Origin of the sequence: Mucilaginibacter sp. SG538B (genome assembly GCF_013376065.1) — a bacterium.
GTDB classification, from domain to species: domain Bacteria; phylum Bacteroidota; class Bacteroidia; order Sphingobacteriales; family Sphingobacteriaceae; genus Mucilaginibacter; species Mucilaginibacter rubeus.
Map to the genome: position 1 here is coordinate 288,358 of NZ_JABMJI010000002.1, position 57,671 is coordinate 346,028.

The window sequence follows — 57,671 nt, forward strand, 5'->3', positions numbered from 1 at the left end:
TCACTAAAGCAGCCCAGGCAGCCAGGGCCATTGTGTTTGGCAGTTTGGCTTGCCGTACCGCTACTACCCGCGAAACCTTATTAAACCTGCTTGATGAAACCCCGACGCTAAAAATATTTGATGTAAATCTTCGCCCGCCGCATTACACCCTGTCAACTATTGAAACATTGGTAGCCCGGGCCGACGTAGTAAAAATGAACGAGGAAGAAGCCAACCTGCTCATCGGTGGAAGTAGTGCTTCCCTGCGCGATCAAATTGGCGAGTTCCGTTCCAAATACCATAGCCAAACCATTTGCGTAACCCGCGGCGAGCATGGCGCACTGGTATGGCACGACCATGAATTTTATGACAGTCCCGGGTGTCCGGTAAAAGTTGCAGACACGGTAGGCGCCGGCGATGCCTTCCTGGCAACATTTGTATCCGGCCTCCTTTCGGGAAAACCCATGCAGCAGGTGGTAGATAAAGCGTGCTCCGTTGGCTCATACGTAGCCAGCCAGCGAGGCGCCAACCCGGTGTACCCGCCTGAGCTCCTGAATAGCTTGGCTTACATTTAGGAATTCGGATTTCGAATGTTCGATTTCGGATTTATTTTTGGAGATAGAAAATGACTTTTTAATCCGAAATCCCAATTCCGAAATCAAAAATCTAATTGTCATACTTAACTAACAATTTATTTTATCACTTCCGCAGCGAAACTTTTCCTAAAAATATTCCGTTCCTTTATGTACAGAAAGGACAAAATATGCGTGGTTTTGGATTTTCCAAATTTAAGCCCAACCAAATCCCTAAAGGCGGATTTGACGAATTGTTAAAATTATTCCTCGAGTTGCTCAACTATACATCGGGCGATGCAGGCGAAGCTTTAGCCTGGCTTAACGAACTCGATAAACAATATAACCTTACTAACGATGATTATGGCATGGGCGATTTCATCGATGAACTAAAGCAAAAGGGTTATCTCGACGAAAATAATGAGAATGGCGAGTTCCGGATTACGGCAAAAACTGAGCAAAGCATCAGGCAATCTGCTCTGGAGGAGATCTTCGGCAAGCTAAAAAAATCAGGCAAAGGCAACCACCGCTCGCCGCAATCAGGCCAGGGCGATGAAAAAAATGCCGAACGCCGCGAGTTTGAGTTTGGCGACAGCCTTGATCAGATAGACATGACCCAGTCTATCCACAACGCCCAGGTTAATCACGGTATAGGCGATTTCATGATGACCGAACGCGATCTTGAGGTAGAGGAAATGGACTACAAAACCCTTACTTCAACTGTGCTCATGATCGATATTTCGCACTCCATGATCCTTTATGGCGAAGACAGGATCACTCCGGCCAAAAAAGTAGCTATGGCCCTTGCCGAACTGATCCGCACCAAATATCCTAAGGACACGCTGGATATTGTTGTTTTTGGGAACGATGCATGGCCAATAACCTTGCAGGATTTACCTTACTTGCAGGTTGGCCCCTACCATACCAATACCTATGCAGGTTTGGAGCTGGCTACCGATCTGCTCCGACGCCGTAAAACGCACAATAAGCAGATTTTCATGATTACGGATGGTAAGCCAACCTGCTTAAAGGAAGGCACCAGGTATTATAAAAACAGCATTGGTTTGGACAGGAAAGTGGTTAACAAAACCCTTAACATGGCTGCCCAATGTAAGCGGTTAAAAATACCTATTACTACATTTATGATAGCTAAAGACCCTTATTTGCAGCAGTTTGTTCGTAAATTCACAGAAACAAACGGAGGCAAAGCCTTTTACAGTTCCCTGAACGGTCTTGGTGAGTACATTTTTGAGGATTATATCAGAAACAGAAGAAGGACTGTGAGGTAAGTCTTTAGTCGGAAGTCCGACGTCTGGAAGTCTGAAATACGAATAACAAATGTCCTTTAAATTAAAAATAAACATTCGGACTTGCGGACTTTCCGACTTCCGGACTACAAAAACAGAATGAGTAAATTATTAGATATAAAAACCCTCGGCCAGTTAAAGCAAACAGGCTATAAAAGCCGTTCGGTTAAAGACGAATTACGTGCTAACCTTATTGAACAGCTTAAAAAACGCGAAGGCGGCTTTGAGGGCATCATCGGATTTGAAGATACTGTGATCCCCGATCTGCAAACTGCTATCCTGTCACGTCACAATATTTTACTGTTAGGCTTACGCGGCCAGGCAAAAACCCGTATTGCCCGTTTGCTGGTTAACCTGCTTGATGAATATATCCCATATATTGAGGGATCAGAATTGTTTGATGACCCTTACAACCCCATATCGTGGTATGGTCATAGCATCATAACCGAAAAAGGCGATGACACCCCTATTGGCTGGATCCACCGCTCTGAGCGTTATACCGAAAAATTGGCCACCCCTGACGTTACCGTAGCCGATTTAATTGGTGACGTTGACCCAATCAAAGCCGCTACTTTAAAATTAACCTATTCGGATGAGCGTGTGATCCACTTCGGCTTGATCCCACGTGCGCACCGCGGCATTTTTGTGATCAATGAGCTGCCCGACTTGCAGGCCCGGATCCAGGTATCGCTGTTCAACATACTACAGGAAAAAGATATCCAGATCCGTGGTTTTAAATTACGCTTACCACTGGATATCCAGTTTGTGTTTACCGCCAACCCTGAAGATTATACCAACCGTGGTTCGATAGTAACACCGCTTAAAGACCGCATTGAGAGCCAGATTTTAACACATTACCCGCGTTCGGTTGAGATTTCACGCAAGATCACGCAACAGGAAGCGTCCCTTACCGATGATCAGCGTATCGCTATTGAGGCTGATGGTTTGGTTAAAAACCTGGTGGAACAGATTGCTTTTGAAGCCCGTAACTCTGAGTATATCGACAAAAAATCGGGTGTATCTGCGCGTTTAACCATTTCGGCCTATGAAAACCTGATCAGTAATGCCGAACGCAGGATGATCATCAACCACGAAAAAACTACCTTTGTACGTATTACCGACTTTTTAGGTGTGATCCCTGCCATCACCGGTAAAATTGAGCTGGTTTATGAGGGTGAACTGGAGGGACCAGGCAAAGTGGCCAATATCCTGATAGGTAAAGCCATCAAAAGCTTACTGCTATCGTTTTTCCCTGACCCGGAAAAGGCTAAGAAAGCCAAAGCCCCTAACCCATATGCAGCTATCATTAACTGGTTTGGCGATGGCAACAATGTAGCTTTGGTTGATGATATGCCCATGCAGGAATACAAAAAATCGCTGGAAGAAGTTGTGGGGTTGAAAGACCTTGTAAAAAAGATCCACCCGCGTTTGGGCGAAAGCCAGCAATTGCTGCTGATGGAATTTGTACTTCACGGCCTGTCGGAATTTTCACAATTGAACAAAGGTTTCCTGGATAATGGCTTCGCGTTTTCGGATATGTTTAACAGTTTATTTAACTTGCAGCCCGATGACGATGACCTTGATATTGACGACGACCGGTACTAAAATATATGGCGCTCTATGATTTTTAAGGCGCTAAGCATATTATTTTGGATCATAATTGAGCTGCTGGCCGACCGATATGTTTTATACGGTATCCGAGGCGCATTCAAAAAATGGCGATTGCTTCAATCAAAAGCATTCGCCATTTTTTATTGGGGCTTTTCGGCCTTGTGTGTGGCCGCGCTTTTAATTGCAGGTTATATTACCATAGCAGGTACGGGTGTACGCGCAGCCTGTTTGCTGGTAACATTTATACTGCTCATCTGTAAATTTACTTTTATGCCATTCATTTTTGCCGATGATATCAGGCGAAAAATTGCGCTGAAAAGGAAAAAAAATGATACCCCAATTCCTATCCCAACTACTCCTGCCGCTGCTACTAATATTGATGCCATTCCCCGTTCCGAGTTTCTTTTAAAAGCAGGCTTGCTCGCCGCAACCATTCCCCTGGCTGCTATTAAAAGGGCCATGCCCAAAGGTTCGTATGATTATCATGTACTGTATCAAACTATGTATCTGCCTAATCTGCCAAAGGCCTTTGATGGCTTAAGGATCGGACAGATCTCAGATATTCATTCAGGCAGCTTTTATAATAAAAAAGCGGTGCTCGGTGGTGTTGAAATGCTGTTGAAAGAAAAACCCGACCTGATATTTTTTACCGGCGATCTGGTTAACGATGAAGCATCGGAAATGACCAGCTACCAGGACATTTTCACTAAAGTAAAAGCCCCCCTTGGTGTTTTTTCAACACTGGGTAACCATGATTATGGCGACTATGGCGACTGGAACTCCCCGGCGGATAAAAAGAAAAATCATGATGACCTGATAACCACCCATAAAAACATGGGCTGGAACCTGCTCAGGAACGAAAATCGTCGTCTAAAAATCAACGGAGAAGAAATAGGGATCTTAGGTATTGAAAACTGGAGCGAATACAGCCGCTTCCCCAAATACGGGCGCATGGACCTTGCAGTAAAAAACACCGATGACCTGCCGGTAAAGCTCCTGCTCTCGCATGATCCATCGCATTGGCGGGCCGAGGTTTTACCTAAATACCCGCAAATTGATGCCATGTTTGCCGGGCATACCCATGGCATGCAATTTGGCGTACGTACCCCGCATTTTCAATATAGCCCTATAAAATATGTTTATAATGAATGGGCCGGTCATTACCAGGAAAACAAACAACAATTATATGTAAATGTAGGTTTTGGTTTTGTTGGTTTAACCGGCAGGGTTGGAATATTGCCGGAGATTACGATATTTACATTAAAAGCAGGCCGCGATCCCTCATTACCAATTTCCTAAAAGATCCAGGCAGAAGCTGCTATCCTTTTACCGATGAAGAAATTACTACAGTCTGTATTAGATTTTCTGCTCTTCAGTAATATTTTCATGTCGCTTTGTGCTGTAGCACAGGCCTTGTTAACCTTTCACTTAATAGGATCAAAACCAGTGTTCCCTGTTTTGGGCTTGTTATTTACTTCAACACTGGGTATCTATAATTTTTGTATCCTCATCACCCGTCCAACTAAACCACAACGGTCGCCTTACAAAAGGGTACGATGGTTTTTTGCACACTATAGGCTGATGGTGACCTTTACTATAGTTTCGCTGCTGTCTCTGATCCCGCTGTTCTTTATCATCACTACCGAATCAAAGATCCTGCTCATATTTCTGAGCGTTTTATCGTTTGGTTATGGTTTACCATTGTTCAGTGTAGGCGATCATAAATTTGGTTTAAGAAATATCCCCGGTTTAAAACCGTTTTTAATAACCCTGGTATGGACAATGAGCTGTGTACTGTTCCCGGTATTGGAATCAATGCATAATCATCTAACCGATATCAGCATGCGCGATACTACTATACTCATAGCCAAACGCTTTTTATTTATAGGAGCGCTGACAATACCTTTTGATATCCGGGACCTTTTCGACGACCGTAAAGTAGGCCTTAAGACCATCCCGGTAGTTTGGGGCGAAAAAAATGCTTATCTGTTTTGCCAGGTATTGCTCACCGGCTACATTGTACTCATGTTCCTGTTCAGGCAAAATGGCTTTAGCCTTGATTTCTTTGCACTCACATTTACTATGTTCCTTACCGGCTGGCTCATCTTCAGATCGGCCTGGGAAAAAAACGAGTATTATTACTTTTTTTATATGGATGGGGTACTGATCTTACAGTACGTAATTGTAGTAGTATTCAATGCTGTTAAATATTTTCTCCATTAAAACATGGCTGCCAATTATAACAACTCGGCATGGTTTTATGATCGGCTTTCAAGAATAGTTTACGGCAAAGCTTTGATAAACGCGCAGGTTTATTTATTAGGCTTTATTCCACCAAAAAGTAAAATACTGATAGCAGGCGGCGGCACCGGCTGGATCCTTGAAGAACTTGCCAAAATATACCCGGCAGGGTTAAACATCACTTACGTTGAAATTTCGGCCAATATGATTGCACTCTCGCAAAAAAGACAAACCGGGCAAAACGAGGTGATCTTTATTAATGATGCAGTTGAACATGTGAAACTCGCCGCCGACTTCGATATCGTAATCACCCCTTTTTTGTTCGATAATTTTGTGGAAGAAACGGTTGACAATGTTTTTAACCATTTGCACAACCTGCTCAAACCCGGTGGCCTCTGGCTCAATGCCGATTTTCAGCTTACCGGCCGCTGGTGGCAAAACGTGCTGCTCAAAAGCATGTTTGTTTTTTTCAGGTTGCTTTGCGGGATAGAAGCAAGCAAGCTGCCTGCTATCGAAAAACATTTTGATGCTGTGGGATACAATGTGATTGGGGATAAAACCTTTTTTGGGGATTTTATTGTAGGAAGGGTATATAGGAAACTATCATCTTAAGATTGTCGTTGCGAGGAGTAGCAAGGGGCAAAAGCGCCAGGGGCGACGCGCCAATCTCGTAGCTATACAGGTTTGGCATGCATTAGCTACGAAATTGCCGCGCTTCGCTGGCAATGACATATTTTCAAAAAAGCCTATTTACAAAACTGCAAACAGCTTACTTGAAACCGCAAACTGAAAACTACTGATTATAAACAAACTTATATCCTATCCCCCTTACAGTTTGCAGGTATTGCGGCGAATCGGCATTGGTTTCTATTTTTTTACGCAAGCGAACGATGTGCATATCAAGGGTACGGGTATTTACATCAGCGTTGTAGCCCCAAACTTCCATCATCAGCTCCTCGCGGTTGATAACCTTGTTTTTGTTTTTGAGAAAATAAAGCAGGATCCTGTTTTCGAGGATAGTTAGCTCTATCTTACGGCCATCCCGGATAAGCAGGTGCGTGTTAGGCAGGTGCTCCATGTTGGCAAAACGGTACGATTCGGGCTTTTCGCTGTTAAGAGAAAACTTGATTTTGTTTTCAATCAACGCCACCAATACATCCATATTATAGGGTTTGGTGATATAGTCAGATACCCCAAAGTTATAGGCTTCTATCTTGTCAACATCCTGCGCCTTAGCGGTCATCATGATGATGAGTTTATCGAATCCTTTTTCGCGGATATTGCCGCAAACTTCCGAGCCCGGTTTGCCGGGGAGCATCCAGTCTAACAATACAATATCAGGCTGCTCGGCCAATATCATGGTTTCAGCTTCATTGCCATTACCGGCTTCCAGTACCTTGTACCCCTCTGATTGCAAACGTTCTGAAACCAGGAAACGCAGGTTCTCGTCATCTTCAACCAGCGCAATTTTAATTTCTTTGTTCATATCTTAATTTTCGTATGGAAGCGTAACTATAAATTCCGAACCTTCGTTAACCTTACTGTAAACAGTTATATCACCGTTCATAAAATTAACCAGTTCTTTACAAAATGCCAAACCCAGGCCAACGCTCCCGTTTTGATTGTATTGGTTTTCTATTCTGTAAAACTTCTTAAAAACGTTATTCAGTTCATTTTTCGGTATCCCTATCCCCTTATCAGCAAACGAAAACACAATATTCCGTTTTTCCTGTGAAATATTGATGAACAACTCCTTTTGCTGAGGGTGCGAATACTTGTATGCATTTTCAATAAGGTTTTGAAAAACACTCCCTAATAATACAGGATCAGTATAAAAAGTTTCAACCCTGTTGATTTTAAATTTAATATTAAAATCAGCGTACTTTATTTTAAAGGTATCAATATACCGGCTAATAAAGTTCTCTATATCAATTTCTTCCTCTTTTAGCGTAATGGATTTATTTTCAATCTGCGTAAAGGAAAGCAGCTTGTTCATCAACTCATTCAGCTTATCGGCTTCCTCGTCCAGTATCTTACCGTAATGGCGGCGTTGCCTTTCGGTAAGTTCGCCATCGCCACGTAAATTTGACCCTGCTATTTTAATTACACTTACCGGTGTTTTAAACTCGTGGGTAAAGTTGTTGATAAAATCATACTGAAGTTTGAACAGTTTCATATTCACGTTCAGGTTACGGTATATAAGCCAGCCTATTAGCATTAAAAACAGGGTCATTAATAATACGATAGCTCCGATAGGCATAAAGCGGCGGTTAATTTCGGCTGTTAAATAACCCTGTGCCGAACTAAAGAACAGTTTATAATCAGAAAAAGCCACTGGTAATGACACCTCGGTTATCAATTTATCACCCTCACTGTCAATAGGGTCATATACTACGGGTTGAATGGACACATTTTCGTACAGCTCGGGATGCGTATTTTTCACCTTGATCAGGTACGGGTCGAGGTAAAAGGTCATCATGTTTTGCTTGTATGAAGCCCCTTTGCTGTTACCCAACATTTGCATGTCACGATAGATACGTACATCCTCGCGCCTGAGAACATTGGTATAACTGATCTTGTCGGGTTTCACATCCCAAAAAGCTTTAAAAAGTTCATCCTGACTTGATACGCGTGATGTATCTGAAAAGGCTATATAATTACTTAATTTAATAGCCATCTCTCTGAAATCATCTTCATTGACTGTTCTCCGCTGCTCGGCCCCGTACACCTTGTCATTAACGTGCCAATACTGATAAACCGCCTTAGCAGCTATGTTCAAATTATTTTTACGCACGGTCATCGTAGTTTTGCCGCCAATGAGGGCATCATAAAAGATAACGCGGCGCACAAAATTATAATCATGAAAAACAGAGGCCGCATATTTACCTGCCGATGCCGAATCAAGAAAACCCTGGTAGGAGGTTATTTCAGGGATCTTATTCTGAAAAAATTCATAATACGGCTTAATGGTTTGTTCCAGTACCTCAACCTTTTTTGAGGAAAACTCATTTTCAACATACTTGGCGGTGAGGTTATAAGATATAAACAGGGCTACCACAAAAGTTATGGAAATGAACACCAGGAAAATGGTGATCAGCGTAAAGTTTTGCCGGTAAGCGTTTTTCTGTAATGCCATGTCGGCTTATGGTTTAACCCGCATATTCTTATCCAAAAACTTCTCTATTTCGGCATACATTTCCATACGGTTATGTTCGCTCCTGAAATATGCACGTTCATTGGGTTTTAAAAAATATTTCACATCAACGTTACGTTTACGCAGCTCGCGTACAAACTGGTTAAGCTCGCTGATATTAGCCCGCTGATCTTTGGCACCCTGGAATATGATTAAAGGTACCTTAATTTTATCGGTATGAAAAACCGGCGATATGGCCCGCAACTGATCTGCGTCAGTTTCGGGGTTGCCAACCATTTCGTAAGTCATTTTTAAATAAGGCTTAACAAACGGCGGTGCATCCTTGATATAGGTAAAAAAGTTAATAAGGCCGTATTGTACCACCGCACAACTATATAACTCGGGATGAAAAGACACACCATAAAGCGCTGAAAAGCCGCCAAAACGCCCGCCAAAAATGGCAATCTTTTTAGGGTTTGCAACTTTAGTATCAATAAGCCAGTGTACCCCATCGGTAATATCATCCTGAATTTTGCCGCCTACCTGTTTATATCCCGCACTTCGGAAGGCCTTGCCATAGCCTGTTGATCCACGGTAATTAACCTGGAACACGGCATACCCACGATTGGCTAAAAACTGCACCTGGTCATCATATCCCCAGGTATCGCGTCCCCATGGGCCATCGTGCGGCATAACTACTACAGGGTAGTTTTCATTTTTATCGCCCCTTGGCAGGGTTAAATAACCATTAATCAGCAAGCCATCGCGCGCATGGTATGATATAGGTTTCATGGCGCATAATTCGGCAGGTACAAGGCTTGAGTTAATATCGCTTAGCTTGGTTAACCTGCCATTGTTTTTTTCAAAAAGATAGTATGAACCGGGATTACGGTCGGTGTAAGTGTTGAGGATAAATTTATTCTCAGAGCTGTCGCGGTCAACCACCCTGATCTCATTACCATTAAGCTGTTGCTGAATGGTTTGATACATCTGCTCAACATCAGGTGCCAGAAAATGCTTACGCGGCATTGATTCGTCCCAGCCGGTAAACTCTATCCGGTGTTTATTTTTTGAATATTCAAAACTGGTGATATCCGCTTTGCTGCAACTAAAAATTGTCCTTTCTTCCTTGCCATTCTCCGCATTGATCTCAACCAGGGCCGTCTTATCGCGGTTTACGTTTGATAGCGCATAGAAATAATTTTTTATACCTGTAAAAGCTATAGGCCTTACTGCATTCTTAAAATTATTTTCGATTATAGGCTTAAAGGGCTTATCCTCATCGGGGCGGAATAAGATGGTTTCGTTAACCCCGTCTGATGCCCTTTCAAGCCTGATCCTGCCGTCGGCATCTGCAAACCACTCAGTAATATTACCCGGGTTAAGCAGGTAAGTCTTCATTTCGCCGGTTTTCACGTTAAGGCGGTAAACATCAAAGTTACCCGGATCACGCTCATTAGTTTTAATAGTAATGATATCTGGCTGCTGCCGGTTACGGTTAACCAGGCCAATCCTCACATTACCGAACGATAATATAATCCGGCTTTTATTGGTAGCCACATCAAAAGCATACATTTTAACCGAATCGGTAGCGATAAGATCCTGCGAAAAAACAAGCTGGTTATTGTATGTCCAGAAATAATCACCTCTGATTGAATAGTCCTCAAATTGAGTAACCATTCGTTCCTTACCATCGGCTAATGACTGTATAAATATGTTCTGCTTATCTTTAAATGGCTTAAGGTATGATACATATTTACCATCGGGCGAAATTCGGTAAAAGCTCCTTTCGGGTGTTTTAAAAAAGTCAATAATGGGTATTTGCCTTACTTTACTCCTGTTACAGGAAAAGAAGACGATAATGCAACTCACAATAAGAAAAAATCTGACCCGGCTCAACATAGCTACAAATACCCCATTTTATTCACGTACTCAAATTAGATAAATAAGTTCGATGTTATCAAGATGTCACTACAATTTTACCCTTATATACCGTTATATAAATAATATGGCAAACCGGCTTAAGCAATCCTATTAATTGATTATTTTTGAACAGATGAGGGCTTTATATATTGTTATTATTCTTGCTTTTTGCTTTAGCGGCAGGCTGCTTGCACAGGACAATGAACTGCTGCTGGCCAGGCAATACAATGCTAACGGCGAACCGCAAAAAGCACTCGAAATTTATCAAAAGTTATACAAGCAAAACAACGAGAATTACTATAGCGTATACGTAAATACACTGCTCAACCTTAAAAAATTTGATGAAGCCGAAGGCATCACCAAAAAACTGATCCGCCGCCATCCTGATGACCACCAGTATGCTATAATGCTGGGTAACATTTACACGCAGGAGGGCAATATGGCCAAAGCTGACGCTATTTATGACGACTTGATCAAAAGCCTCCCTGCCGACCAGGGTGAAATAGCTGCCCTGGCATCCCAATTTTACCAAAGCGCTAACATTGATTATGCAATCAAAATTTTTCAGCAAGGACGGAAACTGCTTAAAAATGATAACATGTTTACTTATGAGCTTATTAACCTTTACCGTTTTAAGCGCGACAAAATATCCCTCACCGACGAATACCTGAACTTTTTACCTCAAAATCCCAATTTTATAAACCAGGCCGAAAATGCTTTTTCAAATGTATACGAGGGTAGCGCTGATTATGATATGCTTAAAACAGCTTTGCTGAGGCGCATCCAAAAAGATCCGCAGCAAACCATTTATGCCGATCTGCTTACCTGGCAATACCTGCAGCAAAAAGAATTTGATCTGGCCCTTAACCAGGCACTTGCCTTAAGTCGCCGGCAAAATGACGATGGTAACAGCATCTATGACCTCTGCCGTACCTTCATCGCCAATGAGGCTTATGACGAAGCCATCCGCGGATATGAATACATTATCAGCAAAGGGAAAACAACCTCCTTATACATCCCCTCAAAGATTGAGCTGATCAACACCAAAAACCTGAAAGTAACATCGGGCAAATACCTGCCCGAAGATTTGCTTGGACTTGAAAAGGATTATAACGACCTGCTCACCGAATTTGGCCGTAACAGCAGTACCGCATTTGCCATGCAAAAGCTGGCCAACCTGCAAGCCTTTAAGCTTCACAAACTTAAGGACGCCCAAAAACTGCTGGAAGAAGCTACCAGGCTAAATGATATCAGGCCAAACCTGTTAGCCGATTGCAAGCTTGATTTAGGCGATATTTACCTGCTTAACAACCAACCCTGGGAAGCAACGCTGCTTTACAGCCAGGTTGAGAAAGATTTCCCGGCTACTGCCATCGGGCAAGATGCCTTATTCAGAAACGCGAAAATGGCTTATTATACCGGAGATTTCACCTGGGCAAAGGGACAGTTGGATGTGCTGAAAGTTGCTACATCGCAATTAATAGCAAATGATGCACTTAACCTATTGCTGCTGATCCAGGATAATCTTGCTGCCGATAGCAGCGGGGCAGCGCTTAAAATGTACGCCCGGGCCGATTTGCAGATTTTTGCCCAAAATCCCGAAAAGGCAGTAATGATATTAGACAGTATTGGCAAAAAGTTCCCGAACAATGCTTTAGATGATGATATCATGATGTCAAAATCTCGCATCCTGATCCAGCAGAAGGATTATGCCGGAGCGGTACCTTTATTAAAGAAAATTGTTGAAGAGCACCCCGCCGATCTTTGGGCGGATGATGCTGTATTTATGTTGGGCGATATTTACGAAAACCGGTTGAACGATAAAGCCACCGCCAAAACCTATTACCAGAAAATTATAACCGATTATCCTGGCAGCCTCTGGATCAACGAAGCCCGCAAACGTTTCAGAGTATTAAGGGGCGATAAACCGGATGCGTCCTGATAGGTCATTGTTTCATTGCGTCATTAGGTTATTACTTAGCAAACGGACTTTACTTTTACGCCTGACCAATGACATAATGACCAAATGATTTAATGACCTAAATCGAAAATGATTATTTTTGAAGATGATTGTATACAACGATACCATAATAATTGACGAAACCATTCATGACGAATGGCTTAACTATATCAAAACCATCCATATCCCGGCTATCATGGCTACCGGACATTTCAGCTCGTACCGCATCCTGACTGTTATTGATTCGCCAAACGAAGGGGTTACCTACTGTATTCAATACAATGCTGATAGCATTGAGCATTTTCAGCAGTTTTACATGAACCACCTGCATAAATTCCAGGCTACCCACCAGGAAAAATTTAACGAAAAATTTGTGATGTTCAATACCCTGATGGAAGAGGTGGAATAAACTAATTGTGCCAGCGATGCGTGGCGTTGAGGTCGCGTATCTCTGGCACGCTGAAAATCTGTTCATTTCATTTTCTACAAACCCTTAGCACCTCTGGTGCTGGCTCGCTGTTCAGAGATTATATATATCCTATGATATAGTTTGATAGTTCAAGATCTATTAAGAAACTCTCATGCTCCTATTCGTCAAGAGCGCCGGGTATCATTAAAAGGATCAAAAATATTACTACCAGTGTAACAACTAAACAAATTAGCCCGGCAAGCAAAGCACGCCAAATAGTAAAGGTTTTACCTCCAGTGGCAAAATGTTCCTTCATTTGTTCGCCCTGAAACTTTTGTACAAGCAGGAAAGTCCCCCAGGCATAAGCCAATGGAAATATAAATCTTGGAAACCGCTCTGTATTTGAAGTAATAACAGCCAGGCCAATAATTGCGATCAATGCGACAACGGCAATTATCCAGGTTGTGGTTGATTTATCTTTCTGGTTAAACGCTTTGTAGTTCTGAGATACCAAATACCCCGCGGCTAATGGCCCGAATATAAATGTTGCTACCCTGATTGAGTTAAGGGTATATATTTTAGGTTTCTCTTCTTCGAGTTGCTCTACAGCCTGGCTATATGGAATCATGAAAGGTTTAAATTAATTAACGAACTAAGATAGCATTCAGCAGCAATTTATCTGTAACATTCCTGCATAATTATTATAGGCTATTTCAATACTTTCACCGTTAGCTATTGCAAGCTGTTTAGTTTTGCGATTGAATACAATTTGCGCCAATTCATTTTTGTTCACGATACTTGAACGCTGCCTATGTTCCATCTAAACAGAATGAATTAACAAAGCAAGATTTACTTCGCAAACATAACCTTCATCGCCGTTACCTGCTTTATGCAACGCGCAGGTTTCTTTTCATCCTGAACAATGATTCGGAATGGCCCATCGGCTGGGGCCAAGGGCTGTCCATCAACTTTATCAGCAAGAATGATCATGCGATCGGTAAAAGCTTTATCCAGCTCGGCAAGAGCAAAAAGTACCTGGTAACCGTCACTGGCTTCAACTAAAAGATATTTAGCCAGGTTTTTACCATGTAAGTCGGCGCCCAGGGTAACACCTGCTTTAGTCAGTATTTCGGATACAATTACGCCCGAATAGATGTGGACTTTTCCGTCCCTGTCCTTACGGGTAACTGTGGTTTGCTTGTATTGCTGCAACTCGGCAGGGCCAATGGTTAGTGGATTTGTTACTTCTCCGGTTACTTTTACTACTGACTCTTTAGTTTCGGTTTGGGCATGGGTTGCTAAACCGGCAATCAGTAAAAACAATACAAGGGTATATTTTTTCATGGCTGATGTTAGTTATTTGTTGATTGCTGTAGATCTGCAAAACGCTTATATCATATAGCGATTTCGTTATATTTTAAAAAACACAACGCAAAAATGCAGAATAGGATCGACAAATCAATCCACCACGAATACCGTTTTTTAATTTTCAATACTAAACCCAGAAAAAACTTTTACTTTTTGCCATTCCTTTCTAAAAATTGAGAGAATTTTTGCTGCAGATCTTTAAACTCCCCGATAATTTCCAACCCAAATGGTGTAAGCAAGGCTACTCCACCACCCTTTCCCCCTCTTTTTGAAATTACGAGGGGTTGTTTAAAACCATCATTCATGTGGTTCACCAAGTCCCAGGCCTGCTTGTATGACATTTTCATTTGCAGCGCGGCCTGCCTGATGGAGCCGGAGGCATGGATCCGCTCAAGTAACTCAACCCGGCCATGGCCAAGTACTTTTTCCTCGTCCATTTCTATCCAGATGCGACCGTTAAGTTTAAATGAAGGGATTTCCATTAATAATTATTAATCATCAAATTTATTACAACTGATACATTACACATGTTACTCCCTTGCTTTTTTTTGGGCCCGCAGCATTTGCCCGTAATCCATACGGCGCACCATGGCATTAACGGTTTGTGCTATACGGTTAGCGCGGGTAACTTCGGTTTTGGCACTCTCAATCCATTTTATAAAATATCCCCGGTGGCTTCCGGTCAGGCTATTGAAAAACTCGCCGCCTTCGGGTTCGTATTCCAAACACTCCATCAAATCATCAGGAACAATGTATTTGAAATCATTATCGGGTTCAAGACGCACCCGGAGCATGGCCCCGCGATGCTTGTGGATGGTTTTACAGATCTCGCGGCGTAAAGCCATAATAAAATTCCCTTCGCCCATAGGCATTAGGGCCATGCCGCGCACCTCAAACTCATCCAGTTTACCTTTTACACGAAATGACTTTTTATTGCCGGGTTTCATTTCCTGCGCTATATCGGCCGGAATCTCAATGTATGTCCACCCTGTTTTTTCACCCTGTTCGGCAAACTGTAATATAATAGTATTAAAATCAACCATAAGTATTATTCAACGGCATATTGTTACCATCATGCCTAAAAAATATGCGAAAATGTTAAATGTTTGTTAAATCGTCATATTTAGTTGTATCGGCTGTAACGTAATGCATGGTAGCGATGTCTTATGAGTATAAAAACAATTTAAAAGTTAAAAACCTAAAAAACAACAACAATATGAAAACTTTAAAATCAATCATGCTTGGCTTAGCCTTATTAGTAATAGGCACTGCTGCAAAAGCAACAGATAAAATAGAAGGCGACAATTTAACCAAAAACTACGCCATCAACACTTATATAGATGCCATGACCCGCGGCAAAATACAGGGCTTTAACGAAGTGGTAGATCAATCGGCAAAATTCAGCATGTTACGCGGTACTAAAGTATTAAGTTTTACCAAAAACGAAGTAGTTGACTTATTAAAAGCCAATAAAAATACTGAGCAGGACTGCGTTACCAGCACCTCAATTGTTGAAAGCAACAACGACCTGGCCGTAGTAAAAGTTGATATGAAATACAGCACTTTTACCCGTAGCAACTATGTAACCGTTACCAACACCGGCAGCGGCTGGAAAATCACAAACGTGTACAGCGTTTTTAAATAAGTAAGTTTTAGTTTAGTGTTTAATATGTAAGTAGGTAAAGGCCCCGTTGGTGCGGGGCTTTTTTTATTTTATTTCACCAGCGGATCAAGTACCTTTTGCCATTTATCATAACCTTTGCTATTAAGGTGCAGGTAATCGTTATTAAACAAACTTGAATCCGGGGCTGTAGTACCCGGTTTGTAAATAGCCGGAACCAGGTCGACATAATAACTTTTTGGTTTACCTTTCAGATAGCTTTTCACCAGCTCATTCGCGGCATAAACCACATCATAATATTTAGCGCGCACCGGGCTCGGTTTAATCGACATGAAATACACTTCGGCACCCGGCAATTTCTGATGAATTAGTTCCCACAGCTTTGCAAATGAAGCGACAACCGCCTGGGCCGATTTACCTGCCGCTATATCGTTTTCGCCGGCATAAACAAAAATTTTGCGTGGCTTGTATGGGAGCAGGATGTAAGGCGTGTAATAATCTGCTATCTGCCATAATTCGCAACCGCCTACTCCCCTCCTTATAATAGGCCTGCCGGCATACCGCTGCTCGAGATCTGTCCACTTACGGATAGATGAACTGCCGATAAATAAAATACCACCTGGTTTTGGAAAGCTCAGGCTATCCTGATGTTTAAATGCCCTGATCTCATTATCAAACGGGAAACCCTGTTGGGCCAATACATCAATACTAAATGCAAGACCTATGAAGAGAAAAAAAAACTTCAGTTTCATTATGGAGTAGCTATGCGTTCTTCAAAAAATAAAAACGGCAATTGGTTTTCAATGCCTTTGATGATCCAAACCGGTCCATCTTCGGCATGCAATATAATTTTTATTGATTGATTTTGCTGCTTTTCGCATTCGGCCAATACCTGTAAACATGATCCGCATGAGGTAATTGGTTTTACAATAGGAAAATCATCTGAGTGTGCAGTTACCGCCATAGCCTCGATAGGATCATCAGGGTGATTGGCTCCCCAGTTAAACAATGCCACCCGCTCGGCACATAAACCCGATGGATAGGCTACATTTTCCTGGTTACTGCCATAAATAATTTTACCGCTTTGCAAACGAAGTGCAGCCCCAACACGGAATTTGGAATATGGAGAATGTGAGTTTTTTAATGCTTTCTGTGCTTCAAGGCACAGCTGCCTGTCGGCTTTATCAAGATCGGCCAGCGACTCATATTCGTCAAAGGCTATTTTAATTTCGTGACTTATCATATATTATTAACCCTTGTTAAAAAATCGGGGGAAACAAGATAAGGAAATTTTAACAGGATTAAAATTTTGAAAAGATTTATTTACATTTATTCCATTATCTAAACTCACTCACGCTCATGCAATTTATTAAATCACTTAAATTTCGCTGCTTAATTTTATTTACAACTGTCATTACTTTAAATGGATGCAGCTTTAACAATACTTATATAAACAGGGAAGAGGATAAAAAGGACGGTGAAAAAGTAACGAATAAACTTTTTGAGCTTATAAAAGCTAAAAAGTACAACGACACCTTTAAGCTTTACAGTAATCAGTTTTGGGCGGTTACAACCAAGGATAAATTACTTGAGTTATACACCGCAACAGAAAACAAACTTGGCGACCTTGACTCAACAACGGTAAACAAATGGGAAACACGCAGGGTTGTGGGGACTAACCCATCTGCAGAATATGTTTTTGCATACAACACCAAACACAGCAAATATAAAGCGGTTGAATCGATCAGGCTTGTAAAAGAAAAAGATGGTTCGATTAAAATCCTCGCCTATAATATCAACTCCGACGGCTTCTTTAAATAAAAAGCACATAATCAAAACAAAAAATTAGGGCATTACAAAAATTGAGCTAGTGGTATATGTTATCACCGCACCACTTTTACGGCTATTTCAATTATTGCAATCGTATCCCACATCGTGCGGTATGGTGAAAACACTGACCACTGGCTTGAAACAAATTAGGGAATTTTCTTAAGTTACACAACTCAGGAAAATCCCCTAATCAGGCAAATCAAGGTTTATACAGCCACTGGCAACTCTTCCTCAGCTTCAGTTTCTTTAGCTATTGTTGGGTTGATGGTTTCATCATCCTTTTCAACCCGCAGGTTATTAACGATATGCATTTGGCGGGCTGGAGTATTTTTGCCCATAAAATATTCAAGAAGTGCCTTTACATTGGCATCTCTTAATATTACAGGGTCAAGCCGCATGTCTTTACCAATAAATAAACCAAATTCTTCGGGCGAAATTTCACCTAAACCTTTAAACCGGGTGATCTCGGGTTTATTACCCAATTTAGCTATGGCGTTGCGGCGTTCCTCATCGCTGTAACAATAAATGGTTTCCTTTTTATTTCGTACGCGGAATAACGGTGTTTGCAATATGGAAACGTGACCGGCCTTTACCAGATCAGGGAAAAACTGCAGGAAAAAGGTCATCAACAACAGGCGGATGTGCATACCGTCCACATCGGCATCGGTAGCTATCACAATGTTATTGTAACGCAAAGCATCAAGGCCGTCCTCAATATTCAGTGCATGCTGCAGCAGGTTAAATTCTTCGTTTTCGTACACCACTTTTTTGGTTAGGCCAAAGCAGTTAAGGGGTTTACCTTTTAAGCTGAACACAGCCTGGGTCATCACATCACGCGATTTAGTGATCGATCCACTGGCCGAGTCACCTTCGGTAATGAACAACGTGGTATCCTGTTTACGTTCGTGCGTATCGTCAAAATGCACTTTGCAATCGCGCAGTTTGCGGTTATGCAATGATGCTTTTTTTGCACGCTCGTTGGCCAGTTTTTTAATACCTGCAATATCTTTACGCTCCCGTTCTGATTGCAGGATCCTTTTTAGCAAGCCATCAGCAGCTTCTGTGTTTTTATGCAGATAATTATCAAGCTCCTTTTTAACAAAATCGTTAATAAAGCCACGTACAGACGGGCCATCCGGACCAACGTTTTGTGAGCCCAGCTTGGTTTTGGTTTGCGATTCAAAAACCGGCTCCTGAACTTTTATGGCAATAGCCGCAACAATTGAAGCCCTGATATCCGAAGCATCAAACTCTTTTTTATAAAACTCGCGTACGGTTCTTACTACCGCCTCGCGGAAGGCGGCCTGGTGCGTACCGCCCTGGGTAGTATTTTGACCGTTAACAAATGAGTAATATTCCTCGCCGTATTGCTGACCGTGGGTCATGGCTATCTCAATGTCTTCGCCCTTAAGGTGGATAATTGGGTACCGTAAAGTTTCAGCATCCGTATTACGGGTAAGCAGGTCATACAGGCCGCGCTCCGAAAAATACTTTTGATTGTTAAAATTGATAGTAAGGCCCGCGTTCAGGAACACGTAGTTCCAGATCATACTTTCTACAAACTCCGGGATAAACCGGTAATGCCTGAAAATGGTGTCGTCGGGTATAAAATTGATAGCGGTACCATTACGCTGGGTAGTATCTTTTTCGCTCTCATCACGAATCAATTCGCCTTTGGCAAACTCGGCCAGTTTAGTACGGCCATCGCGGTATGATTGCACTGTAAATGAGTTGGAAAGCGCGTTAACCGCTTTGGTACCCACCCCATTTAAACCTACCGATTTTTGAAAGGCCTTGCTATCGTATTTACCGCCTGTATTTATTTTGGATACACAGTCGATCACTTTACCCAAGGGGATACCGCGGCCATAATCGCGCACCGATACCTTATGATCGCTCATGTTCACCTCAATGGTACGGCCCGATCCCATTACAAACTCGTCTATCGAGTTATCAATGATCTCTTTAAGCAGTACGTATACACCATCGTCATAAGCAGAGCCATCGCCCAGCTTACCAATATACATACCGGGGCGTAAACGGATGTGCTCCTTCCAATCAAGGGAGCGGATACTATCTTCACTATAATTAACTGGTTCTGCCATGTATATAAAGTAGAAAATTAAACAGCGTAAAAATACGCCTAACTGCAAAAATAAAACTTCCCGCCTGAATTAACGGAGAGCAAATATCAACTTATTAACATTGGGGGATCGGGAACCCTTAGAAAAGGGAGGGCTGTGCGAATCCCCTCTTGAGAGGGGCGGAGGGGTGTGTTTCTATTTTGATAAACTAATCGAATACACACCCCTGCCATTACTCGTTTCCATCCCGCCCCCTCTCAAGAGAGGAACTTTGCTTAGTATGACACCGAGGACTACGGCTTAAACTTCAAGCAATTACTTGCCCTGTCTACATTTTTAAAAAACTCGGGGCCTTTATCATTAGTAAAACAAACAGCCATAATGGTGCCGGTATGGTTACGCTGTAATGCGATAAGCAGCGCGTATTTATAATGCTTGGTAGCAGGCAAATCGAGCAGGTTTAACAGGTATGACTTACCGGCATCAGCTTTATATCTGTTTAAAACGTTAACCGGTATGCTCCGCATAAAGTTATCCCTTTCGCCGGTAAAGGCTATGGCGTGCGCCCTGCTCATATTTATATATATCGAGTCGGGGTTTTCGGTTTCCCGGTCAATATCATATTGCCCCTGCTCATAACTGGTATAATTCTGTTTCTGGGATTTTACCTGGAACCATACTTCAAAATCCTGCCCCGGCAACTGCAACGCATAATCAAATGAAAAATCCTCATCATTGGGAGCGGGAATCTCTTTAAACCCCCTGGGTGGGGTATAAATTACATTGGCCTGGGCCAAAAGCTTGGTAAATTCTTTAAACTGATCTGTAACGGGCTTCGGTTTTGAATAACCTGGTTTACTATTAACCCCGGTATGCTTCTTGTTATTTTGAGCATATAAAGGCCGGACTTTTATCTGGGCCATGCTTTTTGTAAAGCACAGCAATGATAAAGCCATAAGCAATAAGGGCCGGTTTAACTTCAAAATAGTTTTCATTTAAGGGGCAGCCAGGAAAAAACCCGGGTAAAGCACCATAGGTAAATATATAAACAAATTAATTAATCAACACCCTCCCGCATCCAAATAACCGTTATGCTTTAACGACAATATCAATCAATTATTTGTTGCATTAATAATTTTTACGCTTGCGATTTGTAATTGTTGCAAGCCTACCCAAACGTAACAATTTTGTTATAAATAAATATTAACAAGACATTAAAATGTAGTTCACTTCATCTGCACATCGGTACATAATCCGTATCTTTACCAATCCAAAAGTTTTTATTGAATAATGAGTGAAGATCTGCATCAAAACGATACACCAAACCCTAATGAAGAAAAACTACACACCGTTACCTCACTCGATGGGTTATATGAAAATTGGTTTCTTGATTATGCATCTTATGTAATTCTCGACCGGGCTGTTCCGCATATTAACGATGGTTTGAAACCCGTACAACGCCGCATCCTGCATTCGTTGAAGGAAATGGACGACGGGCGCTTTAACAAAGCCGCCAATGTTATCGGTAACACCATGAAATATCACCCGCATGGTGATGCATCTATTGGCGATGCCATGGTACAGATAGGTCAAAAAAACCTGCTGATTGATTGCCAGGGTAACTGGGGCGATCCTGTAACCGGCGACTCGGCAGCAGCTCCCCGTTATATTGAAGCGCGCTTATCAAAATTTGCGCTCGATGTTGTTTTTAACCCGGATACCACCGTTTGGCAGGCCAGCTATGATGGTCGAAATAAAGAACCTATTACCCTACCGGTAAAGTTCCCCTTGCTGCTTGCACAGGGAGCCGAAGGTATTGCGGTAGGCTTGGCTACCAAAATATTGCCTCACAATTTTATTGAACTGATTGACGCGTCTATCGCTGTACTAAAAGGTGAACGCCCTAACTTAATGCCCGACTTCCCAACGGGGGGCATGGCCGATACTTCACTATACAACGAAGGCCAGCGCGGTGGTAAAGTACGGGTAAGGGCAAAAATTATCGAGCGCGATAAAAAAACACTCGCCATTACCGAAATACCTTTTACTACCACTACCGGCAGCCTGATAGATAGTGTGATCTCTGCCAATGACAAGGGTAAGATCAAGATCAAAAAGATTGAGGATAATACGGCTAAGGATGTAGAGATCATTATTCACTTAGCCCCCGGCATTTCGCCCGACGTAACCATCGACGCGCTTTACGCCTTTACTGATTGTGAGGTATCTATATCACCAAATACTTGCGTGATACAGGATGATAAACCGCGCTTCATGAGCGTGAACGACATGCTTACCGAAAGCACGTTCTTTACCAAAGACCTGCTCAAACAGGAACTGGAGATCAGGCTGAAAGATTTGATGGAGAAGATCTTCTTCAGTTCATTACTCAAGATCTTTATCCAGGAGGGGATGTATAAAAACCCCGACTACGAAAACTCAGGCAATTTTGAAGTGGTGTTGGAAGTGTTGAACCGCTTGTTTGAGCCTTTCTTCCCTCAGTTTTATCGTACCATTCAGCCCGAAGATTATAAAAAGCTGATAGATAAACCTATGAGCAGCATCACCCGCTTTGACGTTAAAAAAGCGGATGAGCAGATGAAGACACTGGAAAATGAGATCAAACAGGTTAAACATGATCTGAAACATCTCACTGAGTATACCATTGCCTGGTTCCAGAAACTGAAAGACAAATACGGCAAAGACCGGGAGCGTAAAACTGAATTGCGCACCTTTGATAAGGTCGAAGCCGCACAGGTAGCATTGGCCAATATCAAGCTATATGTTAACAGGGCCGATGGCTTTATTGGATCTGGCCTGAAGAAAGATGACTCGGTTGAATATGTCGGCGATTGCTCAGACATTGACGAGATCATTGTTTTCAGGGGGGACGGGCGTTGCATGATTACCAAGGTACAGGACAAGGTTTTTGTGGGTAAGGATATCATTCACGTTGCTGTATTTAAAAAGAACGACGAACGCACCGTTTATAATATGATATATAAAGATGGCGAAAGTGGCATCAGTTATATCAAACGATTCTCGGTAGTTGGCGTAACCCGTGATAAAGAATATGACCTCACCAAAGGCACCAAAGGTTCAAAAGTATTATATTTTACTGCTAACCCTAACGGTGAAGCCGAGGTAGTGAATGTTGCGCTTAAGCCCCATGCTAAACTTAAAAAACTACAGTTTGATGAAGACTTTGCATCGATAGCCATTAAAGGCCGCGGCTCGATGGGTAATATCATCACTAAATACCCGGTTAAAAAGATCATGCTGAAAAGCAAAGGTGTATCAACTTTGGCCGGTCGCAAAATATGGTATGATGATATTTTAAAACGCCTTAATGCCGATGGCCGCGGTAAATACCTGGGCGAATTTGACGGCGACGACCGCATTTTGAATGTACTGAGCAATGGCATTTATGAACTCACCAATTTTGATCTGAACAATCACTTTGATGATAAGATGATCCTGATTGAGAAGTACGATGCCCAAAAAGTTTATTCGGTGATCCATATTGATGGCAAGTCGAAAAACTATCTGGTTAAAAGGTTTACGTTCGAAAATATAGCACTTGGCAAACAGGTAAGCATCATCAGCGACGAACCGGGTTCAAAACTGGTACTGATAGCACAAACCGCTCCTGTAATTAGTGTAGTGCAGCTCAAAGGCAAAGACCAAACTCCCGAAACCATTGAACTTAACCTTTCTGAAGTAATTGATGTTAAAGGCATGAAGGCCATGGGTAACCGCCTGTCACAGCATCCTATAAAATCGGTTGAGTTAATTAGCGACGGTACCGGAGAACCAGAAACTACCGAAGAAGCGGAAAACGAAGTGACAGAGATTACCGCTGAGGCTTCTGGACCAACTGAACCAGCCGAATTAACCGAAGAAACAGAACAAGAAGAAAAACAAACAAAACCAACCGAACAAACAGGGGATACTCCTGCGAAGCCACCAAAAAAGATAGATTTTGAGATCACTAACCCCGATGATATCGACATAGACGATCAGGGACAATTAGGGCTATTTTAACGTGAAGCCACCGGCAACAATAACCGGTGGCTTTTTTATTTACCTGCAGATTAATCCGGTTTAATGAATACTCAAACAATAGCAAAAAATTATTTTACGGCTATAAACACCCTTGTTTACAGCTGCTTTTTCGTTATTTTTGAATATTACCAAATCCTATATCATAAACAGACATGTACTTCGGCGGCGGCAACTATTATTATCTTATATTGGCATTAGAGGCATTTTGCATCATTCATAGCCTGCGGCGCGGTACCCAGCAAAAATGGCTTTGGATCCTTATAGTAATACCCGTATTCGGATGTTTGTATTATATCTACAGTGAGATCCTGTCTAATCGCGGCATCCGTGCACCTAAAATAAATGTTGAGGCGGTAATCAACCCCGGGGCCAAAATTAAACGTCTTGAAGATGAAGTTAGGTTTAAAGATACATTTGCCAACCGTGTAAAATTGGCAGATGCCTACCTGGAAGCCGGTCTTATTGATAAAGCACTCGAAATATATAAAAACAGCCTTACCGGCGCCTTTGCCGAAAATGAGCATGTAATGGCACAGCTCATTGTAGCTTACTTTGAAAAGGGAATGTATAACGAGGTTATTCCAATTGCTAAAAAACTTTATAAGTTACCACAATTCGCCCGCTCAAAAGCGCATATCCTTTACGCCAAATCGCTTGAGCTTACTTACCAGGAAGAGCAGGCCGAAAATGAATTTAAATTAATGAAGGGACGTTATTCCTACTTTGAGCCCCGTTACGAATATGGCATGTTCCTTACCCGTGCAGGCCGCGATGATGATGCATGGCAAATTTTTACCGATATGCTCAATGAACAATCGCAGTTAAGCCCGGTTGAGCGTAAAAGCAATAAGGTATGGTTTGCCAAGGCCAAGGATGAATTGAAAAAGCTGTCGGCAGTTAGGAAGACGACGTAACAGACAGCATCACCCAAACGTCATTGCGAGGTACGAAGCAATCCCCGATTTACAGAGCCGCCATGCATAGTTCGCGATTGCTTCGTACCTCGCAATGACGCTTTAGGGCCATAGTTGGTTATACTATCTCTATTACTCACTTACTTCCCCTACCGTCATCCCTAAGTCATACTGACAACCTGACACCATCGGGTTAAAAAATTGTTAAGCTGCAAAACGCAAATAACCTTTTGCTGACATTAAAACAGTTTAGCCTGTCAATACTTGCCATAATACCCGCTTGGCATAATTGATGTTGCACATCGGGCTGAAAAACTTAAATAAAATAAACAGTTATAACTATGTCATTAAACATTAAACCGATCGGCGATAGGGTTGTAGTGGAAGCTGCAGCAGCCGAAGAGAAAACCGCTTCAGGTATCTTCATTCCTGATACTGCCAAAGAAAAACCTCAACGTGGAACCATCGTTGCAGTTGGACAGGGAAAAGTTGATGAGCCTTTAACCGTACAAGTTGGTGACCAGGTTTTATATGGTAAATATGCAGGTACTGAAATTACCTATGAAGGTAAAGAGTACTTAATTATGCGTGAATCAGACATATACGCGGTACTTTAACCAATTAGTGAATTAGTGAGTTATTGAATTAGTGAATTTATTCCTGTTCAAACCGCTGGTTTAAAATCAAAGAAATTAAAAAAATAGATTATTGAAAGCGAAATCAAATCACTCATTCGCTAATTCAATAATTAAATAATTAAAACATCATGGCAAAACAAGTTAAATACAATGTTGAAGCACGCGACGCCCTGAAACGCGGTGTTGATATCCTTGCTAACGCAGTAAAAGTAACCTTAGGCCCTAAAGGCCGTAACGTAATCATCGACAAAAAATTTGGCTCACCAGCCATCACTAAAGACGGTGTTACTGTTGCTAAAGAAATTGAATTAAAAGACGCCCTTGAAAACATGGGTGCTCAAATGGTTAAAGAAGTAGCTTCAAAAACTGCCGATATTGCAGGTGATGGTACTACTACTGCTACTGTTTTAGCTCAGGCTATTGTAACTGCAGGTATTAAAAACGTGGCTGCCGGTGCAAACCCAATGGATTTGAAACGCGGTATAGATAAAGCGGTTGCAGCAGTTGTTGAAAACCTGAAAACTCAGTCACAAACTGTTGGTGAAGACAATAACAAAATCAAACAAGTTGCTTCTATTTCTGCAAATAACGACGAGGTTATCGGTTCATTAATTGCTGAAGCAATGGAAAAAGTTGGTAAAGATGGTGTAATCACTGTTGAGGAAGCAAAAGGTACTGAAACTGAAGTTAAAACTGTAGAAGGTATGCAGTTTGACCGTGGTTACCTTTCTCCTTATTTCGTAACCAACGCTGACAAAATGGAAGCTGAATTAGAAAACCCTTTCATCCTGATCTACGACAAAAAGATCTCTTCAATGAAAGAATTGCTTCCTATCCTTGAAAAACAAGTACAAACTGGCAAACCATTACTGATCATTGCTGAAGATCTTGACGGCGAAGCTTTAGCTACTTTGGTAGTTAACAAGATCCGCGGTTCACTGAAAGTTGCCGCTGTTAAAGCTCCGGGCTTCGGCGACCGTCGTAAGGCTATGTTAGAGGATATCGCTATCCTTACCGGTGGTACTTTGATCTCTGAAGAAAGAGGTTACAAATTAGAAAACGCTGACCTTAGCTACTTAGGTACTGCTGAGAAAATCGTTATCGACAAAGATAATACTACTATCATCAATGGTTCAGGTTCTGCAGAAGAGATCAAAGGCCGCGTAAGCCAGATCAAATCTCAGATCGAATCAACAACTTCTGATTACGACCGTGAAAAATTACAAGAGCGCTTAGCTAAATTATCTGGCGGTGTTGCTGTACTTTACGTAGGTGCTGCTACCGAAGTTGAAATGAAAGAGAAAAAAGACCGTGTTGACGACGCTTTACACGCTACACGTGCCGCTGTTGAAGAAGGTATCGTAGCTGGTGGCGGTGTTGCTTTCATCCGTGCTGTTGCTGCTTTAGCCGATCTTAAAGGTGATAACGAAGATGAAAACACTGGTATCCAGATCATCCGTCGCGCTATCGAAGAGCCTTTACGTCAGATCTGCGAAAACGCTGGTATCGAAGGTTCAATCATTGTGCAAAAAGTTAAAGAAGGCACTGCCGACTTTGGTTACAACGCACGTACTGATAAATACGAAAACCTGATTGCTGCAGGCGTTATCGACCCAACTAAAGTAAGCCGCGTTGCTTTAGAAAATGCAGCTTCAATCGCTTCCATGTTATTAACTACCGAAGTTGTATTGGCTGATGATCCTGAAGATGAAAAAGCAGGCGCTCCACCAATGGGCGGCGGCATGGGCGGCATGATGTAAGAGTCGCCAAGCCCCTGAAGGGGTGTATAGAAACTTATATACTTTCAAAACCCTGTATGCAAAAGCATACAGGGTTTTGTGCTTTAAAAGAGGCTTTATAGTCATCCTAAGGTAATTCAATGGTCATTAATTAATCATTTGATTAATTTTCAACTTCGCGGGGCGTCGTAATACGTAGTTTTGCATAACAAATCTGATACAGCACTAATCAGGCACAGGATTTGAATAATGCAGGTCATGAAACGTCTATCTCAAAAAACAAAACAAATACAAAGCACACTGGTTGAGTGGGTGTTGTTTAAGGGCCCCGAGCTCTTCGTTTCCCTGTACAGTTAATAGATAATTATTAACTTTGCGCCCAGTTATGAAACTGGACGAATTTTACACTGAGTTCCACCATTGGCTTATTAACCGCGGCCCTAATTATGTAGGTGGACTAATCATATTTTTTATTGGTTTATGGTTTATTAAGTTTTTGCGTGCAAGGCTGCGCATGCGTATGATGAAGCGTGGCATCCATTCATCACTACAGCCATTTTTCTTAAGCCTAACCATTACAGCTTTATATGTTTTACTCATTATTTGGGTAATGAACATCATAGGGCTGGAGATGAGTATCTTCACTACCATCATCGGTGCATTTTCAGTAGCGGCCGGTTTGGCCCTATCGGGTACCTTTCAAAACTTTGCAGGTGGCGTACTGATACTATTGTTAAAACCTTTTGAAATAGACGACAGTATTCTTGCCCAGGGTCAGGATGGCAGGGTGGTATCTATACAGATGTTTTATACTGTACTTATTACTGCCGATAACAAAACCGTCATTATCCCTAACGGAAAGCTGTTTAATGAAGTTATTGTAAACATAACGCGCGAAGGCCGCCGCCGCCTTGACTTTGAAATGCGTGTAGGCTATAACAACGATATGGAAAAGGTCAAGACTATCATGACAGCTGTGGTAGACGCCAATAAGGATATCCTGCACGACCCGGCCGCGCGGGTGGGCGTTATCAGCCTGGATAACGATTGTGTAAGGTTTACCATTAATGTTTGGGTTGATCCTGCCGATTTCCTCAATGCTAAAATAAACCTTCAGGAACAAATGCTTAAAGAGCTTGCCGCGGGTGGCGTTAACTTCCCTAAACCAGGATTTTGATAAGAAGCAGGAAACCGGGAATCAAAGGCGTTTCAAAAGGGTAATTCTTCCACGAAGGCGGATCGGATCATCAATAATGCCTTCGGCTATTAAAAATCAGTAAACAATTTATAACACATAAAGCTTGCTTGTTAAAGCAGGCTTTTTTTATCTTAGGGAAATCAAACCCTTGAAAAAATATGAGTTTTAAAACCCAGCTCAGTTCAATTTTTATTGATGAAAATAATATCCCCCCCGAATTCCAGATTGAAGAAGTACACCAGCGCGAATATCTGAGCGGTGGCGAAATGAAACCATGGCACGGCGAAGTAAGTGAAGTTTACTCACCTGTTGGTTTTTGGGCAGAGGACGGTACTTTTACCCGGAAGCTGATAGGCACGTACCCGGTTTGCACCGAAAAAGAAGCTTTTGAGGCCCTGGATGCCGCCCTTGAAGCCTATGACAATGGCCGCGGCGAATGGCCCACTATGAGCATTGCCGACCGTATTAAATGTATGGAGCGCTTTATTTACAAAATGAGCGAACAACGTACGCTGGTGGTAAAACTGCTGATGTGGGAAATAGGCAAATCATACGCTGATTCGGCTAAAGAATTTGACCGTACTATTGAATACATCAATGCCACCATCGACGCGTTAAAAGATATCGACCGCCAGTCGTCACGTTTTGAAATGGCCGAGGGGCTGGTGGCCCAGATCCGTCGTTCGCCCTTGGGGGTAGTGCTTTGCATGGGTCCGTTTAATTACCCGTTAAACGAAACTTTCACTACGCTGATCCCCGCTCTGATCATGGGGAACACTATTTTATTTAAACCGCCTAAACACGGTACACTGCTGCATTATCCATTGCTGAAAGCCTTCCAGGAATCATTCCCTAAAGGAGTGGTGAACACCATTTATGGCAGGGGCGCAGTGGTAACACCCGGGCTGATGTCATCGGGCAAGGTGAATGTGCTGGCTTTCATTGGCTCAAGCAAAGTAGCAAATGATTTGAAAAAGCGTCACCCTAAAATTAATCGCTTAAGAGCTGTTTTAAGTCTGGACGCCAAGAACGCAGCCATAGTCACCAAACATGCCGACCTGCAGCAGGCTGTGAGCGAGTGTATTTTAGGCTCGCTGTCATTTAACGGCCAGCGTTGTACTGCTATTAAAGTGATATTTGTACATAAAGCCGTTGCTGATGAGTTTTTAAAACTATTAAGCGAGGCGGTTGCCAAACTTAAGTTCGGACTGCCCTGGGAAAAGGATGTAAAACTTACCCCGCTCCCCGAACCTCATAAACCGGCTTACCTTACCGATATTGTAAATGACGCCTTAGCTAACGGCGCAAAAGTGATTAACGAAAACGGAGGTGAAACATCGGCTTCGTTCTTTTTCCCGGCCATAGTTTACCCGGTTAATGAAAACATGAAACTGTACCGCGAAGAGCAATTTGGACCGGTGATCCCAGTAATTCCATTTGAAGATATTGAGGAGCCTATCGCTTACCAGATAGACTCGCCACATGGTATGCAGGTGAGTATTTTCAGTAATGATGCCAGGGAAATTTCGTCACTGATCGATCCCTTTGTGAATTTAGTAAGCCGCGTAAACATTAACAGTCAGTGTCAGCGCGGTCCGGATGTATTTCCGTTCACCGGGCGTAAGGACAGTGCCGAGGGTACACTTTCGGTACATGATGCCTTAAGGTCGTTCTCAATCCGCTCATTAGTTACCACTAAAATGACCGAAACCAACAAAAACATCATCAATGAAATTGTGAATGACAATGATTCCAATTTCCTAAGCACGAAGTTTATATTGTAGGGAACCGTTAGGACGTCATGAGAAGTAGCCCTGGACAATCCTGAAAAAGGGCTACAATACATATTACGAATGATAATTAACAACTTACAGTTATACAACTACAACTATAAGACACGAAGCAATCCCGATTTACAGTCGCCCTGTATGGTTTGGAGTTGCTTCGTGTCTGTTTTAAACGCAATCATTGTGATCATGTAACGGCCAGTTACATCATTACCGCTACCATATCTTCACTCGTTTATCCGGATCTATCCACATCTTATCACCTTTCTTAATATGAAAAGCTTCGTAAAATTCAGGCACATCGGTAAACGGCCCGTTAACGCGCATAAAACCGGGTGCATGTTCATTGGTTAGGATCTGGCTCGAAAGTGATTCTTTCCTGTCCTGCGTAAGCCAGCCTAATGAGTATCCTAAAAAATAGCGCTGTAAGGGTGTTAGCCCGTTAATGAGTTTACCCTCTTTATATTGCTGTGTTTTTTTGAACGCGTCAAGGCCTATTACAATGCCGCCGAGGTCAGCAATGTTCTCACCCTGAGTGGCTTTGCCATTTACATGCAAACCATAAATGCTGTAACCATTAAACTGGTCGATAAGCATTTTGGCACGTTGACTAAATTTTACCGAATCCTGCGGTTTCCACCAGGCTTTAAGGTTTCCGGCAGCATCAAACTGGCGGCCCTGGTCATCAAAACCGTGGGTCATTTCGTGGCCGATGGTTGAGGCGGCAGCATAGCCGTAAATGACGGCATCATCAATATTTTCATCCTTGTAACCGGGAATGGTAAAAATGCCGGCAGGCAATACAATCTCGTTGTTTGACGGGTTATAGTAAGCATTATAGGTTTGAGGCGTGATGTCCCATTCAGTACGGTCGACAGGTTTGCCTAATTTAGCTGCACTGAAATTATGCCACCATTCGTTTGCCCGTAATACGTTGAGGGCGTAAGGGCCCCGGTTAATTTCCAGAGTTGAAAAATCCTTCCATTTATCCGGGTAACCAACTTTAGGGACTATTTTTGATAATTTGTAGTAAGCTTTCTCCTTGGTTTCGGGGCTCATCCAATCCAGCTTTTCAATATGCTCTTTAAAGCTGGTGCGCATTTCTTCAACCAGTTTTACATAGCGTTCTTTTGTCTTTTCGGGGAAATATTCTTTTACGAAGATTTGCCCTAATACCTCGCCCATCAAACCGTTTTCAGTATCCAGCACCCTTTTCCAGCGTGGGAGTTGGGCCGTACTGCCATAAATCACCTTATCATAAAACCGAAATACCTCCTGATCAAACGGTTTGCTCAGGTATGGCCCAAAAGCAGTGACCAGGTTCTTGTGCAGGTAATTTTTCCAGTCATCTATAGTAAAAGTTTTTAGTGCTTTATTAAGCGCTCTGTAATACTCAGGCTGTCCTACAATTACGGTATCGGCATTTTTGTAGTCCATCTTTTCAAAAGTGGGTTTCCAGTCAATATCCGGGGCCAGCTTGCTCAGCGCGGCAAGTGGCATTTTGTTATAGTTATGATAAGGATCGCGCAGGTCTTCCAGTTTCCGGCTGCTATCAGCCAGGAAAGTTTCCAGCGAATAAGTTTTCTCAGCGGCCGCAGTTGCCTTATCAGCAGGCAGGCCTGCCAGTTTAAATATGGCGGGCAGGTAATTATTTTGATAGTCGGTACGGATGGCTACGCTATGCGCATCTTTATTAAAGTAGTAATCGCGGTTAGGCATACCAATGCCCGATTGGTATAAACCTAAAGCCATCTTTGCACTGTTCTTAGCATCCTGCCCAACATAAGCGCCGATAGGCTGGGTAACGCCAATCCTTTGTAAGTGTGCGAACTCCACAACCAGGCTTTTGATATCCGTTATCCGGTCAATTTTATCCAGTTCATCTTTCAGTGGTGCAAGCCCCTGTTTTTCGATGTTAACGGTGTCCATCCCGCTGAAATAAAAATCACCTATTTTTTGGGTGTTGCTGCCTTTAGGGGCATTAGCTTTAAGCGCATCCTCGTTGATCTTTTTCATCTTGTCGCGCAACTCTTCCTGCACAACATTGCCGATGCCCCAAGCAGCGTACGCCGCCGGAATGGGATTTTTGCGAAGCCAGGTTCCGTTGGCATATTTAAAGAAGTCATCGCCCGGTTTTACGGTGGTATCCATATTATGGATCACTGGGTCGCCGGCTTCGTAAGCTTTTGTTTTGTCGGTTTGGCTACAGGCACTAAGTAAGGTGCCAAGTGCGGCGGCAACTATGGATAAGGATTGGGTTTTTCTGTTCATTTTTTAGGCGTGTGTATGAATTAAAATACAACAACTGTATGGTAAAATAGAATTTAGGACAGCTTATTTTTTAAAATATGATAATTTATTATATCTCCTGGAAAAAACCTGCTAAGGAAACGTTAAAATAATAACAAATTTTACGAAGTGTTTCCAACCTGATATCAATAATACCTGATTCGAGCCGAGCAATATTTATGTGCGTTTCGTTAAAAAACTTCTCCTGCGTAACCTGATTTTGTTTGCGTAAGGTTTTTATCTGCAAGGCAACTTTGCGTTTAAATGCGTTATTAGTGTTGTTAAGGTATTCAAAATCAGTTAAAAGCATGACTGGATCGGCTAATATGATACTTTGTATCTTTTGTGCAAGCTAAATATAAAATAACACCATTACATTTTATATGCAGATATTATTCTTTTATAAAAATGGGCGACTAACGTTTAAACATGAAATATTAATGCCACAATTTTATAATTATGGCAAAGGATTTGTATATAGATATTCGCCCTGTATCATCTGTGAAAAAATAAAAGATTTAGTAACATCTACCTGTGAAAAATTAAATTGAATTCTCAGACGCCCAAGTTGAGATTTTTTGTTCTTTGTTTTGGGTTTAATCAATAGTTTAAATTAATTAGGGGAAAGGGAGCTTCAAAAAAAGCTCTCTTTTTTTGTTTATAAAAATTACTATGCATGCATAGTAATTTTTATATATTTATGCTTTTAATTATACCAATGTATTTTGAACTGACCGAAGAACAAAAAATGATTCGCCAGGCTGCGCGTGATTTTGCGCAAACAGAATTAAAGCCAGGTGTTATTGAACGCGATGAACAGCAAAAATTCCCTGCCGCACAGGTTAAGAAACTTGGTGAACTGGGTTTCCTGGGCATGATGGTATCTCCGCAATATGGCGGCGCTGGCATGGATGCCATATCATATGTGCTGGTGATGGAGGAACTTTCAAAGATTGACGCATCCACGTCAGTAGTTGTTTCTGTGAATAATTCGCTGGTATGCTATGGATTGGAGAAATATGGCAGCGAAGAACAAAAGCAAAAATATCTGGCACCGCTGGCCAAAGGTGAATGCATTGGCGCTTTCTGTCTTTCGGAGCCAGAGGCCGGCTCTGATGCTACGTCACAAAGCACTTCAGCCATTGATATGGGCGATCATTACCTGCTTAATGGTACTAAGAACTGGATCACCAGCGGGGGCAGCGCATCTACCTATATTGTAATAGCACAAACCAATGCCGAAAAAAAGCACCATGGTATTAACGCTTTTATTGTGGAAAAAGGAACGCCCGGCTTTACTGTCGGCCCTAAAGAGAACAAGATGGGCATCCGCGGCTCGGATACCCACTCGCTGATGTTTGCCGACGTTAAAGTGCCTAAAGAGAACCGCATTGGCGAAGACGGTTTTGGGTTTAAGTTTGCCATGAACGTACTGGATGGCGGTCGTATAGGTATTGCTTCGCAGGCTTTAGGTATTGCTTCAGGTGCTTACGAACTTGCAGTGCAATACGCTAAGGAGCGCAAAACTTTTGGTAAACCGCTGGCTGATCACCAGGCTATCCAATTTAAGCTGGCCGATATGGCTACTGAAATTGAGGCAGCACGTTTGATGTGCCTTAAAGCGGCATGGTTTAAAGATCATGGAAAACCCTATGCCCAGGCATCATCAATGGCAAAACTTTATGCATCTGAAGTAGCTATGCGCACCACCACAGAAGCGGTGCAAATTCATGGCGGGTACGGTTACGTGAAAGAGTATCACGTTGAACGCCTGATGCGGGATGCCAAAATAACCCAGATTTATGAAGGAACATCTGAAATTCAAAGAATTGTCATTTCGCGCGGATTGTTGAAATAACGGCGCTGTTTTTATACCTTTGAAAGTATATAGATTAAGTAGACTATATATTTAAGTATGACTTTCAAAAATATTATAGCCGGTATTTGCGGATTACTATTTCTGCAAACCGGCTTTGCTCAAACCAAACTAAAAACAGGTGTGTGGCGCGGTGCGCTTAAAACTAAATCAGGCACCGAAATCCCTTTTAATTTCGAGTTCAGCAATAGCGGGAGCAAACAACAATTAGCTATCATTAACGGTGCCGAGCATTTTAAAGTAACAGATGTTGCTACCAAAGGCGATTCTGTTTTTATCCATATGCCGCTGTTCAATTCAGAATTTAAGCTGAAACTTAACGGAGATAGCCTTAACGGCAACTGGGTAAGGCACCTGGCCGATAATGATCTTCTTGTTCCATTCAGCGCCCGACCTAACACTTCATGGCGCTTTTTTAAGAATACTGAAAACCCGGGATTTAATATCGGAGGCCGCTGGTCGGCGGTGTTTGGTGAGGGCGAGGACCGCGATACCACCGTTGGCGAGTTTAAGCAGGAGGGCAATAAACTTACAGGCACTTTCTTAACCACCACCGGTGATTACCGTTATTTAGAAGGCTCGGTAAGTGGTAATAAACTTTACCTCTCTACTTTCGACGGTGGTCATGCCTATACTTTTACTGCTACCATTAGCGATGATAAGACCTTAACCGACGGTAAATTTTTCGCCGGCTATTCATCTGTGCAGGCATGGACTGCTGTAAAGGATGAAAACGCCAAACTTCCCGATGCATATTCACTCACTTCATTAAAACCGGGGTATAAAAAAATAACTTTCAGCTTTAAGGACCTTGATGGCAAAACTATCTCGCTTGATGATGCCAGGTTCAGAAACAAAGTGGTAATTGTACAGATATTGGGCTCATGGTGCCCTAACTGTATGGACGAAACTGCTTATATGGTTAACTACTATAACAAATATCACAATAAAGGTGTTGAAGTAATTGGTCTGGCTTATGAACGCACCACCGATTTTGAAAAATCAAAGAAAGCGCTGCAGCAGGTAAAAGACAGGTTTAAAGTACCTTATCCATTGTTGGTGACCGGCTATACCAGCGATAAAAAACAAACTGCCCAAAGCCTGCCTATGTTATCAAAAGTGGTTGGCTTCCCTACCACCATCATTATTGATAAAAACGGCGACGTACAAAAGATCCATACAGGTTTTAGCGGCCCCGGTACGGGGGAGCATTATACCGAGTTTATCAACGAGTTTGAGAAATTGACGGATGAGCTAATCCAGGCCCCACCCGCCCCCTAAAGCGAGTGCTTGTATGCACACGCGCTTGTCAAAAGAAGATTTTAAACAAAAAACGCATTGCTGCCGGCAATGCGTTTTTTGTTTATGCTTAAAAAGGGAGCTTGAAGGTAGTCACCCTTTTAACGGGCGGAAGGGGCGACCTCAACGCCAAAATACGCTTCCAACTCATTTAACGTTGATGAGCTGGTTGCAATATCTTTAATGATCACACCTTTTTCCATCAGCAGGATGCGGTCGCACACATCAGTGATGTGGTTAAGATCATGGCTGGATACTATGGTAGTTACACCCTTATTCCTGTTCAGATCTTTCAGCAGGTTTTTAAGCCTGAACTGGGTACTTGGGTCAATATTGGCAAAGGGCTCGTCCAGCATGAGCAATTGAGGTTCCTGCAACAGGCAGGCCGCTACACCAACTTTGCATTGGTTACCTTTTGACAGGTCGCGGATGTACTTCCCTTTCTTCAGTATCTCGCCATTAAAAAAATCGGTCAGGCTAACTAACACCTCATCAACATATGTGCGGTTATGACCATGCAGCCCTCCTATAAAATAAAAATATTCTTCGGGTGTAAGGTAGTCTATCAGGAAACCTTCATCAAGATAAGCAGCGGTGTAATCTTTCCACTTCTCATGACCGGCTACAATTTCTCCGTTTGAAAGGATTTCGCCACTTTCGGCGCGAATGAGGTCGAGCACCATCCGGAACAACGTAGTTTTGCCTGCGCCGTTATTACCTACAAGGCCTACGCTTTCGCCTTTGTTAATTTGCAGGGCAGGTACATCCACAACGGTAATCCCGTTATAAACTTTTTTCAAATTTCTTACTTCAATCATGGTTATTTGTTTCTGAAGCCTTCGGCAACGGTATAACGTTTTTGTATAAAATCCTCCTCCAGTTTTTTAACCCAAAAATCGCGGGTTAAAATAAATATGATCCCGGTACCGGCCAGCATGGCCAGGCCGATGTCCGCGTGTTTGAACAGTGAGAACGGAAGATAAATAATATACGGCGTGATCATCAAGGGAAACGAAATAAGCATTTGCGTTGCCCCCACCCCTTCCCAATTAAACGACGCGCCTTTTGACAGATCTATCCGTTTGGCATTGCGGTTAGCAAAAAACAGCACAATGGTTGTGTTGATACCGATATTCCACAGGTACATTACAAAATGTACCAAAACAATGCGCCAGCCAAAATAAGCATAAGGCGTAGTCAATATAAAAGCCACGGTTGATACCATGGTAAACAGCAGGTATTTTGCCTTTAAAAAATCGCGGAAATTAATTTTGCTCACTAACAGGCCATCAAAATGAGCGCCCTGCCAGCTATACATGAACTGCCCATAACTGATAATAAAAATACCAGTCATGAACATGCCCACAAAAATGTACCAGGTTTGTCCGTAATGGCTGTTGGTATAAAATATGAGCCCATAAAACATAAAGAACAACCCCATAACCAATGCCGATCGTGGCCGCTTATTACGGAATATCAGTTTCAGCTCGTTTGCAACAAGGTCGCCAACTTTACCAAACCTGTTTAACAGCGGAAACTCCGTACTGCTTTTATAGGCCGATGCCTTGCGCGAACTCAGCTCTTCGAGGTAAAGGTTTTGCTTTAAGTAGGCAAAATTGATGTAATACATGGCTGCTGCAAGCACAACAGGCAGCAATACCAACACCGGTTTATTGAGCAAATGGCCAAAATACTGATAGGAAATATTGCGTACCGAATAGAGGTGAAATCTGAAATCGCCGGTAATAATAAGGATGAGAGCCGTTGCGAAAACCAGGAAAACCCAACCGTTAAGATTGGCTTTGCGTTTAATAAACAAGGCCATGTAGTTATTGAAAAGCATGAAACCGATAATAGCCAATATAAAAGCCAGCGCAGGCCAAACACCCGAATCGGTAAGGATCACTTTTAAAATAAAAGGTACAAAAAGTATAATGGGCCACAGGTTAAAAACCGAAAGCATGGCCGTAAAGGCCAGATAGCCGACCACCGTATTCTTTTTTATAGGTAAATGAAGATATGGTTGCACCCGTAACGTTGGCAGCTCCTGCAATTGCATGCGCATCATCAGGTCAAACAAAAAATAAAGCAGGATGATACCGCAAAAAGAAACCACTATGTCATCATGCGGAAAAACCTGCCCCAAAATTTCATTCAAAAACAAACCGGCAAGCAAAATACATCCAAAAAGATAAAGGATAAGTAACCCCATCACCACACGGATAGCAATACTTTTACCTGTGTTTTTTGACCGCCAGAAAGCTTTAAGTTCGTGCCCGAGAAAGGTAGTGATCATAAGTATAGACAGTTAAGGGTTAAGGTATAGGTTTTATATAAAAGCTATAAGCAAAATGCATAAAGCCCAAAGCTATAATTTGTTTTATATAAAAGCCACAGGTACGGTACGCAAAGCCTAAAGCTATAAATTAATTAATATTGGTCAAACCCTTATATGATATTAATTAACAGGCTCTATTAAGCGAAACTTAAGTTAGTATTTATACCTGTTGCCCCAAAGTTTTCTCAACTTTTCTTTTGATTCGTTTTCACGCGCATTGTTACCGGGGTCGTAAATTTTTGTTCCGCGGATAGCATCCGGCAGAAAATCAAGGTCGGTAAAATTACCTTCGTAGCTATGGGCGTATTTGTAATCCTTGCCGTAGCCAATGTTTTTCATGAATTTGGTTGGGGCGTTACGTAAGTGCAGTGGCACAGGCAAATCGCCGGTTTGGCGCACCAATGCTATGGCCGCACCAATAGCTGTTGTAGCCGAATTACTTTTAGCCGATGTTGCCAGGTAAATAGCCGTCTGCGATAATATCAGTTGCGATTCGGGCATACCAATCTTATTAACCGCCTCAAAACAACTTTGTGCAAGCAGCAAGGCATTGGGGTTAGCGTTGCCAATATCTTCGGATGCAAGGATCAGCATACGGCGGGCAATAAACAAAGGGTCTTCACCGCCTACGATCATCCTCGCCAGCCAGTAAACTGCACCGTTGGGGTCAGAGCCCCGCATGGATTTGATAAAAGCCGAAATGATATCGTAATGCTGCTCACCGGTTTTATCGTACAACGCCATGTTTTGCTGTACATGTTCCAATACAACCTCATCGGTTAATATTATCTCCGGCGTGTCAAAAGCATTTATCAATAGCTCAAAAATATTGAGCAGCTTGCGGGCATCGCCTCCCGAAAGGCGCAGCAAAGCTTCGTAATCTTTTATGGTGATGCTTTTATCTTTTAAGATTACGTCTTCCTTCATTGCCTTGTTCAGCAGGTCGATCAGATCGGTTTCGGATAGCGGCTGTAAAATATACACCTGGCAACGCGACAGCAAAGCTGAGATCACTTCGAAAGATGGGTTTTCAGTCGTTGCGCCTATTAACGTAACAATGCCCCGCTCTACAGCGCCTAACAATGAATCTTGCTGCGATTTGGAAAAGCGGTGGATCTCATCGATAAATAATATCGGCAGCACCTCGCCTTGTTTCTTTAACAACGACGCTTTTTCTATCACCTCCCTTACGTCTTTTACGCCCGAGTTAATAGCACTCAAAGCAAAAAACGGACGAAACAATGACTGCGAAATAATATAAGCCAAAGTGGTTTTACCCACTCCCGGCGGTCCCCAAAATATCATCGACGGCAATGAACCCGACTCGATAGCTTTACGCAGCACTGCTCCCGGCCCAACAAGGTGTTTTTGCCCAACATAATCATCAAGCGATTTGGGGCGCATACGTTCGGCTAATGGCGGGAGGTTATTCATAAAAGTAAAATTCAGAAAAGAAAACGCTAAATCCTAAAAAAATTAGTAAAATAGTGAGCGTTGCGGATAATAAAGAGATTTTTAAATCCCCTCTTGAGAGGGGGCGTGAAGGACAGAGCGATGGCAGGGGTGTGTTTCTTCGACTAACTCTAACGCAGAGACACACCCCTCCCCCCTCTCGAGGGGGAATCGCACGACCCTCCCGCTTTTTGACGACTATTCTCAAACGGGAACTAAATGTAATTACCTCAATCCTGTGTAATTGGCTCGTGATGTGCGTGGCAGGCTTCTGCGCAATCAATACAGGCCTTGGCACATTCCTGGCAATGATCGTGCTGATGTTTACCGCACTCCGCAGCGCAAAGACGGCAGATCTCCTCGCATAAAACCAGGTATTGGTGGGCAATAACTGAATCTCTTTGCAATAAGCGGGCCCCTTGGGCACATATGTCAGCGCAGTCTCGGTCAAGACTAATGCAGCCGGCCATCATTTTAACATCCTCTTCGTGCAGGCATGCAGTAGCACAATGTTCGCAAGCTAAAGCGCAATCCAATAATTTTTGAATTATAGCGCGGTGATCATGATTTTGCATAATGGTAAATTTTAAGTTTTACTTAATATACTACCCGCTGCAGTTAAAAAAGGTTTGCATTAATTTGAAATGCTATATTATACAAACAAAAAGGCTGTCTCCAATTACGGAAACAGCCTTTATAATATATATTGAATTTTTATTAATTACTGTTGGTTCGGGTTTTGATCGCTGTCGTTATTTTCAGGATCATCAGATGGGGTGCCTACAATTTCGTAAGCTTTATTGCCGTCATCCTGAGTTTCCTGGTAGTAATAACCATCAGGAGATACAAACAGCTTTTCACCATTGATCTTGATCTTGCGGCAATCCGGTGGTAATTGAGTTACAATGTCACCAATTTGCGGGCCCTGATCAACACTGCTGCCATCGCCGTTGCCCTGATCGGTAGTTAATTGGCCATCTTTACCTGCAATAACGTAAACAGTTGAGCCGTCATCTTTGGTGTATGGCTGGTAGTAAACACCATTTAACTCATAGTACTGTTCGCCATTGATCATGATAGATTCAGCACCTGAAGGCAGGGTTTTAATCTCGGCCCCTATTGGCGGTTCAACAACGGTATACTGGTCATTGTATTGACGATAGTACAAACCATCGCTGTAAAAATATTGGTAATCGCCCCACCAGAAAGGATAGTAACCATATGGTAAGAAACCTATGCTAAAACCTAACCGCGGATAATAGAATGAATTATAGTAGTTACGGTATGGATAATAGTAGTGGTTGCCAAAATACCCCCCGCGGCCACCGTAATGGTAAGTACCAGGATAAACCCTGCGACCACCGTATGCGTATGAACCGCCTCTGTAATAAGTACCGCGACCGCCGTTATAAACGCGCCTGTCTACAGTAGTATAGCTGCGGTTACCATTGTATACGGTACGACCGGCGCTACCATAGCTACGCTGGGGTGCTACAGATGTGCCATTTGGCCTTACTGCGTAATCACGACCACCATAACTGCGTTGTTGAGGAGTGCCATAGCTGCTGCGCGAATCGGTGCCGTAGCTACGCTGCGGCGCTGCTATTGAGGTACGTGTGCTACCATTAAATGAAGTTGAGGGGCGGGAAAAACTACCACCAGAAGGACGGGAAAAACTACCGCCTCCGCCACCACCGCCTGACGGTCTTGAACCACCGCCTCCTCCGCCACCGCCGCCACGAGAACCGCCGCCACGTTGTGCATCAGCATTGAATGCCAGGGATAAGCTCAATAAGCCCCCCAATGCAATTGTTAATAGATTTTTATATGTCCTTTTCATGATGAAAGATTTTTTAACAGATCAGCATGGTATTTTTTGCTGATATAAATATATAGACTATTAAATGTTTAAACGGTTTAACGCGTTTTTAATTATTTTTCACTCAAAAAGCGAACCAATACCAGCTATACGTACCGGTTATTGTTTTCGCTACGCTATATCCTCGGCAATAAACAAAAAAGGTTGCTCAAACTGCAGGGTAAAAAAACCATCGTGGGTGGTTTTATACCTATTAGTGCTTGTGGCTTCAAGCCCGCTTATTTGTAAGCCCGACGGATGCGAAAGTACTTCAATGAACTCACCTGCGGGTTTCCACTTACTGAAGCCCGAATTAACCGGGTAGATCTTTTGCCGTTCCCTAAAAATCACCAGGTTTATTTTATCAGCATAAAACAAAAAATCTTTCAGGTCCAACACATCGGTAATTACATTGACCGCCGGGTAATTATGCGTTACCAGGTATTTTAAAGCTGCGCCTGCCGCATTGTCGCCTCCCGAAGGCATCACCTTCACGTCCGACTGTAAATCACCCGAATCACCATCACTTATTATCCAGTCGATTTTAATCCCTGATGCATCCAGCTTTTCGGCGGTACCGGTAGAGCAGATCACGGTCGGGCTCCACTCCAGCAACTGCCCCAGCATTTCCTCATCAAAAGTATCCATGCTTAAAACTAATAAAGCTGGCTCCTGTTTTTCGCGAACTATATGATGTGATGACATTGCTAATGTAGATGGAACAGATGAATATTAAATGAAAATATAAAGATGGGGTTTTTATTGATTGCTGAAACCAAATCAAAGTTTTATGACGGTAGAATAATATTTTCAGAACTGATGCCATCCCGATAAAGCAGGGAGAACAGATAGCGAGCCGGGGCGAAAGAAATCTTCTGCGCCATGCACAACTGCACACCAAGTCGCATAAGATTTCTCACTCGTTCCTCGTTTCGTTTTCGACAAGGTTTATTTAGAACGAATGATCATCAATACACCCTTTTATAAAACTCCTTAACCCTTTCAACAGGATCAGCAATAAGGTCCATGGCTGATGATATCGCAATACCATTGATGCCCGTTTGAAGCAAGGCCTCTACATCATCCGGCTGGATGCCACCTGCTGCTATCACCGGGACATTGATGCCCAGTTTTTCCAGTTGACGATATCCGTTAAAACCAAGCGGGTGATGCCCAACAGGCTCCCCTGTATTAGTGGATGCAAATGGCCCGTAAACATAATAATCAACCACTCCGGTACTTTGTAATTTCAATAATTCATCAGCACCTGCTGCTGATACGCCAAGAGTTTTATCCGGGCCGATAATCTTGCGGATACTGGCCAAATCGGCATCACTATCATCTATATGCACACCCTGCGCATCAACCCGGTCAAGCAAGTCGTAATGATTAGCGATGATGAGGGTCGCACCCCAGTCGTCGCAAATTTCGGCTATTTCGTTTATCTCATCAATCAGTTCATCTTCGGGTTTGGTAAGGCAACGGTATTGTACCCAGTTTGCACCCGCGCCGCAAGCCATCTGCACTTGTTGTACGTGGCTAAAACCAGGCAGGTCATGCGTAAGATAATGAAATTTAGAAATGTATTTTTTCATTTTATTAAGTCCGAATTCGGTCAAGCCCTAAAGTCGGAAAGTTTTTAATTATTAACCGAAAAGTCCGAAAGTTTTGTGTTGTAAACTTTCGGACTTACCTGACTTCAGACTTAGTTTTTCAGTGCTTCGCTGATAGTTTTACCTACACAGCCATCAGGGGCCTGGATATGCAGTAGCGATGCTACAGTAGCCGAAATATCTGTCATATGTGTTTGGCGGGTCAAACTACCATGCTTAATGCCCCAGCCCATAAATACCAATGGGATATGCGAATCATAAGGGTTCCATGTACCGTGGGTGGTACCGGTTGGGCCGCGATCATTAGTGCCATGACCGGTATACCATGCCGGTTTCAGTATGATCTGGATAACACCGCTATGCTCGGCATTATAACCGTTAATGATCATACTGCGCAGGTCATCAGGAATATTAGCTTCCTGTATTTTTTGCAGGTCAATTGCATAGGCAATGCCAGGCTGTTTTTTCAGGTATTCGATGCAATCTAACTTTATAGCCTCTTCGCTGACACCAGCTTTTACGAGGGCTGCATTGTTGAAATTAACCTGGTAATTGTCCATACTGATGATCAGGTTGTTTACTTTGTATTTATCATTGATCATCATGTTCATTTCTTTTGCTGCATTGCCATCATCCCAAACACCGGCAGGGATGTTATGATCTTTCAAGAAGTTAGGATTGTGGGCAGCGCCATGGTCAGCACTCAGGAAAACCGAATAATTGCCTTTACCTACAGTTGCATCTAAATAATTAAAAAACGCGGCCAGGTCCTGGTCAAGCCTTAAATAAGTGTCTTCAACCTCAACGGAGTTAGGGCCAAACTGATGACCAACATAATCTGTTGATGAAAGGCTCACGGCTAAAAAGTCGGTTACGGTATTTTTACCCAGTTTTTCGCCCTCAATAGCAGCTTTAGCCAGGTCGAGCGTCATGGTGTTGCCGAACGGAGTAGAACGGATCATACCAATACGGCCTTTATAAAGTTCGGATGTTTTAACCGGTAAGGTTGGTGTAGCGGCACCGGCAAATTTACCTTCATAACGATCACTGTTATCGGGTGCACTTTGTACATACGTGTTAATAGGATATAACGGGTTCCAGTCCTGCTTCAGGTATTTTTCAGCAATTTTTTGATTGTTGAAGGTTTTAACCCAGGCGGGCAGGTCATTCATGTAATAAGTACTGGTGATCCAGTTACCGCTGACATCATCAAACCAGTAAGCAGCATTGGCCGAGTGACCGGCAGGCAGGATGCCGCCGCGGTCTTTTAATGCTATGCCGATAACCTTTGAGCGAAAGTTGGTAGCCAGCCTCAATTCATCAGTAACTGTGCTAACCAGCAAGTTGCGGGGCGACATTTGCCCTGCTTTTGAAGTGCTGCCAACGGCTACCACCGTGCTGTCGTCGGTGCAATACATGGATTTACCCGTAGCCTGGATAATGAAATCGTTACCCACTATGCCATGTATGGCGGGGATGGATCCGGTATAGATACAGGTATGGCCGGCAGCTGTTACCGTTGGGATATAGTCAATATTGGTATTTTCGCAGGTGAAGCCTTCATTAAGCATGCGCTTAAAACCACCGGTTTGGTAACGGTCATAATAGCGGTACAGGTAATCCCAGCGCATTTGGTCAACCACCAAACCCACAACCAGTTTTGGGCGTGGAATTGATGCAGATGCCGGGGCAGCCGTTGTAGTTTTCTTTTTTTGGGCCGATACCGAAACGGTAGCGAAGGAAAGGGAAATAAGCAGCAGATGTTTAAACTTCATCGCGAAAAAAGATTTTTGATTTCGCCAAATATCAGCAAAGCATTTAAAATGCAATGTGATGCTTTTGTTAATTATAGGGGATTGTTACAGAAGCCCCCTCTAAATCTCCCCGGAAGGGGAGACTTTAAAGCCCTCCCTTCCGGGGGAGGGTTTGGGTGGGGCTGTGTTTACAAAATGCCCAAAACTTTGTAAGTTTAGCAAACCAATCATTAAACCTATAATCAATGAAACGCATCCTTTTATTGCCGCTTTTGCTGCTGTGCTGTTCTGTCATCGCTCAAAATAAAAATCTTGATGTTGTTGCTACTGATGCAGGTAAAGTATCAGGCTTAACCAACCAGGCGGGCGATGTGCGTATTTATAAAGGTATTCCCTTTGCAGCGCCACCGGTTGGTGATTTACGCTGGAAGGAACCGCAACCGGTAAAGCCCTGGGAGGATGTTAAAAAATGCACCGATTTTGCGGCCAGCCCAATGCAGAGTAAACCAGACCCCTTTGGTGTTTACACGCGCGAGTTCCTCATCCCCTATGAGCCCATCAGCGAAGATTGCCTGTACCTTAATGTATGGACTGCCGCAAAAACACCGGCAGAAAAACGCCCTGTGCTGGTTTACATTTATGGCGGTGGATTTGTAAGTGGCGGAGCAGGCGTACCAATTTATGATGGCGAGGCGATGGCTAAAAAGGGGATCATATTTGTGGTTATTAATTACCGCGTCGGGATTTTTGGTTTCTTCGCCCATCCCGAATTAACCAGGGAGTCGCCGCATAATGCATCAGGAAATTATGGTTTGATGGATCAGCTGGCTGCATTAACATGGGTGAAAAAGAATATCGCGGCTTTTGGTGGAGACCCGGATAAGGTTACCATAGCGGGGCAATCGGCAGGTTCCATGAGTGTAAATTGTTTGGTGGCATCTCCATTAGGTAAAGGGCTGTTCAGCGGAGCAATTGCCGAAAGCGGGGCCAGTTTTATTAGTAAGCAAGGATCAGGCGGGTTGCGGGAAGCAGAGGCAGCCGGTGTAAAAACAGCGACTGCCTTGGGTGCAAGCACCATTGCCGAACTAAGGAGCAAACCCGCTGCCCAACTGCTTGGCAAAGGCGAAAGCCGCCCGGTTATTGATGGCTATATTTTACCCGCAACCATCGCTGATATTTTTAATGAGCACAAACAAAACGATGTGCCTGTACTTACCGGTTGGAACGAAGACGACGCTTTTGTAGGTCCGCCAAAAACTGCTGAAGAGTATAAAAAGATGATAAAAAGCCAATATGGTACCGATGCTGATGCATTTTTAAAACTATATCCAGCGGGTTCAGACCAGGAAGCCGCGACCTCCCAAACCCGGATAAACCGCGATCAGATCTTCGGGATGCAGAATTATACCTGGGCCAATGTGCAAAGTAAAAAAGGAAAATCTAAAATTTATGTTTACCGTTTTACCCGCCGCCTGCCAGCCGCTGCCAATTTTGTTAAATACGGCGCTTTCCATACCGGCGAGGTTGCTTATGCCTATGATAACCTCAAATTCCTGAACCGGCCATGGGAACCTGTCGATCAGCAACTGGCCAATACAATGAGCACTTACTGGGCTAATTTTGTTAAAACCGGTAACCCGAACGGGAAAGGCGTACCTGCATGGCCGGCTTATACAACAAGTGATCATAAAATAATGATACTGGGTGAGAAGGCGGGCACAAAACCTTTGCCGGATAAAGCAGCTTTGGATTTTATGGTGAAGAAGGCCAACGGAAAGTAATATATAGTTAAAGCCCCGGGATAATAAACACTGCCAGATACATTTAGGTATGGAAATCTAAACACCACCGACAACCCACTTAAGAAACTGATGAGACAGCCCGGTTTGAAACATTAGTGGATACCATAAAAACAAAAGGATATGAAACCCGTAATAATGTAACAAAAAATTCCCCTCTTAAAAATTTGGATAATAAAACTTAAATCACTTATCTTCGTTAATTACCAAAACGCAAGACTATGTAAGCAGAGGGCTTACATAGTCTTGTTTGCTTTTATAAGCATTGCGTCCTTTCTTAAAACAGGGAAGGGCGGTTTTTTTTGGTTGATTAACAGTAATAATATTAATTAATTTTTGCGTTATGGCAGAGGTATCATACTATACCAAAGATGGTTTAGAGAAATTAAAAGAAGAACTACAGAGATTAAAAACAACCGGCCGTGCCGATATATCAAAAGCTATTGCTGAGGCACGTGACAAAGGCGATCTGTCTGAAAATGCCGAATACGATGCGGCTAAAGAAGCGCAGGGCTTACATGAGGCCAAAATAGCCCAGATGCAGGAAACACTGGCCAATGCACGCCTGCTTGATGAATCAAAACTTGACGTTTCGAAGGTACTTGCATTGTCGATAGTAAAGATCAAGAACCTAAAAAACGGAGCTACCATGAGCTATCAGCTGGTATCAGAGAGTGAAGCCGATCTTAAAACCGGTAAAATCTCGGTAGCGTCGCCGATAGCAAAAGGCCTGCTTGGCAAAAAGGTTGGTGAAAAAACCGAGATCACCGTCCCTGCAGGTAAAATTGAATTCGAGATCCTGGAAATAAGCAGGTAATTAATTGGGTGAGTAGTGAATAGTTGATTAAGAGAATGGTTTTTCCGGATCGTAATCAATTATTAACTACTCACCCTTTTAATTAATACCATAACAAACTACTCACCCAATCAACATAATCAACCACTCACCAATAATGACCATCTTTTCAAAAATAGTTGCAGGCGAGATCCCCGCTTATAAAGTGGCCGAGAACGATGAATTTCTGGCTTTTTTGGATATTTTTCCGCTTACGGAAGGTCACCTGCTCGTGATCCCAAAGAAGGAGGTTGATTATCTTTTTGATTTGGACGATAATACCTATACGGGCTTACAGCTATTTGCCAAAAAGGTGGCTCTCGGTTTAAAAAAGGCCATTCCCTGCCCCCGGGTTGGTGTAGCTGTTATGGGCCTTGATGTGCCCCATGCGCATATCCATCTTATACCCATGAATGATATGAGCAGCATCAACTTTTCACTCCCCAAACAAAAATTCACTCCCGAACAATTTAACACTACCGCCGAGAAGATCAGGCAGGCAATCAGTTAACAATTGGGATAACATTAATCAAGCTATTAGCTATAAGTTTTGCTCATGCTGCTTTTAGCTTATATTATATATAGACAAAAGGCCTCATCATAATATAAATGACGAGGCCTTTTTATGTTTTAAAACTCCACATGTGCCCTTAGCGAAAGGACATTTACCGGTCCCCTGTCCTTATTATAGGCAGGGTTGAGCAAAAACTGGTAGCCGGGTGTAAGCCAGAACTTTTTTTGATATGCGTTTATTTTATAATCAAGTTCGGCAATAAATTCGGTGCCATAATTAAGCTTGCCATCACCTATGATAAAGCCGTAGCCGCCGGCTGCGAGGTAATCACGATGGGCGTTTGAGATGCCGTTGGCTACAAAAGCCAGGCCCAGTTCGTCATCGCCGCGGTTCCATGAACTTCCTTTAAGTACGCCGCCAAAACTCAATGACCGGTCAATCTCGGTAAAATACCATGTTTGGGTTTTACCATCATTATAACTCACTTTGGCAAATACCCCAAAATCTTTGGTCAGATATTGGTCGGCGCTGATGCCGAAACCATATTTGTGCCTGCCATAAGCTTGTGTGGTATCAACATTGGGGGCAACAGGGCTTTGCGCAATCGCCAGGCGATAATCTCCCATTTTGCCATTGTTACGGAAACCCAAGATCCTGAAAGTACCTTTTTGACCGTTAAGTGTATAACGTTTTTCATATTCTAAGGTCTGGGTGTTTGCTCTACCAATTTTTTGATCCCAGATAGCGCCATTGGCGGTAGTGGTTGACATGGTAAAAGCAAAGCGCAATGTCCAGTTTGGTTGCCCTAATTCGGTATGTATCCCCATAACATACCCGCGGGTATTGGCGGGATAATCCCATGCGCCGTTATCCATTAAGCTCCAGTTCATGAACTGCGTACGCGGATCATGGCTAAATTCATTGCCGTCATAAAAATCGGCCATGCCAAATTTACCTACGGTAACCGAAAAGTAACGCTTGCTTTTTAAACCGGCTAACTGGTTGGCATCATCGCTGATAGTGTCTTTATCTTTGCCCCATTCAAAGTTTTGGGTAAAATATAAACGGGCGATGTAGATCTTCGGCTCTGCGCCGCCTACACGAAAAGTTTCGCCATTAGGGAAACCTGCCGCACCCAGCGTTTTGCTCAGGCCCGATCCACCCGAAAGCTCGGGGTTAAAATAGGCTTCGGCGCCTTTCCAGAGCCTTGCACCGCCAAAAAGCGTAGTGGTAATTGAGCTTTGTGTTTCTTCTTTGGTAAGTAAACTGTTATCGCCATTATAATCGGCATGAAACGATGGTTTGTATTGAGTAATTACCGTTTGCTGGAAATGGAAGTTGAACCGCTGACGTTTAACTGTATCCTGCGCCAAAGCGGCGGCGGTAATTAATACGGGTATTATAGTAAGTATAAGTTTTTTCATGGGCTGTCAATTTTGGCGCAAAAGTAAGCTTTCGCGTTAACTTGAACCACATTCGTCAAAAAACTGTTTTAAATAATGCTCCATAAATGTGTGCCTTTGTTCGGCAAGTGCCTTACCGGCAGGCGTATTCATTTTATTTTTAAGTAGTAATAGCTTTTCATAAAAGTGATTAATAGTTGGTGCGGTAGTGTTTTTATATTCTTCCCTGGTCATGTTAAGGTTTGGCGGGATCTCGGGATTGTACAATTCGCGGCCTTTAAAGCCTCCATAGGTAAAGGCGCGCGCAATGCCGATTGCTCCAATAGCATCCAGCCTGTCGGCATCCTGTACTACAGCCAGTTCGGGCGAATGAAAGGAGGGTTTATCAAAGCTGGCCTTGAACGACATATGCCTGATGATCTGTTGCACATGTTCGGTAACACCAATATCAACATTCATGCTTTGCAGGTAATTGCCGGCAGTACGCGGGCCAATCTCTTCATCGCCGTTATGAAATTTACTATCGGCAATATCATGCAGCAGGGCAGCAAGTTCAACTACCAGCTGATCGGTTTTTTCTGTTTGGTTGATGAGTTTCGCGTTTGTCCAAACGCGGTGAATATGCCACCAGTCGTGACCACCTTCGGCGTCCCTGAGCGTATTGCGCACAAAATTTGCAGTGGCTTCAATGAGTTTATTATGTTCCATCTTTTGCAAAGATACTAAGCAAAAGACAGAACAATGGGGTTGTGTATAAAACGTTAAGCAGCGGCTATTTTTTCTGTATCGATGAGTTCGGCAACTTCAATCTCCAAAATAGCGGCGATCTGAAAAAGCCTTTCCACTGTTATTTTTGTATAACCTAACTCAATTTTGCTATACGCGTTTTGTGATATACCCAGCTTGGCTGCAAGGTATTCCTGGGTGTAATTTAATCCCTCCCTGGTATGCCTTATGTTAGCAGCTATGGCCTTGATCTTTAAATTTAGCATATCTTTCATCCATTTACATATTAATTCGTTTATAAATAACGAAAATATAGGGGTTATGGATTTCAAAATTTTAATTTTTTTTAATAGCTAACCAATTGAAAAGCTGATATTTTATACTTTTTTAATTAAAAATTAACAACCCTTTATAAAAGCCGGTATAAATACATAGGTTTTAACAACCATATTAATTAATAATAAAGACAAAAAAAGCGACAGGCCGCAAAGTCTGTCGCTTTCAAATTACTTTTATTTAAAAAAACTACTCGCCTAAATTGTAACTAACAATTACTGTGGGCAATAAAGTAGCCGTTTCAAGCGGTACCTGGTTATAAGATATGATTGGCTTGCGTTTGCTGTAATAATCAAATGCCTCCTTTATAGTAGCATTACTTGTATTTGCCGGCGCATTAAAGTTAATGGAAAACGGCAAGATAAAATCATGCAGTTTTTCATGATCGGGGATAACCCATTTGTGGTTTGATTTTTTTAGCGCCTCAATGATGGGTACTACCAATATGGCATCATCCGCATAGTAAACAATTATTTTTTTGATCACACCTTTTTCATCAGCGGTGAACTTAAACACCGCTGTTCCGCTTGCTTTCTTTTTAATGATTTCGGGGGATACAACAAGGCTGTCTTTAAAAAAGCGGTTCATAATAGGACTGCCGCCCTGAAACGGAAATGCTAATTGCGCTTGTGCCTTAACCAGTACTGATGATAAAATAAGTGTTATAAATAACAGGATCTTTTTCATTTAATTTTCTTCTTTCGGTTCACGTTTGCTGCCCTGGTATAATTCATACTCAAACAGGCGGCAATCAAGCTTACCATTATAAAATTCAATTTTGCGGGCTGCCTTCAGGCCTATCTTTTTGGCCAGGTCGGGATTGCCCGTAAAAACATAACCGTTATACCCAAGGCATTTCTTTTTCATAAAATCGCCCATACGCTTATAGGTGATCTCGAGCTTAGTGTGTACGCCCAAACGCTCACCGTATTCGGGATTAAACATTACTACACCAGTTTCTGCCGGAACCTCGGTATCTTCAAAATCACAAACGGCAAAATCGATCAAATGTTCTACGCCGGCCGTTCTGGCATTTTTACGGGCGATGTCAACCGCGTCTTCAGAAATATCCGTAGCGATGATTTTAAAGCCGGTTTCTTTTTTGGATTTATCTTTCAATGCTCGCCGCTCTGCAAAAAATACCGTTTCGTCATATCCTAAAATATGCATAAAAGCATAATTCATCCTGAACAAACCCGGCGACTTATCTGTAGCCAACAATGCTGCTTCAATAGCCAGGGTACCCGAGCCGCACATAGGGTTAATGAATGTGCTTTTCATATCCCATTTGGTAGCCATAATGGTTGATGCTGCCAAAGCTTCGAGCATTGGCGCTTTACCAGGTATTTTACGGTAACTGTGCTTGGCCAGTGTTTCGCCCGATGTATCCAGGAAAATTTCGGCGCGGTCATCCTGCCAGTAAAGATGTACCAGGGTTTTATTAACCTCCGGGCCAGAGTCGGGCCTGATACCTTTAATGGATTTGATCCTGTCGGCAATAGCATCCTTTACCTTTACGTTGGCAAACAGCGGTGTAAGGATGTGTTCGTTATTTACGTTTGATGATACCGAAAAGTAACCGGTAAAATCAATCAGCTTTTCCCACTCAATGGTTACCAGCTCTTCGTAAAGTTCTTTCGGGTCGCGGGCGGTAAAAGTTTTTAACGAATACAGTACCTGGCTTGCGCAGCGCAGATTCAAATTAAGCGGAATGGTATCTGTAACGGTACCTTTTAGTTCAACCCCGGTAGGGAAAACGCGGACCGGCTCATAGCCTAAAGCTTCAACCTCCCTTTGCAGGTAAGGCGAAAGCCTTTTGTTACATGTAATTATGATTTTACTTTCGGTGTGGAAAACTTGCATATTAATTCGGCAAAATTAAGAATTAAAAAGCCCCTATTTTAATTTCTTACTATTAACTTTACATTTTAAATTATTTGAAGACTAATTATGGAAGTTAAAGGTAAGGTACATGAAGTGTCGGCCACTCAGCAAGTAACCGATTCACTAAAAAAACGCGAACTTATACTTGAATATATTGAGAACCCTCAATACCCTGAATATTTAAAGTTTGAAGCTATACAGGATCGTTGCAATTTACTGGATAACGTGAAGATTGGGGATGATGTAGAGGTTTCTTTTAATCTTAAAGGTCGCCCGTGGACAGATAAAATGGGCAAAAAAACCTATTTTAACTCATTGCAGTTATGGAGAATTACTCCGCTTGCTGCTGCTAACAATGCAACAGCTGCTCCGCAATACGCAGCACCGTCAGCTGATATCAGCTCATCGGCCGATGATGACGATCTGCCATTCTAATAAAATAGAGAAAAGCTTGAGTAAAATATTTCAAAAGGCCCTTTAACAGGGCCTTTTGTTGTTTATAGGCTTCCCGTTATAACCCGCAGCCTTAAACAGACATCTCACTAATTGATACAATAAAATATTAAGCAGCAGAGTTTTAAATTGAATGCACATTTGTTAAATTTTGTTAAATGCAATTTTTGTGTGCGGATTTAGGATAATTTTGTTTGTTAATAAATGAAGAAAAGGAGCATAGGTTTAATTATTGGCTTAATGAGCTTTGCGTTGCTGGGCGTAATGGCTATGCAATTTTATTTTCTGAGGCAATCTTACCAGATGCAATCCGATTCGTTCGACCGCCAGGTGAGAGAAGCTATGAACAATGTGGTAGATAAGGTTACCCGCCAGGATGCGAATAACTTTTTGAAAACCAAAACCCAGCAAGCTACCATTAGCACCGATAATGAAGAACAGGACATCAGCACAATAAAAGTAGCGGGAATACCAAAAACAAAAAAACATTCATCTGCCCGCGAAAAACGGATTGCTTTACTGCGCGATAGTTTGCAGCGCATGATCCAGCGTAAAAAAATGGATGATGAGCTTAACGGCTTACTACAAACAGAAGGTACGGTTGATTTTAAAGTACGTGTTGAAGAATATACAGATGAGTTTGGTGTAGTACATGAGCAACTGACGCCCGAGATAGTACATACCCGTATTACCCGCAGGGTAGGTCATCCTAAAAAACTTCATAAGTATGATACCCTGAGGTATGTCTACGTCGACCCCCAGTTTGGCAAACAAATGATCTCGGTACCACGCATCAATCCGTTGTGGGTACAGGAACAAACCCGTAAGCAAAAGGAACGGCAGGTTCAACAAATAAAAAAAATGCTGGAGACCGATTCGCTTGAAAAGGCTAACAGTTTGAGCAATAAGCCCACCGTTATTGAGAACCTGGCCGAAGAATACCGTAAATCGGGCGAACCGTTGAATAAACGGATCAACCCTTTCTGGATAGATTCGTTACTACGTTTTGAGCTTCATAATAAAGGCATTTTTCTGCCTTTCAGCTACGAAGTTACAACCGCCAACAGCGACTCGCTCATATTTTCAAATGCCAGCGACAGCCAGGGCGAAAAGCTGCCTGTGTTTGTGGCGGCAAATACTTATCAAACCCCTATTTTCACCAAAGAGGTGATCAACGACCCCGGAAAGATCAGGCTTTCGTTTCCGCAAAAAAACTCGCTGATCTTAAGCAATATGACTGCTACAATGGCTACAACCGGCGGCCTTACCATGGTGCTGATCCTTTGTTTCGGCTACACTATCTTTTCGATATTGAGGCAGAAAAAGATCTCGGAAATGAAGATCGATTTCATCAACAACATGACCCACGAGTTTAAAACCCCGGTGTCAACCATCATGATTGCCAGTGAAGCTTTACGGGATAATGAAATTGCCGAAGATAAAAGCCGGGTAGCCCGTTTAGCGAACATCATTTTTGAAGAGAATGCCCGTTTAGGCAGCCATATCGAGCGCGTATTAAACATTGCCCGTATTGAACGCAATGACTTTAAACTGGAGAAAAAACCGGTTGATGTAAATGAGATGGTGAGCATAGTGCTTGACAGTATGGCGCTCAAATTGCAAAAATGCAATGCTAAAACCACACTGCACCTTGATGCCGAAAAAGCCTATATCATTGCCGATGAGCTACATTTTTCGAACGTATTATACAACCTGGTTGATAACGCCATTAAATACAGCAACGAAGCGCCTGATATAACTATAAGTACTTTTGTTAAAAACGGACAGATTGTTATTAAAGTAGCTGATAAAGGCATAGGCATGAGCCGCGACCAGCAATCAAAAATATTTGAACAGTTTTATCGCATCCCTACCGGCAACGTGCACAACGTTAAAGGTTTTGGCCTGGGCTTAAGCTATGTTAATACCATAGTAAAACGCCTGAACGGCACCATAAGCGTGAAATCAGAAAAAGAGAAGGGCTCGGAGTTTGAGCTGAAGTTTGCGGTGGCGTAGATCTACGAGTCGGGATGTCCGAAAGTCCGTAAGATAAGCTCAGCCTATCTTCCGACGTGATTAAAGAACTTCCGGACTTTCCGACCTCGGACTTCCGGACTAAAAAACATATGAAGAAAATACTACTGGTTGAGGATGATGCCAATTTGGGCCTGTTACTGCAAGACTACCTGCAATTGAAAGGTAAGTTTGACGTGGTTTTATGTAAGGATGGCGAAGAAGGCCTACGCGCCTTTACCAAACAAACATATGACTTGCTGATACTGGATGTGATGATGCCTAAAAAGGACGGTTTTACACTTGGTAAGGATATCCGTAAGATCAATGCCCAGGTGCCTATTATTTTTGCGACGGCCAAAGGCATGATTGAAGATAAAACCCAGGCCTTCAATTTGGGGGGGGATGATTATATCACCAAGCCTTTCCGCATTGAGGAATTACTGCTTCGTATAAATGCGCTGTTAAAACGTACGGATAATATCGGCAAAAAGGAAGAGGAAAAACAAACCTCCTTTAAAATTGGGAAATATACGTTTGATTATACAACCCAGATGATCATGACAGCAGACAACCAGCAAAAGCTATCTACCAAGGAGGCTGAACTACTGCGCCTGTTGTGTGTGCATAAAAACGAAGTGCTTACCCGCGAAGAAGCCCTGCTGAACATCTGGCATGATGACAATTACTTTAACGGTCGGAGTATGGATGTATTTTTGAGCAAGATCCGTAAGTATCTGAAAGATGACCCTAATGTGGAGATCATCAACGTACACGGGCGGGGGTATAAGCTGCTGATTAACTGAACTCAGGGTTAATTTTTGTTTTGAAAAAATTATTTGTGTGATATAAGCCTCAAGAGGGCTTAACCAAGTTAGCTATGTAACCACATATTTGATTTTATAGGTTAGGAAGATGAAATCCCACAAATCCGCTCCTTTCACTAATGTGCTCCAAATTTCATCCACACAAAATATCCAATCCAAAGCAGGATATTGGAGTAAACGCCAGCCAGCACATCATCCATCATTACACCCAAACCGCCGCCAAGATCTTCCATTTTGCGTACGCCAAGCGGTTTCACAATATCAAAAAAGCGGAACAATACCAGTCCGGCTAAAAGGAAATATAAGTTAGCGGGGATAAAAAGCATAGCTATCAGCATTCCGGCAACCTCATCAATTACCACACGCGAGCTGTCTTCGCCCCAGTCGGGTTCAACCTTATTGCCTACAAATACGCCAAGTGCGGTAACAAATATGGTAATAGCCAACAGGTACCAGGGATTTTGCAAAGCCGGACTTTGCCATAGCAGCCAGATAAAGCCGCAGGTAACTATAGCGGCGTAAGTACCCCCGCCTTTCAAAAAGCCAATGCCGAAAATGGACGCTATTGTTTTATTTAGGAACATTTAATTTGTATCGTTATTTCAAGTAATGTTTTCATTCCCTCCCCAGGAAGGGGTGCGACTGGCGGTGTTGTGGCAGAGAGGGGTTTATCCGCTTTGCAAAATCATACAAAGTTCAGGAAACCCCTCCCTACACCCTCTCAAGGGAGGGAATCGCACGAGCTCTTCGCTTTTTACTGCTGCCTACTGCTAACTGCCACTGCCAACTGACCTACTGTTTATCCAGCACATCCTCTGCCGCTTCTGCAACTTCTGGTTCAATAGTATGTCTTTTTGGGAAGTTGAACAGCAATGACGTAAGTACAGGGATAATAAATAAGGCCACAGTAAACACCGAAGTGAAAATATCAGCGCTTTCGCCTTCCATCATTTTTGAAAATCCGGCTTCAGGGTAAAAGTGGACGTATAATGATGAGGCAAGTTTAATGCCCAGCACGCCAATCACTATAAATGCCACTGTTTCCAGGAAGGTAAATTTCTCCATCAGTTTCACGAAAGCCTGGGCAACAAAACGCATGGCCAGGATGCCGATAAACACGCCAATATAAATTAACATCTTATGGTCGGTAAATGCAACCGCCGCAAAAACGTTATCAATGGAGAAGGCAAGGTCCATCAGCTCCACTAAAGCTATGGTTGCCCACAAATTACCTATCAAACCAACGGTTGAGCGGTAAAGCCAGTTCTTGTTTTTATCAACCGTTTCTTCTTCAGCATCGCCGTCGGCCTTTTTCAGTTTGCCTTTAAAATAATTGAAGCTCAGGTATATCAGGTAAAGGCCTCCAAGTGGTTTCAGCCACCAAACAGATACCAGCCATGCCGCTAAAAACAAACAAACACCCCGTAAAACATATGCACCTATAATGCCATAACGTAATGCTTTTTTACGCTGATGCGGGGGCAGGTCAAGTACCATGGTAGCCAGTACGGCGGCATTATCAACGGAGAGGAGGCTCTCAATAACAATCAGGTTTAGGACAATCAATAGGCCGGCCTTAAGGTCGGGGCCAAGCAGGTAATGTAAAAACTCCATAAATTATATAATATCGGTATTAAGCATTGCTTTTAAAATATTGGCCTGCACATCCACGTCGCTCAGGCTTTGTAAAAAGTTGATGTCGGCTATTTTTTTGTAGTTTTCGGCTAATAGGCTTTTTATTTCGGGCGGCATGTAAGCTTTCATGGTAACTACATCGCTTTGCAGCTTATCAATTTTGTCCTGCAGCTCATGCATCAGTTTTTCCCTTTTTGACAGATTGTTATTATGCTCGATGCCCGAAAGCCTTGTAACATCGCAAAATAGGAATAAATTATTGGCAGGCGAAAATAAAAAGTGCCTGTCTTCATCCATAAATTTATACACTTCCAGTATCAGGTTACCGGCCTTTAACCCACAGTAAAACTCTGTACGGAACTCGCGTTTTAACAATACCCCCATCAGC

53 protein-coding genes (2 of these 53 only partly in view) are annotated in these 57,671 nt (G+C 42.7%); 24 read left to right on the plus strand and 29 right to left on the minus strand.

The window, feature by feature from the left end:
- The 6 genes from FHW88_RS10615 to FHW88_RS10640 form a co-directional block, all read left to right on the plus strand.
- Window positions 1-554 carry the 3' portion of a carbohydrate kinase family protein gene (locus tag FHW88_RS10615; protein WP_090530401.1) on the plus strand. The gene continues 325 nt to the left of window position 1, outside the view, so 554 of the gene's 879 nt are visible here — the last part of the coding sequence; its start codon lies beyond the left edge, outside the window; the stop codon is at window positions 552-554.
- Window positions 555-742: 188 nt separating this feature from the next.
- Window positions 743-1,840 carry a vWA domain-containing protein gene (locus FHW88_RS10620; RefSeq protein ID WP_090531322.1) on the plus strand — a complete coding sequence of 366 codons (1,098 nt, stop codon included), beginning with the start codon at window positions 743-745 and terminating at the stop codon, window positions 1,838-1,840.
- 117 nt (window positions 1,841-1,957) lie between these two features.
- The gene (locus tag FHW88_RS10625) at window positions 1,958-3,463 is read left to right on the plus strand and encodes a sigma 54-interacting transcriptional regulator (protein WP_129568110.1); all 1,506 of its coding nucleotides are present in this window, start codon (window positions 1,958-1,960) and stop codon (window positions 3,461-3,463) included.
- Between the two features lie 15 nt (window positions 3,464-3,478).
- A complete protein-coding gene (locus tag FHW88_RS10630) occupies window positions 3,479-4,768 on the plus strand; it encodes a metallophosphoesterase (protein ID WP_176625304.1) in 1,290 nt (429 codons plus the stop codon).
- A gap of 33 nt (window positions 4,769-4,801) precedes the next feature.
- Window positions 4,802-5,692 (plus strand): hypothetical protein, encoded by an 891-nt coding sequence (locus FHW88_RS10635; protein ID WP_229701758.1) that lies wholly within the window; start codon window positions 4,802-4,804, stop codon window positions 5,690-5,692.
- 3 nt (window positions 5,693-5,695) lie between these two features.
- Window positions 5,696-6,322 carry a class I SAM-dependent methyltransferase gene (locus tag FHW88_RS10640; protein WP_176625305.1) on the plus strand — a complete coding sequence of 209 codons (627 nt, stop codon included), beginning with the start codon at window positions 5,696-5,698 and terminating at the stop codon, window positions 6,320-6,322.
- Between the two features lie 181 nt (window positions 6,323-6,503).
- Here the strand turns inward: FHW88_RS10640 and FHW88_RS10645 are convergent, their stop codons facing one another.
- Genes FHW88_RS10645 through FHW88_RS30330 form a run of 3 tightly spaced genes read right to left on the minus strand, consistent with a single transcriptional unit; the run spans window position 6,504 to window position 10,715 of the window.
- Window positions 6,504-7,196, minus strand: coding sequence for a response regulator transcription factor (locus FHW88_RS10645; protein WP_090530416.1), 693 nt, complete (start codon window positions 7,194-7,196; stop codon window positions 6,504-6,506).
- A 3-nt stretch (window positions 7,197-7,199) separates the two neighbouring features.
- On the minus strand, window positions 7,200-8,846 hold the full coding sequence (locus FHW88_RS10650) for a sensor histidine kinase (RefSeq protein WP_090530419.1): 1,647 nt from the start codon (window positions 8,844-8,846) through the stop codon (window positions 7,200-7,202).
- 6 nt (window positions 8,847-8,852) lie between these two features.
- Window positions 8,853-10,715 carry a prolyl oligopeptidase family serine peptidase gene (locus tag FHW88_RS30330; protein WP_176625306.1) on the minus strand — a complete coding sequence of 621 codons (1,863 nt, stop codon included), beginning with the start codon at window positions 10,713-10,715 and terminating at the stop codon, window positions 8,853-8,855.
- A 184-nt stretch (window positions 10,716-10,899) separates the two neighbouring features.
- Here FHW88_RS30330 and FHW88_RS10660 point away from each other — a divergent pair, with 184 nt between their 5' ends.
- Both FHW88_RS10660 and FHW88_RS10665 read left to right on the plus strand, forming a co-directional pair.
- Window positions 10,900-12,708 carry a tetratricopeptide repeat protein gene (locus FHW88_RS10660; protein ID WP_176625307.1) on the plus strand — a complete coding sequence of 603 codons (1,809 nt, stop codon included), beginning with the start codon at window positions 10,900-10,902 and terminating at the stop codon, window positions 12,706-12,708.
- 124 nt (window positions 12,709-12,832) lie between these two features.
- Entirely contained in the window at window positions 12,833-13,135 is a 303-nt protein-coding gene (locus tag FHW88_RS10665) for a DUF4286 family protein (RefSeq protein ID WP_090530427.1), read from the plus strand.
- A 178-nt stretch (window positions 13,136-13,313) separates the two neighbouring features.
- Here the strand turns inward: FHW88_RS10665 and FHW88_RS10670 are convergent, their stop codons facing one another.
- From FHW88_RS10670 to FHW88_RS10685, 4 genes are all read right to left on the minus strand, one after another.
- Window positions 13,314-13,763: a hypothetical protein gene (locus tag FHW88_RS10670; RefSeq protein WP_090530430.1), complete on the minus strand. Its 450-nt coding sequence runs from the start codon at window positions 13,761-13,763 to the stop codon at window positions 13,314-13,316.
- 221 nt (window positions 13,764-13,984) lie between these two features.
- Window positions 13,985-14,479 carry a molybdopterin-dependent oxidoreductase gene (locus FHW88_RS10675; RefSeq protein ID WP_090530433.1) on the minus strand — a complete coding sequence of 165 codons (495 nt, stop codon included), beginning with the start codon at window positions 14,477-14,479 and terminating at the stop codon, window positions 13,985-13,987.
- Window positions 14,480-14,649: 170 nt separating this feature from the next.
- Entirely contained in the window at window positions 14,650-14,985 is a 336-nt protein-coding gene (locus tag FHW88_RS10680; RefSeq protein WP_176625308.1) for a winged helix-turn-helix domain-containing protein, read from the minus strand.
- Between the two features lie 48 nt (window positions 14,986-15,033).
- A complete protein-coding gene (locus FHW88_RS10685) occupies window positions 15,034-15,546 on the minus strand; it encodes a YdeI/OmpD-associated family protein (protein WP_176625310.1) in 513 nt (170 codons plus the stop codon).
- 173 nt (window positions 15,547-15,719) lie between these two features.
- On the opposite strand from FHW88_RS10685, the gene FHW88_RS10690 reads away from it, so the two are divergent.
- Window positions 15,720-16,148, plus strand: a complete 429-nt coding sequence (locus tag FHW88_RS10690; protein ID WP_176625312.1) for a nuclear transport factor 2 family protein — start codon at window positions 15,720-15,722, stop codon at window positions 16,146-16,148.
- Between the two features lie 68 nt (window positions 16,149-16,216).
- Here the strand turns inward: FHW88_RS10690 and FHW88_RS10695 are convergent, their stop codons facing one another.
- Together FHW88_RS10695 and FHW88_RS10700 are read right to left on the minus strand one after the other, a co-directional pair.
- On the minus strand, window positions 16,217-16,876 hold the full coding sequence (locus tag FHW88_RS10695; RefSeq protein ID WP_176625314.1) for a GDSL-type esterase/lipase family protein: 660 nt from the start codon (window positions 16,874-16,876) through the stop codon (window positions 16,217-16,219).
- A complete protein-coding gene (locus FHW88_RS10700) occupies window positions 16,876-17,367 on the minus strand; it encodes a cytidine deaminase (RefSeq protein ID WP_091171669.1) in 492 nt (163 codons plus the stop codon). Before FHW88_RS10700 ends, FHW88_RS10695 begins: the two co-directional genes overlap by 1 nt.
- 116 nt (window positions 17,368-17,483) lie before the next feature.
- Between FHW88_RS10700 and FHW88_RS10705 the strand changes: the two genes are divergently transcribed.
- Window positions 17,484-17,945: a DUF4019 domain-containing protein gene (locus tag FHW88_RS10705; protein WP_176625316.1), complete on the plus strand. Its 462-nt coding sequence runs from the start codon at window positions 17,484-17,486 to the stop codon at window positions 17,943-17,945.
- Between the two features lie 215 nt (window positions 17,946-18,160).
- Here FHW88_RS10705 and FHW88_RS10710 read toward each other — a convergent pair whose 3' ends face one another.
- Window positions 18,161-20,059 carry a DNA topoisomerase IV subunit B gene (locus tag FHW88_RS10710; protein WP_090530453.1) on the minus strand — a complete coding sequence of 633 codons (1,899 nt, stop codon included), beginning with the start codon at window positions 20,057-20,059 and terminating at the stop codon, window positions 18,161-18,163.
- 272 nt (window positions 20,060-20,331) lie between these two features.
- Complete coding sequence (locus FHW88_RS10715; RefSeq protein WP_176625318.1) at window positions 20,332-20,961, minus strand: hypothetical protein; 630 nt, start codon at window positions 20,959-20,961, stop codon at window positions 20,332-20,334.
- Between the two features lie 367 nt (window positions 20,962-21,328).
- On the opposite strand from FHW88_RS10715, the gene FHW88_RS10720 reads away from it, so the two are divergent.
- The 6 genes from FHW88_RS10720 to FHW88_RS10745 all read left to right on the plus strand — a co-directional run bounded on the left by FHW88_RS10720 (window position 21,329) and on the right by FHW88_RS10745 (window position 30,376).
- Window positions 21,329-24,082, plus strand: coding sequence for a DNA gyrase/topoisomerase IV subunit A (locus FHW88_RS10720; protein WP_176625320.1), 2,754 nt, complete (start codon window positions 21,329-21,331; stop codon window positions 24,080-24,082).
- Window positions 24,083-24,255: 173 nt separating this feature from the next.
- Window positions 24,256-25,017, plus strand: a complete 762-nt coding sequence (locus FHW88_RS10725) for a hypothetical protein (protein ID WP_176625322.1) — start codon at window positions 24,256-24,258, stop codon at window positions 25,015-25,017.
- A gap of 341 nt (window positions 25,018-25,358) precedes the next feature.
- Complete coding sequence (gene groES / locus FHW88_RS10730) at window positions 25,359-25,634, plus strand: co-chaperone GroES (RefSeq protein WP_090530466.1); 276 nt, start codon at window positions 25,359-25,361, stop codon at window positions 25,632-25,634.
- 146 nt (window positions 25,635-25,780) lie between these two features.
- Window positions 25,781-27,415: a chaperonin GroEL gene (gene groL / locus FHW88_RS10735; protein WP_410505662.1), complete on the plus strand. Its 1,635-nt coding sequence runs from the start codon at window positions 25,781-25,783 to the stop codon at window positions 27,413-27,415.
- Window positions 27,416-27,779: 364 nt separating this feature from the next.
- Window positions 27,780-28,571: a mechanosensitive ion channel family protein gene (locus FHW88_RS10740; RefSeq protein WP_176625326.1), complete on the plus strand. Its 792-nt coding sequence runs from the start codon at window positions 27,780-27,782 to the stop codon at window positions 28,569-28,571.
- Window positions 28,572-28,750: 179 nt separating this feature from the next.
- Window positions 28,751-30,376, plus strand: coding sequence for an NADP-dependent glyceraldehyde-3-phosphate dehydrogenase (locus tag FHW88_RS10745; RefSeq protein ID WP_176625328.1), 1,626 nt, complete (start codon window positions 28,751-28,753; stop codon window positions 30,374-30,376).
- A 219-nt stretch (window positions 30,377-30,595) separates the two neighbouring features.
- Here the strand turns inward: FHW88_RS10745 and FHW88_RS10750 are convergent, their stop codons facing one another.
- On the minus strand, window positions 30,596-32,650 hold the full coding sequence (locus FHW88_RS10750) for a M13 family metallopeptidase (protein WP_176625330.1): 2,055 nt from the start codon (window positions 32,648-32,650) through the stop codon (window positions 30,596-30,598).
- A gap of 88 nt (window positions 32,651-32,738) precedes the next feature.
- Window positions 32,739-32,978 carry a helix-turn-helix domain-containing protein gene (locus tag FHW88_RS10755; protein WP_091171651.1) on the minus strand — a complete coding sequence of 80 codons (240 nt, stop codon included), beginning with the start codon at window positions 32,976-32,978 and terminating at the stop codon, window positions 32,739-32,741.
- Between the two features lie 408 nt (window positions 32,979-33,386).
- Between FHW88_RS10755 and FHW88_RS10760 the strand changes: the two genes are divergently transcribed.
- Window positions 33,387-34,526: an acyl-CoA dehydrogenase gene (locus tag FHW88_RS10760; RefSeq protein ID WP_176625332.1), complete on the plus strand. Its 1,140-nt coding sequence runs from the start codon at window positions 33,387-33,389 to the stop codon at window positions 34,524-34,526.
- A 57-nt stretch (window positions 34,527-34,583) separates the two neighbouring features.
- Window positions 34,584-35,825 (plus strand): peroxiredoxin family protein, encoded by a 1,242-nt coding sequence (locus tag FHW88_RS10765; RefSeq protein WP_176625334.1) that lies wholly within the window; start codon window positions 34,584-34,586, stop codon window positions 35,823-35,825.
- A gap of 119 nt (window positions 35,826-35,944) precedes the next feature.
- Here FHW88_RS10765 and FHW88_RS10770 read toward each other — a convergent pair whose 3' ends face one another.
- From FHW88_RS10770 to pafA, 8 genes are all read right to left on the minus strand, one after another.
- Window positions 35,945-36,661: an ABC transporter ATP-binding protein gene (locus tag FHW88_RS10770; protein WP_090530489.1), complete on the minus strand. Its 717-nt coding sequence runs from the start codon at window positions 36,659-36,661 to the stop codon at window positions 35,945-35,947.
- 2 nt (window positions 36,662-36,663) lie between these two features.
- Window positions 36,664-38,139: a DUF5687 family protein gene (locus FHW88_RS10775; RefSeq protein ID WP_176625336.1), complete on the minus strand. Its 1,476-nt coding sequence runs from the start codon at window positions 38,137-38,139 to the stop codon at window positions 36,664-36,666.
- Window positions 38,140-38,334: 195 nt separating this feature from the next.
- Window positions 38,335-39,615 carry a replication-associated recombination protein A gene (locus FHW88_RS10780; protein WP_176625338.1) on the minus strand — a complete coding sequence of 427 codons (1,281 nt, stop codon included), beginning with the start codon at window positions 39,613-39,615 and terminating at the stop codon, window positions 38,335-38,337.
- 248 nt (window positions 39,616-39,863) lie between these two features.
- Window positions 39,864-40,208, minus strand: coding sequence for a four-helix bundle copper-binding protein (locus tag FHW88_RS10785; RefSeq protein WP_176625339.1), 345 nt, complete (start codon window positions 40,206-40,208; stop codon window positions 39,864-39,866).
- Between the two features lie 146 nt (window positions 40,209-40,354).
- Window positions 40,355-41,473, minus strand: coding sequence for a DUF6515 family protein (locus tag FHW88_RS10790; RefSeq protein WP_176625341.1), 1,119 nt, complete (start codon window positions 41,471-41,473; stop codon window positions 40,355-40,357).
- 150 nt (window positions 41,474-41,623) lie between these two features.
- Window positions 41,624-42,196, minus strand: a complete 573-nt coding sequence (locus FHW88_RS10795) for a thiamine diphosphokinase (protein WP_176625343.1) — start codon at window positions 42,194-42,196, stop codon at window positions 41,624-41,626.
- A 263-nt stretch (window positions 42,197-42,459) separates the two neighbouring features.
- Window positions 42,460-43,086 (minus strand): thiamine phosphate synthase, encoded by a 627-nt coding sequence (locus FHW88_RS10800; RefSeq protein ID WP_176625345.1) that lies wholly within the window; start codon window positions 43,084-43,086, stop codon window positions 42,460-42,462.
- 110 nt (window positions 43,087-43,196) lie between these two features.
- The gene (gene pafA / locus FHW88_RS10805) at window positions 43,197-44,879 is read right to left on the minus strand and encodes an alkaline phosphatase PafA (protein ID WP_176625346.1); all 1,683 of its coding nucleotides are present in this window, start codon (window positions 44,877-44,879) and stop codon (window positions 43,197-43,199) included.
- Window positions 44,880-45,103: 224 nt separating this feature from the next.
- Between pafA and FHW88_RS10810 the strand changes: the two genes are divergently transcribed.
- The 3 genes from FHW88_RS10810 to FHW88_RS10820 all read left to right on the plus strand — a co-directional run bounded on the left by FHW88_RS10810 (window position 45,104) and on the right by FHW88_RS10820 (window position 48,003).
- The gene (locus FHW88_RS10810; protein WP_176625348.1) at window positions 45,104-46,639 is read left to right on the plus strand and encodes a carboxylesterase/lipase family protein; all 1,536 of its coding nucleotides are present in this window, start codon (window positions 45,104-45,106) and stop codon (window positions 46,637-46,639) included.
- A 361-nt stretch (window positions 46,640-47,000) separates the two neighbouring features.
- Complete coding sequence (greA, locus tag FHW88_RS10815) at window positions 47,001-47,474, plus strand: transcription elongation factor GreA (protein WP_090530524.1); 474 nt, start codon at window positions 47,001-47,003, stop codon at window positions 47,472-47,474.
- 133 nt (window positions 47,475-47,607) lie between these two features.
- Entirely contained in the window at window positions 47,608-48,003 is a 396-nt protein-coding gene (locus tag FHW88_RS10820; RefSeq protein ID WP_176626776.1) for an HIT family protein, read from the plus strand.
- Between the two features lie 119 nt (window positions 48,004-48,122).
- On the opposite strand, the gene FHW88_RS10825 is transcribed toward FHW88_RS10820, so the two are convergent.
- From FHW88_RS10825 to FHW88_RS10845, 5 genes are all read right to left on the minus strand, one after another.
- Window positions 48,123-49,430 (minus strand): carbohydrate porin, encoded by a 1,308-nt coding sequence (locus FHW88_RS10825; RefSeq protein WP_176625350.1) that lies wholly within the window; start codon window positions 49,428-49,430, stop codon window positions 48,123-48,125.
- A gap of 36 nt (window positions 49,431-49,466) precedes the next feature.
- Window positions 49,467-50,117, minus strand: a complete 651-nt coding sequence (locus FHW88_RS10830; protein ID WP_176625352.1) for an HD domain-containing protein — start codon at window positions 50,115-50,117, stop codon at window positions 49,467-49,469.
- Window positions 50,118-50,170: 53 nt separating this feature from the next.
- Window positions 50,171-50,410 (minus strand): helix-turn-helix domain-containing protein, encoded by a 240-nt coding sequence (locus tag FHW88_RS10835; RefSeq protein ID WP_176625354.1) that lies wholly within the window; start codon window positions 50,408-50,410, stop codon window positions 50,171-50,173.
- 250 nt (window positions 50,411-50,660) lie between these two features.
- The gene (locus FHW88_RS10840; RefSeq protein ID WP_176625356.1) at window positions 50,661-51,158 is read right to left on the minus strand and encodes a hypothetical protein; all 498 of its coding nucleotides are present in this window, start codon (window positions 51,156-51,158) and stop codon (window positions 50,661-50,663) included.
- The gene (locus FHW88_RS10845; protein ID WP_090530542.1) at window positions 51,159-52,334 is read right to left on the minus strand and encodes a class I SAM-dependent RNA methyltransferase; all 1,176 of its coding nucleotides are present in this window, start codon (window positions 52,332-52,334) and stop codon (window positions 51,159-51,161) included.
- Between the two features lie 87 nt (window positions 52,335-52,421).
- Here FHW88_RS10845 and FHW88_RS10850 point away from each other — a divergent pair, with 87 nt between their 5' ends.
- The 3 genes from FHW88_RS10850 (at window position 52,422) to FHW88_RS10860 (ending at window position 55,627) form a co-directional block, all read left to right on the plus strand.
- Window positions 52,422-52,790: a DUF3127 domain-containing protein gene (locus FHW88_RS10850; RefSeq protein WP_090530546.1), complete on the plus strand. Its 369-nt coding sequence runs from the start codon at window positions 52,422-52,424 to the stop codon at window positions 52,788-52,790.
- 222 nt (window positions 52,791-53,012) lie between these two features.
- Window positions 53,013-54,824, plus strand: a complete 1,812-nt coding sequence (locus FHW88_RS10855; protein WP_090530549.1) for a sensor histidine kinase — start codon at window positions 53,013-53,015, stop codon at window positions 54,822-54,824.
- A gap of 110 nt (window positions 54,825-54,934) precedes the next feature.
- A complete protein-coding gene (locus FHW88_RS10860; protein WP_090531325.1) occupies window positions 54,935-55,627 on the plus strand; it encodes a response regulator transcription factor in 693 nt (230 codons plus the stop codon).
- A 137-nt stretch (window positions 55,628-55,764) separates the two neighbouring features.
- On the opposite strand, the gene FHW88_RS10865 is transcribed toward FHW88_RS10860, so the two are convergent.
- The 3 genes from FHW88_RS10865 to FHW88_RS10875 form a co-directional block, all read right to left on the minus strand.
- Window positions 55,765-56,232 carry a phosphatidylglycerophosphatase A gene (locus FHW88_RS10865; RefSeq protein ID WP_176625358.1) on the minus strand — a complete coding sequence of 156 codons (468 nt, stop codon included), beginning with the start codon at window positions 56,230-56,232 and terminating at the stop codon, window positions 55,765-55,767.
- Between the two features lie 208 nt (window positions 56,233-56,440).
- Complete coding sequence (locus FHW88_RS10870; protein ID WP_176625360.1) at window positions 56,441-57,262, minus strand: TerC family protein; 822 nt, start codon at window positions 57,260-57,262, stop codon at window positions 56,441-56,443.
- A 3-nt stretch (window positions 57,263-57,265) separates the two neighbouring features.
- On the minus strand, window positions 57,266-57,671 hold the end of the coding sequence (locus tag FHW88_RS10875; RefSeq protein WP_176625362.1) for a hypothetical protein. The gene runs 557 nt beyond the window's last position; 406 of the gene's 963 nt are visible here — the last part of the coding sequence; the start codon falls outside the window, past its right edge; its stop codon occupies window positions 57,266-57,268.

Bases quoted from the DNA above. Each gene is read 5' to 3' on its own strand.
- FHW88_RS10620 (WP_090531322.1), top strand. From the start codon at position 743: ATGCGTGGTTTTGGATTTTCCAAATTTAAGCCCAACCAAATCCCTAAA.
- FHW88_RS10625 (WP_129568110.1), top strand. From the start codon at position 1,958: ATGAGTAAATTATTAGATATAAAAACCCTCGGCCAGTTAAAGCAAACA.
- FHW88_RS10630 (WP_176625304.1), top strand. From the start codon at position 3,479: ATGATTTTTAAGGCGCTAAGCATATTATTTTGGATCATAATTGAGCTG.
- FHW88_RS10635 (WP_229701758.1), top strand. From the start codon at position 4,802: ATGAAGAAATTACTACAGTCTGTATTAGATTTTCTGCTCTTCAGTAAT.
- FHW88_RS10640 (WP_176625305.1), top strand. From the start codon at position 5,696: ATGGCTGCCAATTATAACAACTCGGCATGGTTTTATGATCGGCTTTCA.
- FHW88_RS10645 (WP_090530416.1), bottom strand. From the start codon at position 7,196: ATGAACAAAGAAATTAAAATTGCGCTGGTTGAAGATGACGAGAACCTG.
- FHW88_RS10650 (WP_090530419.1), bottom strand. From the start codon at position 8,846: ATGGCATTACAGAAAAACGCTTACCGGCAAAACTTTACGCTGATCACC.
- FHW88_RS10660 (WP_176625307.1), top strand. From the start codon at position 10,900: ATGAGGGCTTTATATATTGTTATTATTCTTGCTTTTTGCTTTAGCGGC.
- FHW88_RS10665 (WP_090530427.1), top strand. From the start codon at position 12,833: ATGATTGTATACAACGATACCATAATAATTGACGAAACCATTCATGAC.
- FHW88_RS10670 (WP_090530430.1), bottom strand. From the start codon at position 13,763: ATGATTCCATATAGCCAGGCTGTAGAGCAACTCGAAGAAGAGAAACCT.
- FHW88_RS10675 (WP_090530433.1), bottom strand. From the start codon at position 14,479: ATGAAAAAATATACCCTTGTATTGTTTTTACTGATTGCCGGTTTAGCA.
- FHW88_RS10680 (WP_176625308.1), bottom strand. From the start codon at position 14,985: ATGGAAATCCCTTCATTTAAACTTAACGGTCGCATCTGGATAGAAATG.
- FHW88_RS10685 (WP_176625310.1), bottom strand. From the start codon at position 15,546: ATGGTTGATTTTAATACTATTATATTACAGTTTGCCGAACAGGGTGAA.
- FHW88_RS10690 (WP_176625312.1), top strand. From the start codon at position 15,720: ATGAAAACTTTAAAATCAATCATGCTTGGCTTAGCCTTATTAGTAATA.
- FHW88_RS10695 (WP_176625314.1), bottom strand. From the start codon at position 16,876: ATGAAACTGAAGTTTTTTTTTCTCTTCATAGGTCTTGCATTTAGTATT.
- FHW88_RS10700 (WP_091171669.1), bottom strand. From the start codon at position 17,367: ATGATAAGTCACGAAATTAAAATAGCCTTTGACGAATATGAGTCGCTG.
- FHW88_RS10705 (WP_176625316.1), top strand. From the start codon at position 17,484: ATGCAATTTATTAAATCACTTAAATTTCGCTGCTTAATTTTATTTACA.
- FHW88_RS10710 (WP_090530453.1), bottom strand. From the start codon at position 20,059: ATGGCAGAACCAGTTAATTATAGTGAAGATAGTATCCGCTCCCTTGAT.
- FHW88_RS10715 (WP_176625318.1), bottom strand. From the start codon at position 20,961: ATGGCCCAGATAAAAGTCCGGCCTTTATATGCTCAAAATAACAAGAAG.
- FHW88_RS10720 (WP_176625320.1), top strand. From the start codon at position 21,329: ATGAGTGAAGATCTGCATCAAAACGATACACCAAACCCTAATGAAGAA.
- FHW88_RS10725 (WP_176625322.1), top strand. From the start codon at position 24,256: ATGTACTTCGGCGGCGGCAACTATTATTATCTTATATTGGCATTAGAG.
- groES (WP_090530466.1), top strand. From the start codon at position 25,359: ATGTCATTAAACATTAAACCGATCGGCGATAGGGTTGTAGTGGAAGCT.
- FHW88_RS10740 (WP_176625326.1), top strand. From the start codon at position 27,780: ATGAAACTGGACGAATTTTACACTGAGTTCCACCATTGGCTTATTAAC.
- FHW88_RS10745 (WP_176625328.1), top strand. From the start codon at position 28,751: ATGAGTTTTAAAACCCAGCTCAGTTCAATTTTTATTGATGAAAATAAT.
- FHW88_RS10750 (WP_176625330.1), bottom strand. From the start codon at position 32,650: ATGAACAGAAAAACCCAATCCTTATCCATAGTTGCCGCCGCACTTGGC.
- FHW88_RS10755 (WP_091171651.1), bottom strand. From the start codon at position 32,978: ATGCTTTTAACTGATTTTGAATACCTTAACAACACTAATAACGCATTT.
- FHW88_RS10760 (WP_176625332.1), top strand. From the start codon at position 33,387: ATGTATTTTGAACTGACCGAAGAACAAAAAATGATTCGCCAGGCTGCG.
- FHW88_RS10765 (WP_176625334.1), top strand. From the start codon at position 34,584: ATGACTTTCAAAAATATTATAGCCGGTATTTGCGGATTACTATTTCTG.
- FHW88_RS10770 (WP_090530489.1), bottom strand. From the start codon at position 36,661: ATGATTGAAGTAAGAAATTTGAAAAAAGTTTATAACGGGATTACCGTT.
- FHW88_RS10775 (WP_176625336.1), bottom strand. From the start codon at position 38,139: ATGATCACTACCTTTCTCGGGCACGAACTTAAAGCTTTCTGGCGGTCA.
- FHW88_RS10780 (WP_176625338.1), bottom strand. From the start codon at position 39,615: ATGAATAACCTCCCGCCATTAGCCGAACGTATGCGCCCCAAATCGCTT.
- FHW88_RS10785 (WP_176625339.1), bottom strand. From the start codon at position 40,208: ATGCAAAATCATGATCACCGCGCTATAATTCAAAAATTATTGGATTGC.
- FHW88_RS10790 (WP_176625341.1), bottom strand. From the start codon at position 41,473: ATGAAAAGGACATATAAAAATCTATTAACAATTGCATTGGGGGGCTTA.
- FHW88_RS10795 (WP_176625343.1), bottom strand. From the start codon at position 42,196: ATGTCATCACATCATATAGTTCGCGAAAAACAGGAGCCAGCTTTATTA.
- FHW88_RS10800 (WP_176625345.1), bottom strand. From the start codon at position 43,086: ATGAAAAAATACATTTCTAAATTTCATTATCTTACGCATGACCTGCCT.
- pafA (WP_176625346.1), bottom strand. From the start codon at position 44,879: ATGAAGTTTAAACATCTGCTGCTTATTTCCCTTTCCTTCGCTACCGTT.
- FHW88_RS10810 (WP_176625348.1), top strand. From the start codon at position 45,104: ATGAAACGCATCCTTTTATTGCCGCTTTTGCTGCTGTGCTGTTCTGTC.
- greA (WP_090530524.1), top strand. From the start codon at position 47,001: ATGGCAGAGGTATCATACTATACCAAAGATGGTTTAGAGAAATTAAAA.
- FHW88_RS10825 (WP_176625350.1), bottom strand. From the start codon at position 49,430: ATGAAAAAACTTATACTTACTATAATACCCGTATTAATTACCGCCGCC.
- FHW88_RS10830 (WP_176625352.1), bottom strand. From the start codon at position 50,117: ATGGAACATAATAAACTCATTGAAGCCACTGCAAATTTTGTGCGCAAT.
- FHW88_RS10835 (WP_176625354.1), bottom strand. From the start codon at position 50,410: ATGAAAGATATGCTAAATTTAAAGATCAAGGCCATAGCTGCTAACATA.
- FHW88_RS10840 (WP_176625356.1), bottom strand. From the start codon at position 51,158: ATGAAAAAGATCCTGTTATTTATAACACTTATTTTATCATCAGTACTG.
- FHW88_RS10845 (WP_090530542.1), bottom strand. From the start codon at position 52,334: ATGCAAGTTTTCCACACCGAAAGTAAAATCATAATTACATGTAACAAA.
- FHW88_RS10850 (WP_090530546.1), top strand. From the start codon at position 52,422: ATGGAAGTTAAAGGTAAGGTACATGAAGTGTCGGCCACTCAGCAAGTA.
- FHW88_RS10855 (WP_090530549.1), top strand. From the start codon at position 53,013: ATGAAGAAAAGGAGCATAGGTTTAATTATTGGCTTAATGAGCTTTGCG.
- FHW88_RS10860 (WP_090531325.1), top strand. From the start codon at position 54,935: ATGAAGAAAATACTACTGGTTGAGGATGATGCCAATTTGGGCCTGTTA.
- FHW88_RS10865 (WP_176625358.1), bottom strand. From the start codon at position 56,232: ATGTTCCTAAATAAAACAATAGCGTCCATTTTCGGCATTGGCTTTTTG.
- FHW88_RS10870 (WP_176625360.1), bottom strand. From the start codon at position 57,262: ATGGAGTTTTTACATTACCTGCTTGGCCCCGACCTTAAGGCCGGCCTA.